At 42.5% G+C, this 40765-nt stretch carries 36 protein-coding genes and 10 tRNA genes (2 of these 46 only partly in view); 41 read left to right on the top strand and 5 right to left on the bottom strand.

Annotated elements, in window-relative coordinates:
- The 24 genes from DXA60_RS09645 to DXA60_RS09530 form a co-directional block, all read left to right on the top strand.
- Positions 1-56: transfer RNA gene (locus tag DXA60_RS09645), tRNA-OTHER, on the top strand (it extends 56 nt beyond the left edge of the window).
- A gap of 22 nt (positions 57-78) precedes the next feature.
- Positions 79-162 (top strand) — tRNA-Leu (locus DXA60_RS09640).
- Between the two features lie 34 nt (positions 163-196).
- Positions 197-270, top strand: a tRNA-Arg gene (locus DXA60_RS09635).
- Positions 271-463: 193 nt separating this feature from the next.
- The gene (coaBC, locus tag DXA60_RS09630) at positions 464-1666 is read left to right on the top strand and encodes a bifunctional phosphopantothenoylcysteine decarboxylase/phosphopantothenate--cysteine ligase CoaBC (protein ID WP_117921039.1); all 1203 of its coding nucleotides are present in this window, start codon (positions 464-466) and stop codon (positions 1664-1666) included.
- A gap of 105 nt (positions 1667-1771) precedes the next feature.
- Positions 1772-4063: a cyclic nucleotide-binding domain-containing protein gene (locus DXA60_RS09625; RefSeq protein WP_117921038.1), complete on the top strand. Its 2292-nt coding sequence runs from the start codon at positions 1772-1774 to the stop codon at positions 4061-4063.
- Positions 4064-4221: 158 nt separating this feature from the next.
- Entirely contained in the window at positions 4222-4428 is a 207-nt protein-coding gene (locus DXA60_RS09620) for a hypothetical protein (protein ID WP_118210181.1), read from the top strand.
- A 101-nt stretch (positions 4429-4529) separates the two neighbouring features.
- A complete protein-coding gene (locus DXA60_RS09615) occupies positions 4530-4835 on the top strand; it encodes a rhodanese-like domain-containing protein (RefSeq protein WP_117921036.1) in 306 nt (101 codons plus the stop codon).
- A gap of 65 nt (positions 4836-4900) precedes the next feature.
- Positions 4901-6055 (top strand): THUMP domain-containing class I SAM-dependent RNA methyltransferase, encoded by a 1155-nt coding sequence (locus DXA60_RS09610; protein WP_117921035.1) that lies wholly within the window; start codon positions 4901-4903, stop codon positions 6053-6055.
- 14 nt (positions 6056-6069) lie between these two features.
- Positions 6070-7773, top strand: coding sequence for a lectin like domain-containing protein (locus tag DXA60_RS09605; RefSeq protein ID WP_117921034.1), 1704 nt, complete (start codon positions 6070-6072; stop codon positions 7771-7773).
- 14 nt (positions 7774-7787) lie between these two features.
- On the top strand, positions 7788-8849 hold the full coding sequence (locus tag DXA60_RS09600; RefSeq protein WP_117921033.1) for an N-acetylmuramoyl-L-alanine amidase family protein: 1062 nt from the start codon (positions 7788-7790) through the stop codon (positions 8847-8849).
- Positions 8850-8955: 106 nt separating this feature from the next.
- Entirely contained in the window at positions 8956-9552 is a 597-nt protein-coding gene (locus DXA60_RS09595) for an XTP/dITP diphosphatase (RefSeq protein ID WP_117921032.1), read from the top strand.
- 49 nt (positions 9553-9601) lie between these two features.
- Positions 9602-10081: a metallophosphoesterase family protein gene (locus DXA60_RS09590; protein WP_022111716.1), complete on the top strand. Its 480-nt coding sequence runs from the start codon at positions 9602-9604 to the stop codon at positions 10079-10081.
- A gap of 141 nt (positions 10082-10222) precedes the next feature.
- Positions 10223-10297 (top strand) — tRNA-Pro (locus DXA60_RS09585).
- Positions 10298-10303: 6 nt separating this feature from the next.
- A tRNA-Gly gene (locus DXA60_RS09580) sits at positions 10304-10374 on the top strand.
- Positions 10375-10465: 91 nt separating this feature from the next.
- Positions 10466-10539: transfer RNA gene (locus tag DXA60_RS09575), tRNA-Arg, on the top strand.
- A 41-nt stretch (positions 10540-10580) separates the two neighbouring features.
- Positions 10581-10654, top strand: a tRNA-His gene (locus DXA60_RS09570).
- Positions 10655-10724: 70 nt separating this feature from the next.
- Positions 10725-10796 (top strand) — tRNA-Gln (locus DXA60_RS09565).
- Between the two features lie 17 nt (positions 10797-10813).
- Positions 10814-10886 (top strand) — tRNA-Lys (locus DXA60_RS09560).
- Positions 10887-11057: 171 nt separating this feature from the next.
- Positions 11058-11243: a hypothetical protein gene (locus tag DXA60_RS18985; RefSeq protein WP_243006833.1), complete on the top strand. Its 186-nt coding sequence runs from the start codon at positions 11058-11060 to the stop codon at positions 11241-11243.
- A gap of 485 nt (positions 11244-11728) precedes the next feature.
- Positions 11729-12733, top strand: a complete 1005-nt coding sequence (locus tag DXA60_RS09550; protein ID WP_117921031.1) for an energy-coupling factor ABC transporter permease — start codon at positions 11729-11731, stop codon at positions 12731-12733.
- Complete coding sequence (gene cbiQ / locus DXA60_RS09545) at positions 12726-13523, top strand: cobalt ECF transporter T component CbiQ (protein WP_117921030.1); 798 nt, start codon at positions 12726-12728, stop codon at positions 13521-13523. Before DXA60_RS09550 ends, cbiQ begins: the two co-directional genes overlap by 8 nt.
- A gap of 47 nt (positions 13524-13570) precedes the next feature.
- Entirely contained in the window at positions 13571-14311 is a 741-nt protein-coding gene (locus DXA60_RS09540) for an energy-coupling factor ABC transporter ATP-binding protein (RefSeq protein ID WP_117921029.1), read from the top strand.
- A 124-nt stretch (positions 14312-14435) separates the two neighbouring features.
- Positions 14436-14516 (top strand) — tRNA-Leu (locus DXA60_RS09535).
- Positions 14517-14776: 260 nt separating this feature from the next.
- Positions 14777-16555 (top strand): methyl-accepting chemotaxis protein, encoded by a 1779-nt coding sequence (locus DXA60_RS09530; protein WP_243006832.1) that lies wholly within the window; start codon positions 14777-14779, stop codon positions 16553-16555.
- Between the two features lie 190 nt (positions 16556-16745).
- On the opposite strand, the gene DXA60_RS09525 is transcribed toward DXA60_RS09530, so the two are convergent.
- Together DXA60_RS09525 and DXA60_RS09520 are read right to left on the bottom strand one after the other, a co-directional pair.
- Positions 16746-18857 (bottom strand): methyl-accepting chemotaxis protein, encoded by a 2112-nt coding sequence (locus DXA60_RS09525; RefSeq protein ID WP_117921027.1) that lies wholly within the window; start codon positions 18855-18857, stop codon positions 16746-16748.
- A 134-nt stretch (positions 18858-18991) separates the two neighbouring features.
- A complete protein-coding gene (locus tag DXA60_RS09520; RefSeq protein ID WP_117921026.1) occupies positions 18992-19282 on the bottom strand; it encodes a GNAT family acetyltransferase in 291 nt (96 codons plus the stop codon).
- Between the two features lie 489 nt (positions 19283-19771).
- On the opposite strand from DXA60_RS09520, the gene DXA60_RS09510 reads away from it, so the two are divergent.
- The 14 genes from DXA60_RS09510 (at position 19772) to DXA60_RS09440 (ending at position 36003) form a co-directional block, all read left to right on the top strand.
- Positions 19772-21688 carry an ABC transporter substrate-binding protein gene (locus tag DXA60_RS09510; protein WP_117921024.1) on the top strand — a complete coding sequence of 639 codons (1917 nt, stop codon included), beginning with the start codon at positions 19772-19774 and terminating at the stop codon, positions 21686-21688.
- A gap of 196 nt (positions 21689-21884) precedes the next feature.
- Entirely contained in the window at positions 21885-22871 is a 987-nt protein-coding gene (locus DXA60_RS09505; RefSeq protein ID WP_117921023.1) for an ABC transporter permease, read from the top strand.
- Between the two features lie 14 nt (positions 22872-22885).
- Positions 22886-24670, top strand: coding sequence for an ABC transporter permease subunit (locus DXA60_RS09500; protein WP_117921022.1), 1785 nt, complete (start codon positions 22886-22888; stop codon positions 24668-24670).
- Between the two features lie 15 nt (positions 24671-24685).
- On the top strand, positions 24686-25669 hold the full coding sequence (locus DXA60_RS09495; protein ID WP_006855937.1) for an ABC transporter ATP-binding protein: 984 nt from the start codon (positions 24686-24688) through the stop codon (positions 25667-25669).
- Positions 25669-27177 carry an ABC transporter ATP-binding protein gene (locus DXA60_RS19560; RefSeq protein WP_117921021.1) on the top strand — a complete coding sequence of 503 codons (1509 nt, stop codon included), beginning with the start codon at positions 25669-25671 and terminating at the stop codon, positions 27175-27177. The genes DXA60_RS09495 and DXA60_RS19560 overlap by 1 nt, the downstream gene beginning before the upstream one ends.
- 216 nt (positions 27178-27393) lie before the next feature.
- Positions 27394-27627 (top strand): hypothetical protein, encoded by a 234-nt coding sequence (locus DXA60_RS09485; RefSeq protein WP_117921020.1) that lies wholly within the window; start codon positions 27394-27396, stop codon positions 27625-27627.
- A gap of 93 nt (positions 27628-27720) precedes the next feature.
- Entirely contained in the window at positions 27721-28398 is a 678-nt protein-coding gene (locus tag DXA60_RS09480; RefSeq protein ID WP_117921019.1) for a hypothetical protein, read from the top strand.
- A 182-nt stretch (positions 28399-28580) separates the two neighbouring features.
- The gene (locus tag DXA60_RS09475) at positions 28581-29777 is read left to right on the top strand and encodes an ABC transporter substrate-binding protein (protein ID WP_199536204.1); all 1197 of its coding nucleotides are present in this window, start codon (positions 28581-28583) and stop codon (positions 29775-29777) included.
- 215 nt (positions 29778-29992) lie between these two features.
- Positions 29993-30874, top strand: a complete 882-nt coding sequence (locus tag DXA60_RS09470; RefSeq protein ID WP_117921017.1) for a branched-chain amino acid ABC transporter permease — start codon at positions 29993-29995, stop codon at positions 30872-30874.
- Between the two features lie 20 nt (positions 30875-30894).
- Positions 30895-31971: a branched-chain amino acid ABC transporter permease gene (locus DXA60_RS09465; RefSeq protein ID WP_117921016.1), complete on the top strand. Its 1077-nt coding sequence runs from the start codon at positions 30895-30897 to the stop codon at positions 31969-31971.
- Position 31972: 1 nt separating this feature from the next.
- Positions 31973-32731 (top strand): ABC transporter ATP-binding protein, encoded by a 759-nt coding sequence (locus DXA60_RS09460; RefSeq protein ID WP_117921015.1) that lies wholly within the window; start codon positions 31973-31975, stop codon positions 32729-32731.
- Positions 32732-32749: 18 nt separating this feature from the next.
- Positions 32750-33460 (top strand): ABC transporter ATP-binding protein, encoded by a 711-nt coding sequence (locus DXA60_RS09455; protein WP_117921014.1) that lies wholly within the window; start codon positions 32750-32752, stop codon positions 33458-33460.
- A gap of 12 nt (positions 33461-33472) precedes the next feature.
- Positions 33473-34096 (top strand): cytidylate kinase-like family protein, encoded by a 624-nt coding sequence (locus DXA60_RS09450; RefSeq protein ID WP_117921013.1) that lies wholly within the window; start codon positions 33473-33475, stop codon positions 34094-34096.
- Between the two features lie 764 nt (positions 34097-34860).
- Positions 34861-36003, top strand: coding sequence for an aldo/keto reductase (locus DXA60_RS09440; protein ID WP_117921011.1), 1143 nt, complete (start codon positions 34861-34863; stop codon positions 36001-36003).
- On the opposite strand, the gene DXA60_RS09435 is transcribed toward DXA60_RS09440, so the two are convergent.
- On the bottom strand, positions 35998-36648 hold the full coding sequence (locus tag DXA60_RS09435) for a potassium channel family protein (RefSeq protein ID WP_117921010.1): 651 nt from the start codon (positions 36646-36648) through the stop codon (positions 35998-36000). The two genes, DXA60_RS09440 and DXA60_RS09435, sit on opposite strands and share 6 nt — an antisense overlap.
- A 15-nt stretch (positions 36649-36663) precedes the next feature.
- Positions 36664-38007, bottom strand: a complete 1344-nt coding sequence (locus DXA60_RS09430; protein WP_117921009.1) for a TrkH family potassium uptake protein — start codon at positions 38005-38007, stop codon at positions 36664-36666.
- 120 nt (positions 38008-38127) lie between these two features.
- On the opposite strand from DXA60_RS09430, the gene DXA60_RS09425 reads away from it, so the two are divergent.
- The 3 genes from DXA60_RS09425 to DXA60_RS09415 all read left to right on the top strand — a co-directional run bounded on the left by DXA60_RS09425 (position 38128) and on the right by DXA60_RS09415 (position 40540).
- On the top strand, positions 38128-38736 hold the full coding sequence (locus DXA60_RS09425; protein WP_117921008.1) for a hypothetical protein: 609 nt from the start codon (positions 38128-38130) through the stop codon (positions 38734-38736).
- Positions 38737-38760: 24 nt separating this feature from the next.
- A complete protein-coding gene (locus tag DXA60_RS09420; protein WP_117921007.1) occupies positions 38761-39297 on the top strand; it encodes a DUF1653 domain-containing protein in 537 nt (178 codons plus the stop codon).
- Between the two features lie 79 nt (positions 39298-39376).
- The gene (locus DXA60_RS09415) at positions 39377-40540 is read left to right on the top strand and encodes a class I SAM-dependent methyltransferase (protein ID WP_117921006.1); all 1164 of its coding nucleotides are present in this window, start codon (positions 39377-39379) and stop codon (positions 40538-40540) included.
- A 59-nt stretch (positions 40541-40599) separates the two neighbouring features.
- On the opposite strand, the gene DXA60_RS09410 is transcribed toward DXA60_RS09415, so the two are convergent.
- A protein-coding gene (locus DXA60_RS09410) for a CYTH domain-containing protein (protein WP_117921005.1) crosses the window boundary here: on the bottom strand, positions 40600-40765 show its 3' portion. The gene runs 281 nt beyond the window's last position; only the last 166 of its 447 coding nucleotides appear in the window; its start codon lies off the right edge, out of view — the gene reads right to left on this strand; its stop codon occupies positions 40600-40602.

Raw genomic sequence — 40765 nt, 5'->3', positions numbered from 1 at the left:
GGGAGAGCATCTGCCTTACAAGCAGAGGGTCATAGGTTCGAGCCCTATAGGTCCCATTCAATGAGTTTATCTCATTATGCCGGCGTGGCGGAACTGGCAGACGCGCAGGACTTAAAATCCTGTTGTAGAAATACAGTACCGGTTCGATTCCGGTCGCCGGCATTGTATCTGGTTTCAGATACAATGAATTAAATATGTGTGCGTAGCTCAGCTGGATAGAGCACTTGGCTACGGACCAAGGTGTCGGGAGTTCGAATCTTCTCGCGCACGTATGTATGGAGACATGATAAATCATGTCTCCATTTTTAGGTTTAAGTACCATGGATGCGCTCTAACGATGGAGCGAGGGGCAATCAATTAAGAAAAAGAGAACGAATCAGGTGTTGCGAAATACATAAAAACAGTATAAAATATTTTAAAAAAGCATCGTATCGTAAAAGAACGAGAGCAGGAGGAAAATAGAATGCTTCAGGGAAAGACAGTACTTCTTGGCGTAACCGGCGGGATCGCGGCATATAAGATGCCAAATGTAGCACGGATGTTAAAGAAAATGCACTGTAATGTGCATGTCCTGATGACACAGAACGCGACTAACTTTATTACTGCAACGACATTTGAGACACTGACCGGCAATAAATGTCTGATCGATACCTTTGACCGTAATTTTGAATTTTCAGTGGAACATGTTGCGTTGGCAAAGCAGGCAGATCTGGTGCTTATTGCACCTGCTACTGCAAATGTGATAGGAAAGATCGCAAATGGAATTGCGGATGATATGCTGACTACGACAGTGATGGCATGTACCTGCAAAGTGTTGGTTGCACCGGCAATGAATCATAATATGTATCATAATTCAATTGTGCAGGAAAATCTGGAAAAACTGAAGCGGCATGGATACGAGATTATAGATCCGGTATGCGGTATGCTTGCAAATGGCGATACTGGTGATGGAAAACTTCCATCAGAAGAAACATTGGTTGAGTATGTTTTAAGAGAACTTGCATTTGAGAAAGATATGCAGGGATTGAAAGTACTGGTAACTGCAGGCCCGACACAGGAAGCAATCGATCCGGTTCGCTTTATATCAAACCATTCTACTGGAAAGATGGGATATGCCATAGCAAAGAATGCTATGCTTCGTGGTGCAGAAGTGACACTTGTGACCGGCAAGACTGCATTAGAGCCGCCAATGTTTGTGCAAACAGTTCCTGTGATATCTGCAAAGGATATGTATCAGGCAGTCATGGAACGCGCGAAAGAACAGGATATTATTGTAAAGGCAGCGGCAGTGGCTGATTATACGCCAGCGCATACTGCAGATGAGAAGATCAAAAAATCAGAAGGTGAGTTATCACTCGCACTGGAAAAAACAACAGATATTCTTGCAGAGCTTGGGAAGAATAAAGGTAAAACGGTTTTATGTGGATTTTCTATGGAGACAGAGCATATGTTGGAAAACTCCAGGGCAAAACGCGAAAAGAAGAATCTTGATATGATTGCTGCAAATAATTTAAAACAGCAGGGGGCCGGATTTGCCGGTGACACAAATGTGCTGACGCTGATCACAGAAAAGTGGGAAAAAGAGCTTGCGCTTATGAGTAAAGATGAAGCAGCGAAATGTCTGTTGGATGAATTGTTAAAATTAAAAATAGTAAATAGTAAATAAATTTTTAAAGAAAAATACAGTATAAGAAAAATACAGTATAAGAAGCAGACAGGAATAAAGATTAAAAAGTGTTGCAGCATGAAATGCAGACAGGAGACAGGGTATATGGAGACAATTAAGGTACAGAAAAATCAGGTAATTGCGAAACAAAAGGAAAAAGTAAAAGCATGGTATTTAATTTTAGAAGGATCGGTCGTACAGAGAAATTCCTACGCGAGGATTGTTCTGAACAAAGAAAGTGTGATCGGTGTTTCGGAGAAAGACAGATATTTGTGTGACTATATCGCAAGAGAAGATTCTGTACTTGCAGTTTTTCCATATAATACAGCAGATGATTTGATCAATGCATTAAACGGTCAGGAGAGCATGCGTGGAACACTCCTTCGTGCTGCTTTAAAACAGCGGCAGATGCTGCTTGAGATGTATGCCGGATTTAAGAATCTGGTAAGACAGTTTCATACATTTGTGGAAACTGAATATAATGATTATACCATGCTTTGCAGTCAGATGCGTATTGACGGACAGGGTTTTCCGAGGATGGACAACTTTAAACCGCTTGATATGGTACATATGGCAGAGAACTGGGAAGTTAATAACAGTACCAGTCTTACAAAAAAAGGATATCTTGATGAATACATAAAGCTCATGCAAAAAGATGACAGCCTTTGTATCGGGGCTATTATGGAAGCCTCTTATCAGACAAGGCGTGTTATGCAGGGCATTATCGAGATGGTTGATTATCTGAAATACAATCAGGATATTTTATTATCAGAATCCGAAAACGATTTATTCCATCTTTATTTTGAGCTTGTAATACAGGCAGAAATGAATCATTATGATGTGACCCCATTAAAAGAACGTATGGATAAAATTGCGGAAGTTATCCGTAAATTAAATATTTATGATGATAAACTGGTATCCTATCGTCTGAATGAGTATAAAAATCATGATTTTACGCAGTATGCAATTGATGAGTTTGCCACACCGGGAGAAGATGATAATATTTCTGATGAGGAATGGGATGAGGAAGAAGAGTCAGAAGACTGCTTAGAACATATCTTAACTTATGCCGGATATACACCGGAGCGCATCGAAGATATGCGAAAACTGATCCAGAAGTACAGGGATCTTCCGGATATGCTTTCCACAGATGCGGAAGTATTCCAGCTTAGAAAACAGCTTTCACAGGTATTTTATGATGCGTATTATAAAGTATTTATGAATGTGATGAAAGATGATGATGAACCGACACCGATCATAGAGATGTTTTTAAATTTCGGCTTTATGGATGTACAGATGGTGGGTGAGGACAATGCCAATATCCTTTATGATCTGACAGAGCATTTAGAAGTTTGTAACTCGGATCATATTTTTACGATATTTGAGTGGTTAAAAACGATTTATAATGGTCAGAATGAGCCGTCAAAGAATGAATTTGATCTGGATTATACGGGCTATCTGGCTGAACTGAAAAAAACCGGAAAAGTAAACGAAAAACAGATGCGGGAGTATGCAAATAACCGTGAGATGAAGGTAAAATTTGAGATACAGAATATGTTTACTTCCGGAAACCGCGTTACTTATGGCAGGGTATCGACATTTTGTCCGATTTTAGGAGAGAATGACCTGATCAATTCTGTTGATAAGATGCTTGTTACAGCACAGAAGATCGAGGATGCCATGAATAAAGTGCGAAAGGTCGATTTTTCTGTATTTTACAGAGGTGTTGTATTTTCAGATCCGGATAAGGGAATCAATCGTGAAGAGATCATGAAAGAAGTACTTCCGAATATTATTCTGATGCCGAATGCAGGAACAAGAGCGATGATGTGGCAGGAGACTGCGGGTGTAAGACGTGATACACCGGCAAGATATATGTTCCCTATTTTTACAGCTGTTGATCTTGATGATATGATGGTTGAAACGACAGGACGTTACCGCTGGGAGATCTGCCGCAAAATTCAGGGTGTTCACTGGAATGATATCCGTGATAAATCCCTGACAGCAGAGTATTGTGATTATATTCAGTTTTACAAGAAGAATCATGATCTTTCGATTGAGGCAAAAGAAAAGATAAAAAGTGCACTGCTTCGTGGAAAAAATAATTACCGTGAGGTGTTTGTAAAAGATTATCAGAACTGGATCAAATATGAGTCAAAAGGAAGTTTTCGTTTAAATAAAGTTTCAAGAGAGATCCTTGTGACATATTGTCCATTTGCGAAGGAGATCAGAGAAGAGTTAAAGTCTAATCCAATGTATCAGAATGCATGGCAGAGATATGATATTTTAATGACGAAAAAAATTCAGCGCATCAATGGCGTCTATGATAAATATCAGAAGGCGGGCGGTAAGATCACAGATGAACTGAAAGATAATTTAGAATATTATATGATGTAACTGTATGTATAATTGAAAGCATTTCTTCCAATAATATTTATGCAATCCAAAGTGCATGTAACTGAAATTGTGTATGACAGAAATTGTATGCAGTTAAAAGTACATGCCATCCAAATTGCAGGAAGCAGGTGCAAAAGGGCACCGGAATGGAGGAAGAAATGGCAAAGAACGCAGACAAAACAAACAGTGGATCTAATTGCAGAAACAGTTACGAGGACAGCTATGAAAATAGCTATGGGCAGAACAGCTCAAAAAATAAGTCTTCCAACAAGGCAACAAACAGCAACGAACAGAACAGATCAACAAACAGTAACGGACAGAATAAATCCGGTCAGAATAGCACAGGTTCTAACGTATCTAAATAAGAACACAGATACCGAAAACTGCATATAATGTAAGGAAAACATTTGCAGAAGAACAGATTACAGGGCAGCGCTTTGTAATCTGTTTTTATTTCGGAGGTATTATGGCATTTTTTACGATACATCCACGCGAGATGGAACAGATCATTTTAGGTAAGCATGCTCTGGTGCTTGATGTGAGGGAGAGAGAAGTTTACCGGGAAGAACATTATAAGGGTGCATATTGCTGTCCATATGAGGAAATGAATGGATGGATGAGACGTTTTAACAGAACCAGAACATTAGTCGTTTATTGCGAATATGGTAGTACGAGCCTTTTGGCAGCAAGGCAGCTTGCAAAATGCGGTTACGAGGTGTATACAGTTGTTGGAGGAATGCGGGCGATCAGACAATATAATGGTTATGATTAACATTGACAGGGTATTTTAGAACGGATAATATAATACTAAGGTAAAAGAAACAGTAAGGAGAATTCATGAAAACATATGAACTTGTGGTACCGTGCCATTTCGGGTTAGAGGCGGTATTGAAAAGAGAGATTTATGATCTTGGTTATGAGATAGACAGAGTAGAAGACGGAAGAATCACATTTACCGGAGATGAGGAGGCAATCTGCCGGGCGAATATTTTCCTGCGCACGGCAGAACGTGTTTTAATTCAGGTAGGGCGTTTTCATGCGGAAACATTTGAAGAATTATTTCAGGGAATCAAGTCACTTCGGTGGGAAAAATATATTCCTGAAAATGGTAAGTTCTGGGTAAAAAAGGCATCTTCTATCAAAAGTAAACTGTTCAGTCCGTCTGATATTCAGTCGATCGCGAAAAAAGCAATGGTAGAGCGGTTAAAGCAGCAATATCATAAAGAGTGGTTTGCTGAGGATGGAGCACCGTATCCGGTGCGTATTTTTCTGTTAAAGGATGAAGTCATGGTAACACTTGATACATCGGGGGATTCCCTGCATAAAAGGGGATATCGTACTTTGACCAGCAAAGCACCGCTGACGGAGACACTTGCGGCGTCCTTACTGATGCTGACGCCATGGAAACCGGATCGTATCCTTGTAGATCCGTTTTGCGGAAGTGGAACATTCCCGATAGAGGCGGCAATGATCGCTGCAAATATCGCACCTGGAATGAATCGTGAATTTACAGCAGAGCAATGGACAAATATCATAGACCGTAAAGTCTGGTATGAGTGTGTGAAAGAAGCACAGGATATGGTCAATGATGATATTACCGTGGATATCCAGGGATATGACATTGACGGTGATGTGGTAAAAGCGGCGAGACAGAATGCTGTCCGTGCAGGAGTTGACCATCTGATCCATTTCCAGCAGAGACCCGTGGCAGAATTGCACCATCCGAAGAAATATGGTTTTATCGTGACAAATCCGCCATATGGAGAGCGCCTAGAAGATAAAGCGGATCTGCCGGAATTATACAGTCAGATCGGGGAGGCATACCGGAGATTGGATGCATGGTCGATGTATCTGATCACCAGTTATGAGGACACAGAGCGTTACATAGGGCGGAAGGCGGATAAAAACCGTAAGATTTATAACGGAATGTTAAAGACGTACTTTTATCAGTTTATGGGACCAAAACCGCCAAAACGTGATAATTTTCATTAAGGAGATTCTGATTCATGCATTATTCGAAAAGATTTATTGCCTTTGGTGGAATCGTGGCGATTGCTTTTTTGATAAAATATAATATACCCGGTGGAGAATATGAGCAGATCGGCAGTTTCCGGGGAGCAAGTTTAGAAGCAGAAACCTGGAATCCGCTGATCGCGTCAAGTGTGAATGATAATCTGCTGTCTGTGATCATTGACAATAAACAGTATACCAATGAAAAATATAAATTTTATATGGATGATAATTTAGACATTATGATGCCTGTTTCCATTCTGCGGGATGCGTTAAACTGCAGTGCACACATTTATGATGGGGACAGGCTGGTTGTGGAAAAACATTCCAGTGATATTTCCTTTTCACTGGATCAGGGAACTGCTACTGTGAATGGTGATATTGAAAAGATCACATCTCCGTTTACCATGATAGAGAACGAGTATTATGTCAGTCTCAATGATCTGTCACAATATATGGATTATACATATAGCTGGGATATGCAGGAAAATGAGGCACAGGCTGTAGATAATTCGGATGCATCGATCGTGCCGACCAGTTATGATCTAAGGGACAGAAAACGGACAGCGGAAGTGCGTAATCAGGGAAGTTATGGAACCTGTTGGTCATTTGCAGCATTAGGAGCACTTGAATCATCGCTGCTGCCGGAGGAGAGCGCACAGTATTCAGTGGATCATATGACACTGTGTAATGGATTTAATATGACTCAGAATGATGGTGGCGAATATACCATGGGAATGGCATATCTTGCAGCATGGAAGGGACCTGTTTATGAAAAGGATGATCCTTATGGAGATGACCAGACGGATGAGAATCTTACGGCAGTAAAGCATGTGCAGGAAATGCAGATCATCGAGAGCAAGGATTACGAAAAAATAAAAGAAGCTGTATTTAAGTATGGTGGAGTGCAGACATCCATTTATAATGCACTGCGAAGCTCACAGTCTTCCTCTCCATATTATAATAAAAGTACGAATGCCTACTGCTATATTGGTACGGAAAAGCCAAACCATGATGTTGTGATCGTCGGATGGGATGATTCTTACTCAAAGGATAATTTTAATACAGATCTTGAAGGTGATGGAGCTTTTATCTGTCAGAACAGCTGGGGCGATAATTTTGGAGAAAACGGGTTTTTTTATATCTCTTATTATGATACAAACATTGGAACACATAATGTTGTTTATACGGATATAGAAAATACAGATAATTATGATCATATTTATCAGAGTGATCTGTGCGGCTGGGTTGGTCAGCTTGGTTACAATAAAGACAGTATCTATGGGGCAAATGTTTTTACTGCAGAGGGAAATGAAACCTTAAAGGCAGCATCTTTTTATGCAACTGGAAAAGATTCGCAGTATGAATTATATGTTGTGCGTCAGTTTGCGGATGAATCGTCTTTGGAGAAGATGATCCCGGTTGCATCCGGTAAGCTGGGAAATGCAGGTTATTATACCGTTGACTTTAATCAGGGGATTGAAGTGGATGCGGGGGAGCGTTATGCAGTTGTTTTGCATATTATTACCCCTGGATCTGTACATCCGATGGCAATTGAGTATGCTGCGGATGAGGCGACTGAAAATGTAGACTTAGATGATGGAGAGAGTTATATCAGTGTAAATGGTTCGAAATGGGTGAGTGTTGATACCGTAGAAAAATCGAATCTTTGTATCAAGGCATTCAGCGATAATCGATAGAAAGCAGTTATTACATGGAAGATAAAGTATTAAAATTTGCGGCAGCAGTTGTTGTGGTACTTACGGCAGCAGTCTGCATTGGACTTCCTTTTTTTCCCCAGATCCATACATGGGCTGTGGAAACGAGGGAAGAACGCTTAGCAGAGCAGGAATATGCGGAAAACCAGACAGAGATGAAAGATCTTGAAATTGTTGCTGCAGATACATCAGAACAGGTTCATGGCGGACAGTTGCAGTTGAAATTGCCGGAAGATGTAACAGGATCTGATATCCAATTTACAAATGATTATGTGACACAGACGATAAGGATCAGTATTCCGGGGACAGACCGCTCTTATTTTGAAAATGGACCGATCACAGGAAGCAGTAATCACATTGCGACACTCTCCTATTCCAGTAAGGGAGAGGATGGTGTGATAGAGATCGTAATGGATCGTGTGTACGAATTAAAAACAGAATATGACAATGCATATTATTATTTTGACTTTTTGACACCACAGGAAGTGTATGATAAAGTAGTCGTAATCGATGCGGGACACGGAGGACGTGCACCGGGAGCAAACAAGCAGGGAGTCAATGAAAAAGAAATTGACCTTGATATCGTGCTCCAGTTAAAAAAGATACTTGATGAAGATGATCACAATATTGGTGTTTATTACACCAGAACAGATGACAGCAACCCTACTTTTGATCAGAGGGTGCAGCTTGCAAATAAGTCGGATGCCGATCTTTTTATCAGTGTACATAACAACTCCACAAACAGTGGAAGAATGTCCTCTGCACATGGTACGGCAGTCATGTATAATGAATCTGATGCGAGTGAACTTGGAAGCAAACGTTTTGCGCAGATCTGTTTAGAGGAAGTGACAGGACAGCTTAATAGCAGAAACCGGGGGCTTGTTGAGGGAGACAGTATCTATATCATAAGGACAAGTGAAGTTCCGGTTGCGCTGATTGAAGTTGGTTTTATGACGAATCAGGAGGAGCTTGATCTGCTGCGTTCGGAGGATTATCAGAAGGAAGCAGCACTTGGCATTTATCATGCAATACTGCGTGCATTTGAAGAAGGCTATTAGTGTGAAAAATGCATTTTTCACATGCAAGATTTGTGATTACGCACAAACTTGAGATGCGCTTGAGGGCAGCGCAGGAATAGAGATTAGTGTGAAATGGAGAAGTGATATGAACAGAATTATTTTTGCAACCGGAAATGCCGGTAAAATGAAAGAAATCAGAGAAATTTTAGGGGATATGGATGCAGAGATCCTTTCAATGAAAGAAGCCGGAATTAAGGCAGATATTGTAGAGGACGGAACAACGTTTGAGGAAAATGCCAAAATCAAGGCACAGACAGTTGCACAGTTTACCAAAGATATCGTTCTTGCAGATGATTCCGGACTTGAAGTGGATTATCTGAACAAGGAACCGGGAGTGTATTCTGCCCGCTATATGGGGGAAAATACGTCTTATACGATCAAAAATCAGGCTATTTTAGACAGATTAAAGGGTGTGCCGAAGGAAAAACGTACAGCACGGTTTGTCTGCGCTATTGCGGCTGCAATGCCAAATGGAGATGTGCTTGTTACGAGAGAAACGATTGAAGGATATATCGGAGAAAAGCCGGCAGGAAGTAATGGGTTTGGATATGATCCGATTTTTTACGTGGACGAGTTCGGGTGTTCTACGGCAGAACTTACGGAAGAACAGAAAAATCAGATCAGTCACAGGGGTAAGGCATTGCGTGCCATGAAGGAAAAACTGAATCAGTATGGAATCTGATGTATAAAGAATGGGGATTGGAAATACATAGGATGGGGCAGGTAGCCTTATGAGAGTACTGGTTATTAGCGATACACATAAAAAACATGAAAATTTAAAAGTTGTTTTAGAGAGAGTTTCCCCGGTGGATCTTGTGATCCATCTTGGAGATGCAGAAGGATATGAGGATTATATAGGGGAACTCTGCGGCTGTCCGCTTGAAATCGTTGCGGGGAATAATGATTTTTTCTCTTCTTTGCCGCGTGAAAAGGAGATCATGGTAGGAAATTACCGTGTGTTTATGACACATGGGCATTATTACTATGTCGGTTCCGGGATTGAGGATTTAAAGCGCGAGGCTTTAGCGCGTGGAGCGGATGTTGCAATGTTCGGACATACCCATATTCCGCTGATCGAATATGGTGACGGGATTGTTGTCATGAATCCCGGTAGTATTTCCTATCCGCGACAGGAGGGAAAGCGCCCTTCGTATATTCTGATGGACATAGATAAAAAAGGTGTGGCGCACTATGAAATAGAGTATTTATAAGAAAAATAAATTTTTTTGAAAAAATATAAAAAAAAGTGTTGACATTTATGTTTGAGTCCTATATAATAACTCTTGCGTCACGGATGAGACGGAAAAGACAAGCACTTAAGAAACTTGCTTTTCAATATTAAAAGTTCATATCGGGGTGTGGCTCAGCTTGGCTAGAGCGCCTGGTTTGGGACCAGGAGGTCGCAGGTTCGAATCCTGTCACCCCGATTGTGTGCGGGTGTAGTTCAATGGTAGAACACCAGCCTTCCAAGCTGGATACGTGGGTTCGATTCCCATCACCCGCTTTCCATTTGCAAATTATTATGGAAAGCATAATATATGGCAACATGTTTGCTTGTGAAGCGGGCAATCAGTTGCAGGGCAGATGTGATAAATGTGTTCGTAGCTCAGCTGGATAGAGCAACGGCCTTCTAAGCCGTGGGTCGGGGGTTCGAATCCCTTCGAGCACATTTCCTTATTTTAATAAGGTGTCAGGCTTTATAGCCGTATGGTGGGTATAGCGCAGTTGGTTAGCGCGCCAGATTGTGGCTCTGGAGGCCCAGGGTTCGAATCCCTGTATCCACCTTTGTTGCGACTAGTGCAACAGGTCTGAAATATGACAATGTCTTTAAGATGTTGGTCTTATATTTCTTGTTGGGCTATCGCCAAGCGGTAAGGCACTGGATTTTGATTCCAGCATTCGCAGGTTCGAATCCTGCTAGCCCAGCTTATAATAAAATATATGGGATATTAGCTCAGTTGGTAGAGCACTTGACTTTTAATCAAGTTGTCCGGGGTTCGAATCCCCGATGTCTCATTAGATTGGAAATAGCGGAAAACCAGTAAAATCAAGGCTTTCCGCCATTTTTTTACAATTTTTGAAGTGACAAAAAGTAATCAAAAGTTGATAGTTTTATGTCCGCATCGTGTCCGCAAGATCAGAGCGCCAAAACATTATTCTAAAGTCATTTCAGAAAGGTAGTAATAAATGAATCAGTTTTCATCAGATAAACCACAAATATTTACTCCACCCGCATTTGAAGATTTTCGCGGGTATCTGACCTTGGAAGATAATACACTGATGCGGTGGTGCGTGGATCAGGATTTTTGCGGGGAGGCAGCATGTGCTGTGCGGTACGATGATCCGAATCTTATATGGAAGGGCAGCGAATGACCAGAGGGTAAATATATCATTTCGAAAAAAGATGAAAATGCTATGTGGCTGAAAGAACTGCTTTAAGACAGGTGTATGTAGCAAACAAGTAGATTTCTACTGTATAGGAATTGATATTCAGATAGATAAAAGAAAAATACCCCGGTCAGAGACCGGGGTAAATTAATTAACAACCGAGGTTAAAATATTTGCAGATAGCATTAAATAACTCGGAACAGCTATTGAAATTAAAACACATAGTTTCGTCCTCCTTATTCTTATTTTATTGATTGCGGTCATCTTGCAATCTTTTTGTATCGGCCGATTACATAAAGAATTGTAACAATTATGTAACATTTTCGCAATAGGAGTATTATGGAAGTAATGGAAAGGATTAGTGTATGTGTCAAAAGCGGAAAAAGTAGAAAGATCTGTGACAAAAGGCTTGTGGTATGACCAGATTTTTGCTAATATGTTCAAAGATAAATGAAAGGCGGTATTTTAATATGCATATGGCAGATGCGCTTGTTGCACCGGCGGTTGCGACAACAATGTATCTTTGCTCAGCAGCAGCGGGCGGATATTCAGTAAGACAGGTAAGGGCGTTAGATGAGCCTAAGAAAGTTCCGGTTATGGGAGTTATGGGAGCTTTTGTTTTTGCAACCCAGATGATCAATTTTACAATTCCGGGAACAGGATCTTCCGGACATTTGTGCGGAGGAATGCTGCTTTCTGCATTACTTGGACCTTACGCAGGATTTCTTACCATGATAGGGGTTCTTTTGATACAGTGTCTGTTGTTTGCGGATGGCGGACTTTTAGCGCTTGGCTGTAATATATGGAATATGGCATTCTATGGATGTTTTATAGGAGCATTGCTGATCTGGAAGCCAATGATGCGTCGGGGAGCATCCAAAAAGAAGATTATTGCAGCATCTGTGCTGGGGTGTGTACTGACATTGCAGATGGGAGCATTTTCTGTTACATTAGAGACACTTGTTTCCGGTATTACGGAGCTTCCGTTTGGGACATTTGTGGCAGTGATGCAGCCGATCCATCTTGCAATCGGTCTGGTCGAGGGATTGATCACGGCAGCAGTGCTTTGCTTTGTATATGAGGCAAGACCGGAGCTGCTCTGGGGTACAGATGAAAGTACACAGAAACAGACATCACGTTTTTCTTTGAAAAAGACAGTGACGATTCTCGCAGTTTTAACTGTTTTGATCGGTGGCGGACTTTCTCTGTTTGCTTCAGCATATCCGGACGGACTGGAATGGTCTATGGAAAAGGTTGCAGGAACCACAGAATTAGATGCAAAAGGAACAGCATATAAGACAGCAGCAGAGATTCAGGAGCATACAGCGCTGCTTCCGGATTATGCATTTAAAAACAATGAGAGCATGGCAGGAACATCGTTTTCCGGTGTAGCTGGTGCAGCAGTGGTTGTAGTTGTATGTATCGGAGGCTGTTATCTATTTAAATTTTTTGGAAAGAATCAAAAGCATGAGTAAAATTCAAAGGGCAGTTTCTGAGATTAAAAGTATCGAGGAACTGGCAAATGAAGACAGGTGGGTGAACCAGGTTCACCCTCTTGTAAAATTATGTGTGACAATTTTGTATATAGGGACAGTTGTTTCTTTTTCTAAGTATAACCTGAGTGGACTGCTTGTGATGGCAGTTTATCCGGTTATTCTTTTTATTATGAATGAAATTTCTGTAAAGGATGCGTTATGGCGGATGCGTGTTGTGCTGCCGCTTGTCTGTGTGGCAGGTATATTTAATCCTTTTTTTGACAGGCAGATCGTAATGAATGTGGGACAGATTGAAATTAGTGGTGGAGTGATTTCAATGCTGACCTTGATGATAAAAGGAGTTTTTGCGGTTCTGGCATCGTATCTTCTGATTGCGACAACAACGATCGAAAAAATCTGCTTTGCGCTTGAGATATGTCGTCTGCCAAAAGTCATTGTGATGCAGGTATGGCTGATTTATCGGTATATTTCTGTATTGCTGGCAGAAACACAGCGGGTGGTGCAGGCATATGAACTTAGGGCACCTGGACAGAAAGGCATTCATTTTAAGGTGTGGGGATCTCTGATGGGACAGATGCTGATCCGAAGCATGGACAGGGCAGAGTTGATTTACGAAAGTATGTGTCTGCGCGGGTTTCAGGGAATATTTGGACTGAAAAAAGAGATACGGTTTTGTATGAAAGACGCAGTGTATCTTGTTTTATGGATCGCGGTGTTTACTATATTGCGATGTTTTGCGGTTGGACAACTGGTGGGAACTTTGTTTTAGATGGTAAAGAGAAACTGTTTTGTGACAGATGAAAGAGAGAGGAAAATATGGGACAGATTAATATAGAGGTAACGCATCTGAATTTTTCCTATGAAAAAGAAAATCCTATTTTGAAAGATATATCATTTGCAGCGGATGGGCAGGCGTCGATTGGCGTTGTCGGTGCAAACGGGGCAGGAAAGTCAACACTTTTAAAATTACTTGTCGGTTTGTATTCTCCGGATTCAGGCAGCATCAGTATCGGGAATGTACCGTTACAAAAAGAGACATTAGCTCAGATTAGAAAAATGGCTGGATATGTGTTTCAGGATTCTGAAAATCAGCTTTTTATGCCGAATGTATATGAGGATGTGGCATTTGCACCACAGAATTATGGTCTGTCAGAAGATGAGGTTGCATACAGGACAAAAATGGCACTTGCCGAGGTACACATTGAACATCTTGCGAATAAACCGATCCATAAACTGTCAGGAGGAGAGAAAAAGTTAGCGGCAATCGCAACCATCCTTTCCATGAAACCGGATATTATACTGATGGATGAACCGTCGGCGGCACTTGATCCGAAAAACCGCAGAAATCTGATCCGGGTATTGAATGAGTTTTCCTATCTGAAAATCGTGGCCTCACATGATCTGGATTTTGTATGGGATACCTGTGACAGAACGATTTTACTGTCGGAGGGCAGAATTGTGTGTGATGGGGCAACAAAGGAGATTTTAAGCGACAGGGAGTTGTTAGAGGCACATGGACTGGAGCTGCCATTGTCTTTGTATCGAAGATGTATTTAAAATGGCTGTAATCGCTACTCGCACAGTATGTGTGAACAGTAGCCGTTTCTGATTTAGAGGGAGAAATATGAGGAAAAAATGCTTGCAATTTTGCGAGTGCTAATATATAATGGCAAAGTGGTTTGCGGGTGTGGCGGAATTGGCAGACGCGCTAGATTTAGGTTCTAGTGTCCCCGACGTGCAGGTTCAAGTCCTGTCACCCGCATGAATAAAAAATAGCCGGAAAGCTAAGATTTTGCAGTAAAATCAAGGCTTTCCGGCTATTGTTTTGTTCTGAAACAAGTCAATAATATGGAAAATGTAAAAGAAATTACAAAATTTATAATAAATTTAAAAAATATTGAGATAAATTGTGCAATATGGTAAAATAATAGAAAGGAATTTTCAAAAATCTGTATAGAAAAATCTATATACATCATATTTGTGAACTCCGATATTACAGCAGGGAAGCGGGAGGAAAGATTTATGAACAATGTAAAAGTACAGACAAAGCTGGCAATCGTAATGTTAGCGACGATAGTGGCACTGGTATTGTGTGCCGTTATTTCATCGGAGAGCATGAAGCAGCTCCAGAGCAAAGCATTAGAGACGATGGAAGCAGATGAGCGGGAGTCTTATGATGAACAGATTAAACAGCAGGTAGATAATGTGGTCTCACTTTGTCAGACGATTTATGATCAGTATCAGGCTGGTGTGTATACCGAGGAAGAAGCTAAGAAGTTAGCGGCAGATGAGATCAGACAGCTTCGTTATGGAGATGGCGGATATTTCTGGGTTGACCAGTATGACGGAACTAATGTGGTGCTTTTAGGAAATGATACAGAAGGCACAAACCGTATGGAGACGAAAGATGCCAATGGATATCAGATGGTTAAAGAGATCATCCGTGTCGGACAGGAGGCAGATGGAGGATATACAGATTATGTATTCCCGAAAGAAGGCGAGACTGAACCTTCTCCGAAACGTTCCTACAGTAAAGCATTTGAACCGTTTGAATGGGTGATCGGAACCGGTAATTACACAGACTATATCGATGATAAGGTTGCATCCATTGAAAAAGATTTTACTTCATATGTAACAAACAAACGTACCACGTTTATCATTTCAACAATAATAGAAGGAGCGGTAGTAGTATTTCTTCTTATATTGATCATTTTAAGCATTATTAAACCACTGAAGAAGTGTATCAGTTCCATCGGAGTCATGGAACAGGGTGATTTTTCACAGGCACTTGGAACTGCACTGTTAAAACGACGTGATGATTTTGGAAAGCTGGCAGGTTCCATTGAGTCTATGAGGACAGAGATGAACGGACTGATCGGCGAGGTTAAGAGCCAGGCGACAGAGATCACCGGAATGGTACAGGAGATTGATACCAACATCCAGGCTTTGGATGAGGAGATTGAGAATGTTTCCGCTACTACGGAAGAACTTGCAGCAGGTATGCAGGAGACAGCTGCTTCCTCCGAAGAGATCAATGCGATGTCCCATGAAATCGAGAGCGCTGCAAAGAGCATTGCAACGCGTTCACAGGACGGGGCTATGGAGGCAGATGATATCCGAGACCGTGCTGTCAGTATTAAAAAGACCACAACCGAAAATGATAAACGTACCAAGGCAATCCATGCGGAAATCAATGAGGGACTGACAAAAGCACTTGAAGATATCAAAGTTGTCGATCAGATTGGCGTTCTTGCGGAATCAATTATGGAGATTACCGGACAGACAAACCTGTTAGCACTCAATGCATCCATTGAGGCCGCACGTGCGGGAGAGGCAGGAAAAGGCTTTGCAGTTGTTGCAGATGAGATCCGGGTACTTGCAGAGCAGTCAAAGGCGGCAGTCGTACATATCCAGGATGTAACAAAGAATGTGGTTGAATCTGTAACGAATCTGGCAGATGGAGCGAAAAAGTTACTTGAGTTTGTCGGAACAGATGTGGTGGACAGTTTTGCAGGATTCTCTGACATGGCAGATTCTTACAGTAATGATGCAGGTAGTATTGATGGACTGGTAACTGATTTTTCGGCATCTTCAGAGCAGCTTTTAGCATCGATCAACGGAGTTATGGATGCGATCGGTGAAGTAAGTAAGGCAGCAACGGAGGGCGCAACCGGTACCAATGATATCGCTGAAAAAACAGGTGTTGTGGTTGAGAAGGCAGCTGAGATCAAAGAAAAAGCAGAGGCAGCGCATGCAGCAGCGGACAGACTGCAGAAGAATGTAGAGCGTTTTATTGTATAGAATAAGTGAATGCAGGCAAATCAAATAAATGAGTAAACATGTCTGCACGATGATTAACAAATAGCGGTCAGATCATATGAAAAACAGCGGATAACAACAAGAGAAGAAGTTGTTATCCGCTGTTTTATAATGTATTTTGCAGCATGTTTGCGTGGTTATGCTGATAGCAAAGAGAATGCAGGTTATATAATTATTCTCCCTGATAATTACTGCGTACATACTGCTCGATCGCTGTATTATCCTCCGGCATACGGCAGCCAACGATAAAGACGCTTTCATTATCCGTGCTGCGGATGATATGTCCTTCTAACTCGCGGGCACTTGCTACAGGAAGATCCGGGATCGATAAGGTAATGTCGGAACCGATCGCACTGGCAAAGAAATTATCGCGGACGCTGAAAGCAAAGCCGCCTGCACTGATATTGATCATCTGACCGTTATATTGTCTGCCGGTCTGTGTTACCGTGATCGTACATTTGTTGGAGAGCGGCATACGCGGATATTTACGACGGTTGATAACCTTCGGGTTGGTTGCAACAGTAATCTTATAAATATCAGATGCCTGACCGCGCATTGTGGAAATATCGGCATTTTCCCAGATATACAGTGCATTTGTGACGGAAATCTGCAGCTCGTAAGTAAAGTTTTTATTTTTAATTTCAATCGAATGACCGGAAGGAACATGCAGACGTGCTGTAATTCCACCGTCTAGGGATGCTGTTACCTCACCGTGAGCAGTAAATGATGAACTGCCATTTTTGGCGATCAGGACGACTTTCATGCCAGGTTTGGCATCACCGATTCCCATGAAACCGCCGGTACCGAGTTCACCCATCAGTTTTCCGACAATCGTTTCGATTTTATTTACGTTGACGGCGGATTCCTCGTATTTACTCAACATGGTGCGTGAAACGTCATCTGACTGGTTGATGCACTTGGTCATGACATCCATGGTGTCGCAGACCTGTTTCATGTTGTCAACCATATCCTGATTGGAAGACTCCACATCTTTCATGGCACCGTCGATTACTTTGATATTTTCACCGAGAGTCGTCGAATCTTTGGTAATACTGGCAACACTGTCTTTTACGAGTGTGAGTTTTTCACGTGTTGTCTGGATCAGGTTAAGCGTCTGCGTGATGGACTGTGTCATTTTTCCAGAGGTCTCATCTAAATGAGTCAACGCATCACGGATGCGGCCGGAAGAATTTTTCGTCTCTACGCTGAGTCCCTGAATCTGGTCAGCTACAACGGCAAATCCTTTTCCGGCAGCACCGGCCCGGGCGGCTTCTATGGAGGCGTTTAAGGCGAGGAGATTTGTCTGGAAAGTAATGCCTTCGATCGTTCCAGTCTCTTCTTTTACCATATCAAAATCCTGTTTGAAATTCTCTAAAACCTGTTCGACCTGTGAGGACAGATCTGCCATTGTGTTGGTGGTAGACACAACATCGGCAAGTTCTTCCGCACTTAAGTTTGCGTGTTCGATGGATTCCTGGATCAGATTTACCATTTCTGCGATCAGGGATGCTACATTCTCGACCTGTGTGTTGATATCGGAAGTCTTATCCATGGAGGACATTGTTTTGTTATAGAGAATATCGTTATTCTGGGTCAGTTCTTCCATGCTTTTTACAACGGAATCAGCCCCCTGTTTGTTTTCATCAGCAAGTTCACGGACTACGGTAACACCGTCTACAATGGAACTGCTAGCGCCTTTGACCTGCCCTACTGTGGTCACCACGCGGTTTAGGTTGTCTTTAATAGAGTTGACAAGTGCTCCGTCGGACTGGTTTAGATGATCGATGGAAACGACGTAGCAGATATAGCAGAGCAATATCGTGGAGATCTGAAGGTAATAATCATTTGTGGAAATATTTGGGTTTATGCCATATATATTATGTAAAATAAGATGAACAATTACAATGATCTCATTGGCAATACCGCACCGGATCATATATTTACGATCTTTAAAAAGAATCAGCATACTGGTTAATGGCAGGATATAACCAAACGCGATCGCAGAATCAGTGGTGAGAATTACATAAGTGTAAAATGCACCGTAACCGACAGCAACAACTTCCTTATATATAGAGGAAGCCTTTCCGTTGATCTTTAATACGAGAATACCAATAAAAAATGGAACCCATGCCATAAGAAGAAAGGTAATATAATATCTGGCTGAGTGAAGTCCCTGGGAAGTTTCTGAACCATACGAAAGAGTCATGATGGCGATTAAGATCAGCCAGATCGTGCGAGCCTTTGAGTTTGATTTTGCTTTGAAATATGATTCGTTATACTCCATAAAATTCTCCATTCCTGCGATAAAAATTTACATGCGGAATATAAATATATCGCACTCATTTTTCATATGTAAATTAGGACTAAAGTAATATCGTTAATCAGATTTTAAGTTTATATGTGGGTGCTGTCAATCCTTTAAAGCAATAAAGTCTGAAAATGGTCTTTACTTTTTTCCCAACTGGTATTAAGCCACTCGACAACTTTTATTTTTCCATCTTCTGTAAAAGGAAATGTGGCAGAAGTTTTTAAGGAATCGTCTGTGGTGGCAAAATTATAAGGTCCCGGCCAGTAAATAGCACGGAAAACATCGGTATCGGATTCTTCATCGTGTTCTTTTTGGATCAGATAACGCATGCCTTTGTAGCTGCCGGTAAATTTTTCTTTTTTGTAGAAGTTGAGATTCAGGATATCTTCCGGTGTGATCATGGTGGTGTCTCCTTATATATAGAAGTTCGTGATGTTGTAAAATCTGTTTCAATTATAACAGGTGTAAAATGAGATGGAAAGAAGCAAAATTACATTATAATATAGACGAAATAGAGAAAAAATGAAATCTTTAGCGAAATGTAAATATTCCCAATAATTAAAATAATGAAAGAAAATTCATACATTTAGGAAGGCTCTTGAATGATAATGCAAAAGAAGGGAAAATACTGGGAAAAGCGTTATATTTATACATGCCTGAAAATGAGAAAAAGTATTGACAAAAAACGGCTTGCATGTATAATAAAAAAAGTATTGTTCGTCGGGAACATACAGTTGTATGTTTTTAAAGTGCAATGGGCAAAGGAGTCTGTTGGCACTTTTTTTTGCTTATACAAAAATATTTTAGCACGATAACGTGTTACAACAATAATGCTATAAAGACGCCATGGCGTTTTTATATAGAACAATTTTCTATAAGGAGGAACTATTATGAAAAAGAAACTGATTTCTCTTTTTCTGATCGGTGCCATGACTACCGGAATGGTAGCAGGATGCGGTTCAGGAAACAGCAATGCTGATGCGGGAAACAACGCTTCTTCTGACAACGCTGCTGTAGAGGGTACAGAGGCAGCTGCAGACGGAACAGAGAGTACTTTTAACGGTACTTACAGCAACAAACAGGTAATCTTAGGCGAGAGTTCTGAGACAAGTGGAGATATCACTCCATTCTGGGCAAACGGTGCTTCTGATTACGATGCATTCAAATTAGTTACAGGTATGGCTCCGATCGACAGAGACCAGACAGGTAAATGGATCGAGAACCCGGCTGTTCTTGATAATCTGGAAGTAACAGATAACGAGGACGGAAGCAGAACTTACACAGTTAAGATCAAAGACGGCTTAAAGTTCAGCGATGGTTCTGATGTAAATGCAGATGACTACTTATTAACATACATGTTAAGATGTGACGAGATGATCACTGATCTCGAAGCCAGCAACTTAACAGACAGTACTGTTCAGTATGTAAAAGGTTATGACGCATATTCAAACGGCGAGACAGATACATTCGAAGGACTTCATCTGATCGATGACAAGACTTTCTCTGTAACCATCGACGCACAGTATATGCCATACTACTATGGACAGGCTTTGATCTCTAACCAGCCGGAGTCTATGGACTTATGGTTACCGGAAGATGTTACTTTAGAGGATACAGAGAATGGTGTGAAATTCTCTGACAACTTTACTTCTGAGTACATCGGAGATAAAGTACAGGCTGCAAGATATGACTACAATATCTGCTCCGGTCCTTACATGTTCACATCTTATGATGAGAATTCTTATGCATACACACTGACAAAGAACCCGAATTTCCCAGGTAACTTCGAGGGACAGACAGCAAATATCGAGACTGTTATCGTAAAATATACACCACAGGATACTATGATGGATCAGTTAAAGACCGGTGCTGTTGATATCTTATATCAGGTAGCAGACGGCGATCAGATCGAACAGGGTCTTGATATGGTTGAAGACGGAAGCTTCAATTACTTAAGCTATGGCCGTGCAGGTTACGGAATGATTTCTTTCAAATGTAATCAGGGACCGACCCAGTTCAAAGAAGTACGTCATGCAATGGCTTACTTACTTGACCGTGTAACATTTGCACAGACATTCACAGGCGGACATGGTACTGTTGTAAGCGGACCTTATGGTACGCAGCAGTGGATGGCTGAGGAATATGCAGAAGAATTAGACGGATTAAACTCTTACACATACAGCCTTGACTCTGCAATCAAAGAGTTAGAGGACGGCGGCTGGGTATACAACGAAGATGGTTCTGATTACTCAGGTTCCGGAATCCGTTATAAGAAATTAGACGATGGTACTTACATGCCGTTAGTCATCGAGTGGTTCTCTTCTGAGAATAACTCTGTATCTGACCTGCTTGTAACTTCCTTACAGCAGAACCCGGATGTAGAAGCAGCAGGTATGAAGATCAACCAGACCGTTGGTACTTTCACAGACTTACTGACATATTACTATGACAGCTCCAAAGAGAACCCATATCAGATGTTCAACTTAGCAAGTGGTTTCGGTAACCCTTACGATGTTGCATATCAGTATGAGCCAGGTTCATCTAACAACACCAATGCATTAGAGGGTGAAGAAGGACAGAAACTGTATGATCTTGCAATCACTATGAACCATACAGAAGAAGGTGATGATGAGGCATATGCAAAAGCATGGTTCGATTTCATCGCTGACTGGAATGATGAGCTTCCTGAGATTCCGCTGTACTCCAATGATTACCATGATTTCTTCACATCAAAGCTTCATGACTTTGAAGAAGATGGATACAACTGGGATGCAACAAACGCAATTCTGTATGCAAACATGGAGTAATCTGTTTTATAGAATCATATTCTATTCCATGTGAAATTTTACCGGCATGTGGCGTGGGGCATAAGTCCCGCGCCCGTGCGGTATATATTCCGGCAAATTCTTTGATCGTTTCTTTTGGAATGGGATCAAAGGGGCATGTCAGGATTTTGTTCCTAAGGAAACGAAGAAGAAAAATCAAATGAAGGTTGGTTAAATTATGTTAAAGTACGTTGGGAAAAGAATTTTATATATGATAGGGGTATTCTTTGTAGTATCCATTATCCTTTTTGTACTGTTTAATAACGTACCTGGTGACCGTGCTCTTAATCAGGTGCAGAACTTAAGAGGTAAAGTCTCCGATGAGACATTCCAGCTCCGCTATCAGGAAGCAAGAGAAAAATTAGGATTAGATGATCCGATTCCGGTCCGCTATGTAAAATGGATGGGAAATTTATTAAAGGGCGATCTTGGATATTCTTCCTTCTACAAAAAAGATGTGAAAGACTGTCTCTCGACACCATTGTTAAACACGATACAGATCAATATCGTATCCACGATACTCGCGTTAGCGATCACAATACCGCTCGGTATTCACTGTGCGGTCAAGAAATTTTCTAAATTTGACAATACGGTACAGGTGCTGACAATTGTCGGCTATAGTATGCCTCAATATATAATTGCTCTGGTATTTATTTTCATATTTGCCGTAAAGCTCGGCTGGTTCCCAATCAGTGGTATGAATACGCCGAACTTCCAGGGAACCGGAATGGCATTCGTGCTTGACCGTCTCCATTATCTGGCACTTCCGGTCATCGTTATGACGGTTGCAGCTTTGGGAAGCATGACACGTTATGTCCGTGCAGCAATGATCGATGCACTCCGTATGGATTATATCCGTACTGCAAGAGCAAAAGGTTTAAAGGAAAAAGTCGTTATTTATTCCCATGCATGGAGAAATGCACTTCTTCCGGTTATCACACTGATCATCAGCTGGTTCATGAGTATTTTCATGGGATCTATCGTTATTGAACAGATTTTCCAGTTGAATGGTATCGGTAAAATGTATTATGTCGGACTTATGAATCAGGATTACGATATGGCACTTGCAGTAAATATGCTCTACTGTATCATCACACTGCTCAGCAACCTGATCACAGACTTAAGCTACGGTCTTGTAGATCCGCGTGTACGTATTGATAAGTAGGAGGAACGAAAAACATGAAGATGCTCAAACACCTTTTTGGAAAAAGGGATAAAGAACTCGATGTATTACAGGAAGAAGCGCTTCAGAGTCCGCTCCGTACGGTTGTGAGGAATTTCACCTCAAACAGACTTGCGTTTGGCGGCTTGATCGTATTTTTAGTTATCTTTTTGATCGTTTTAATTGGACCAATTTTTAATCCGATCGACTTAAGTGAAAAAGAAGAGACACAGATCAACGTGGCTCCGGGACTTAATATGATGAAAGTACCGGACGGTTTGAAAGGAAATGTAAAAGAGATTTCCACAGGTGCGACATTTAGTGTAGGCGTTGACAATGATGGTAAAGTCTATGTCTGGGGCTACACAAAGATCAGTAACAAGATCGATATTGCAAAGAAGATGCCAAAACAGAAAGAAATGGGAAAAGTGGTATCTGTATCTGCAGGATTTGACCATGTCATGGCACTCAATGAAGATGGGGAGCTTTTCATCTGGGGTAGTGACCGTATGGGACAGTGTCAGGTTCCGATGGAAGTAAAGCATGAGAAGATCAAACAGATCGCAGCCGGTTATCAGATTTCTTATGTTTTAACCGAAGGCGGCGAAGTCATCGCATGGGGAAATGAAAACTTAAATGATGTGCGTCTGACCAGAAGAAACGGTAACAGCCACATTGCAAAGATTTCCGTAGCAAATACAACTTTAATGGCGCTTACAGATGATGGTGAGATCCGGCATTTAGGAAGCCAGAAATCCGATATCTCCAATATTCCGGAAGACCTTGGAAAAGCGAAAGATATCGTGACAACCTCCGATGCCTGTGTGGCATTGTTAGAGGATGGCTCTCTTAGAATCTGGGGAAAAGCCAACAAGAGTGAGAAAGAGATTCCGGAAATGGATGGAGAGATCGTTTCCATGTTTGCCGGAAGATATCATATTACAACACTGACAGATAAAGGAACTGTTTACTCCTGGGGAAGCAATGCAAAACACCAGACAGATGTTCCAAAAGCAGCAAAAGATGTGACTGCTATCTATGGCGGTACTTACCAGAATTATGCAGTGACCAAATCCGGCGATGTAGTAACCTGGGGATTAAAAGGTTATCTGCTCGGAAGCGATGAGCTTGGACGTGATGTATTTACCCGTATCTTAAATGGTGGACGTATGACTATGACGATCGGTGCAATCTCCGTTATCATTTCCACGATCATCGGTATCATCATTGGTGGTGTGTCCGGTTTCTTCGGAGGCTGGGTTGATATCGTGTTACAGCGTATCACAGAGATCGTTGCATGTCTGCCGTTCCTTCCGATGGCGATGATTTTGACATCTATCATCGGAAACAGCATGACAGAGAGCGCAAGAATTGCCCTGATCATGGTGATCCTTGGTATATTAAGCTGGCCGAGTCTTGCAAGACTTGTCCGCGCACAGGTGCTTGCAGAGCGTGAGCAGGAGTTTGTAACCGCTGCAAATGCGATGGGTGTAAAACGTTCTGTGATCGTATTTAAGCATATTATCCCGAATGTAATTTCGGTTATCATTGTATCCGCAACGCTTGATTTTGCTTATTGTATGCTGACAGAGTCTACGTTGTCCTTCTTAGGATTTGGTGTAAAACTGCCGCGTCCTACATGGGGAAATATGTTAAACGGCTGCGTAAGTTCCGTTGTTATCCAGAACTACTGGTGGAGATGGGTATTCCCTGCCATCATGTTAGGTATCTGCGTAATCTGTATCAATATGGTCGGAGACGGTCTGCGTGATGCCATCGACCCGAAATCAAATGAGCGTTAAAGGAGGAAACACAAAATGGCTTTATTAGAGATTCATGACCTGCATACCTTCTTTAAAACGAAAAAGGGTATTGTAAAGGCAGTAAACGGTGTTTCTTACTCGGTAGAACCGGGAAAGACACTTGGTGTTGTAGGTGAGAGTGGAAGCGGTAAGAGCGTTTCCGCTATGAGTATTTTAAAATTATTAGACGGCAACGGATATATCGACAGCGGCGAGATCATTTTTGACGGTAAAAATCTTGCAGACGTATCTGTAAAAGATATGTGTAAGATCCGTGGAAATGAGATCTCTGTTATTTTCCAGGAGCCGATGACCAGCTTAAACCCGATTTTTACTGTAGAGCGTCAGCTTTCCGAGCCGTTTATCATTCATCAGGGAATGAATAAAAAAGAGGCAGCCGAGAAAGTGGTTGAGATGTTAAAGGATGTACGAATCCCGAATCCGGAAGCGGTTGCCAAACAGTATCCGCATCAGCTTTCCGGTGGTATGCGCCAGCGTGTCATGATTGCCATGGCACTTGCCTGCCGCCCAAAACTACTGATCGCTGATGAGCCGACGACGGCTCTTGATGTAACGATCCAGGCGCAGATCTTAAAGCTGATGAATGATTTAAAGAAAGAGAAAGGAACATCCATTCTCTTTATCACACATGATCTTGGTGTTATCAACGAGATGGCAGACGATGTCGCTGTTATGTACTGTGGTCAGGTTGTGGAAAAAGCTCCGGTGCGCAGCATTTTTGGGGATAACTCCTATCTGCATCCGTATACGGAAGGACTGCTTTACTCTATCCCACGTCTTGATACACCGACCGGAATCCGTTTAGAGGCAATTCCGGGTGCCGTACCGCATCCGCTTGATCTTCCGAAGGGATGTAAATTTGCACCGCGCTGCAAATATGCAACAGACAAGTGTCGTGAAATGGAACCGGAACTGAACGAGGTAGAACCGGGACATATGGTACGCTGCTTTTATCCGAAGAAAGGGGAAAGAAACTAATGAGTGACGAGAACAAGGTATTACTGCGTGTTTCGAATTTAAAACAGTATTTCCCGATCGGAAAAAAGAAGATGGGAAAACCGCAGTCATTTGTAAAGGCAAATGATGGAATCAGTTTAAATATTTACGAAGGCGAGACATTTGGTCTGGTAGGTGAGAGTGGATGTGGAAAATCCACATTCGGACGTACGCTGTTACAGCTTTACCGTCAGACCGGCGGACGCACCGTATATTACGGACGTACGGTTGAAGATTTTGATTTAAAATATGTTGAGGAGATCTTTAGAAATCTTCCAGATAAGAAGAAAAAATGCGAGGAGCTTTTAGACAAGGTAAAAAAATTAGAGGCAGACTACGCTAAAATGCCGGAGGGCACTGAGGAAGAAAAAATCGCTAAGAAGGCAGCCGGACAGCACCTTGCCGAGATGGAGAGTGAGGCAAACAACGATCTTTTGGATATCACTGCTTTGATCGGCGGACTCTATACGTTAGATGAGTCTGCACTTGCAGAGGCAGGCCGTCATTATCTTGCAGAATATCTTGCCATGAAAGAGATCCGTAAGATCAATGCACAGGCAGAGGATTTTGAGAAAAACGGAAAATCCGCAAAAGCAGAGGAAGTAAAGAAAAAAATTCCAGAGCTTCAGAAAAAAGTACAGGCTGAGCTTGCAGAGATCGATAAGATCCGTGACAACTGCAAAAAAGATGAAGCATTTGATAAATATGAGGCACAGAAGGATGACGGTATCAATCTTGCAAACTTAACGGATGCAGAGATGCGTTATCTGCGCCGTGATCTTCAGTTGATCTTCCAGGATCCGTATTCATCCTTAAATCCGCGTATGACGGTAGGTCAGATCATCGGAGAGGGACTGATGGCTCACAATATCTTCAAAAAAGGTGATCCTAAGATGCAGGATTACATCATGGAGATCATGGAGAAGTGTGGACTTGCTTCTTATTTTATCCATCGTTATCCGCACCAGTTTTCCGGTGGACAGAGACAGCGAATCGGTATTGCGCGTTCACTTGCAGTAAATCCGAAGTTTGTTGTCTGTGATGAGGCAGTATCTGCACTGGATGTTTCCATTCAGTCACAGATCATTAACCTGCTGTTAGACTTAAAAGAGCAGAATAATTTAACATACCTGTTTATTTCACACGACCTTTCTGTCATCAAATATATCAGTGACAGGATCGGTGTTATGTACCTGGGAAATATGATGGAGCTTTCGGATACGGAGCATCTGTTTGCACATCCGTACCACCCATATACAGAGGCATTACTTTCTGCGATTCCAACCACGGATGTGGATGGTAAGAAAGAGACGATCATTCTTGAGGGAGATATCCCAAGTCCGATCAACCCGCCGAAGGGATGTAAGTTCCATACGAGATGTCGTTACTGCACAGAGATCTGCAAGAATGTGACTCCGCAGTTCGAAGAGGTAGAACCGGGACATTTTGTAGCATGTCATCATAAATTAGGCGTGCCGGAAGAAAAATAAATATATTGATTGAGTGCGAAACCGGCAGATGTTGTCCGACCGCGTAAACAGCAGAAAATAAAATAGATACAATTTGACAGATGATAAGAGCTGGCTTAAACTGGAAACATAGTGTTTTTTGGTAAGAGCCGGCTCTTATTTTATAAGCGGCTGGCTGTGATTTGTTTTGCAGTAGTATCTTTACAAATAAGTACTTTTAGTAGAAATGGAGATTATATGTTATTTCAGAGAAAAATAGATGGAGCAATGAAGAAGTTGCATGAGAGCAGTGATGCGGCGGAGGAAGAACGCAGGAAAGATGCAGGAGAAACGTATGAGGAGCTGGAACGCCCCGAATTAGAAAAGGGGGATATGCTTGCGATGATCATTGCGGCATTTATCACGTTTATACCGGTTGCTATTTTGGTGCTTGGCATTATCCTGGTGGCAGGTTATTTTCTGCTGCATTGATATGGATAAACGTCAGCATTAGAAAAATTCCGGCAGAGTATTCTATATAGGGCAGTGTGTCGGAAATTGTACGGGGTTAAGGAGGAGCGTGAAATGTTATTTGGGGACAGTGAGCAAAAAAGGAAACAAAAGGAACAGCGCAGCAGGGAAAAAGACTGGAAGAGTAAATTACTTGGAACCGGCATGGAAAAAGGAGCCGCAGGTGAGCTGGTAAAAATAATTACAGAGGCACAGGAACTTGGGGAGAGACTTCAGACAGACTATAAAACATCAAGAGAACATCTGGAGCGTGCGCAGCGCAAGATTGAACTTTTACTGGATGAGATGACAGAGGAACCGGAACGTGATGCAAAAAAAAGCCTGGATTCTTTGATCGTGGATTTAGATCATGTTTATCACATATGTTCGATCCGGGAGGACGATCCGGATTACGGTTCAACGGTAAAGTGTTTAAAGACGGCATCATCGGAGCTTGGAATGCCGGATGCAAAGATCAGCACACTTATGCTGCGCAGCGAGCTGGAGAATATACAGGCAGTATTAAAGGACGCAGCAGGCTGGGATGCCCCCGATTTTTTTGCACTTGCGTATTATCTGAAGCATGGAGATAAAGAAGCACTTGCTGATATGGAGAATGGGCAGCGCAATCAGTTTTTGGCAGATTATCTGAAAGAAAATTTTACAGACTGCTATGCGCAACACATTGAATCCGCAGGGTTAAAAGATGAAATTTCAGATTTTATTCGTACAGTTCATAATATACATAACTAATAGTTATGGAAAACGTCACTTTGTATAATTATGATTAAAATCCATCAAGAATTTAGGTGAATCTGAATATTGTGCAAAGTGTATATTTTTGCTATTATTGCAACAACAAGTTTGAGAGCTTTCGCAAATGTATGAAATTTCAGGACAATATAAGATGCGGAAGTATCGAAGGAGGAAATATTATGAAAAAAGCGGTATGTATGTTTTTAACAGCAGCGCTGGCAGTAAGTTGTCTGGCAGGCTGTGGTGGCAATGCAGCAGGAAACACATCAACAGGCAATGCATCTGCAGGTACGGACAGCAGTGCAGCAGACGGTTCTGTATTTAAGATCGGAAGCATCGGACCGACAACCGGTGATGCAGCAATTTACGGAAACGCAGTTATGAACGCAGCACAGATGGCAGTGGATGAGATCAATGCAGCTGGCGGTGCAAACGGATATCAGCTTGCATTCAAAGCAGAGGATGATCAGAACGATGCAGAGAAATCCGTCAATGCATATAACTCATTAAAGGACTGGGGTATGCAGATCTTAATGGGAACTGTTACAACAACACCTTGTGTAGCAGTTGCAGACAAGACAGCAGAAGATGGTATGTTTGAGATTACACCATCCGCATCATCCACAGATGTTATCACAAACGATAATGTATTCCAGGCATGCTTTACAGACCCGAACCAGGGTACAGCTTCTGCACAGTACATTGCTGAGAACAATTTAGGAACAAAACTTGCAGTTATCTATGACAGTTCGAGTGTATATTCTTCCGGTATCGAAGCTACTTTCGTGGAAGAAGCACAGAACAAAGGACTTGAAGTAGTAGCTGAGGAAGCGTTTACAGCAGATTCCAAGACAGATTTTTCCACACAGCTTCAGAAAGCACAGTCTGCAGGCGCTGACTTAGTATTCTTACCGATTTACTATACAGAGGCATCTATCATTTTAACTCAGGCAAACGGTATGGGTTATGAGCCGGCTTTCTTCGGTGTTGATGGTATGGACGGAATCCTTGGTGTTGAGAACTTTGATACATCTTTAGCGGAAGGTGTTATGTTATTAACTCCATTCGCTGCAGATGCAGATGATGAGAAAACAAAAGCATTTGTTTCCACATACAAAGAGAAATATGGCGATGTTCCAAACCAGTTCGCAGCAGATGCTTACGATGCAATCTATGTTATCAAAGCAGCTATCGAGCAGGCAGGTGCAACACCGGATATGAGTGTTTCTGATCTGGGCACTGCATTAACCGGAGCAATGACATCTATCTCTGTAGATGGATTGACAGGAGATGGAATGACATGGCAGGCAACCGGAGAGGTCAGCAAGGCTCCGAAGGCAGTAGTGATCAAAGATGGTGCTTACGCAGCAATGTAAATGAAATAAAAAATAAATAGCTATTTTATAAGGAAAGAAAGGGGTTGTTTGCAGACAAAGTTGTCGCAGTCAGCCCCTTTTGTACTTATGACAGAATATTTTTAAACGTCACATTGTGGCGTTTTTTGAAACAAAAAGATTGTATACAAGTATTTCAAATGGTATAATAAAAAAATCAATGTATTAACGTTATAAAGTAAGAATGGAGGATTGTTATGAATTTCTTATCTTACCTGATCAATGGTATCAGTCTTGGAAGCGTCTATGCGATCATTGCACTGGGATATACCATGGTATACGGTATCGCAAAGATGTTGAACTTTGCACATGGAGATGTTATCATGATCGGCTGTTACGTGGTGTTTTTAGCCATGAACGGTCAGGGATGGCCGCCGCTTGTAGCGGTTGTTTTATCCGTTATTGTTTGTACGGTTCTTGGTATCGTCATCGAAAAAATTGCTTACAAGCCATTGCGCCGGGCTACTCCTCTTGCCGTACTTATCACAGCGATCGGTGTCAGCTACTTTTTACAGAATGCAGCACTGTTATTGTTTGGTGCGGACACAAAGTCTTTTACCAATGTTGTAACACTGCCATCTTTAAAACTTGCAGGCGGCAGCCTTACAATTTCAGGAACCACGATCGTGACGGTTCTTGCATGTGTCATCATTATGGCAGGTCTGATGTTATTTATCAAAAAAACAAAAGCCGGACAGGCTATGCTTGCTGTTTCGGAAGATAAAGATGCGGCACAGCTGATGGGAGTAAATGTTAACGCAACCATTTCCCTGACATTTGCAATCGGTTCTGGACTTGCAGCGATCGCAGGTGTGCTGTTCTGCTCTGCATACCCTACACTGACTCCTTATACAGGTTCCATGCCTGGTATCAAAGCGTTTACAGCAGCAGTATTCGGTGGAATCGGCTCTATCCCTGGTGCGTTGATCGGTGGTATTTTACTTGGTATCATTGAGATTTTAGGACGTGCTTATATTTCATCCCAGTTGTCAGATGCAATCGTGTTTGCAGTGCTTATCATTGTGCTGCTTGTAAAGCCGACCGGTATTCTTGGAAAACAGATTCATGAAAAAGTATAAGGTCAGATTGGAGTAATGATATGTCGAAATTAAATGTTAAAACAATGAAAAAAAGTACATTAGACCATCTGATTACCTTTGCCATGGTAATTGTGGCCTATCTTGTAGTCCAGATACTGATCGCAGCCGGAGTATTATCTTCCCTGATGCAGGGACTTTTAGTGCCGATGTGCACATATTCCATTGTTGCGATCGGATTAAATCTCTGTGTTGGTTATCTGGGAGAACTTAGTATCGGACATGCAGGTTTTATGTGTGTCGGTGCATTTTCAAGTGCATTTGCAACAAAACTTTTACAGAATGTAATCCCAAATCAGATTCTTCTGTTTATTGTCGTTTTGATCATAGGAACAGCAGTGGCTGCATTTTTCGGATTCCTCATCGGTATCCCGGTATTGCGTTTAAGAGGTGATTACCTTGCTATCGTAACACTTGCATTTGGTGAGATCATTAAAAACGTGATCAACGTACTTTACATAGCGAAAGATACGGACGGTTTTCATTTTGCAATTTCAAACGGAAATGCGATCAAACTTTCGGATGAGGGAGAATGGCTTATAAACGGTGCAAAAGGTATTGCAAAGATTCCTCATTTATCCAGTTTTACAGCGGGTGTGATCATGATCCTGATCTGTCTGTTTATCGTATATCATCTGGTAAATTCCAGAAGCGGACGTGCGATCATGGCAATCCGTGATAACCGTATCGCGGCTGAGTCAGTTGGTATCAACATTACAAAATTTAAACTGATGGCATTTACGATCTCCGCAGCGATCGCAGGAGCCGGCGGTGTTTTATATGCACACAACCTGTCAACCGTTACAGCAACACCTGCAAACTTTGGTTACAACATGTCGATCATGATCCTTGTATTTGTTGTATTAGGTGGAATGGGAAGTTTCCGCGGTTCGATCATTGCGGCTGTGATCCTTACGTTATTGCCGGAGGTATTGCGTGGACTTTCTGATTACCGTATGCTGATCTATTCCATCGTGCTGATCGCAATGATGCTCTTTAACTGGGCACCAAAATGTATCGAATTCAGACAGCGTATGGCAGCGAAACTGAAAAAGAACACAAAGAAAGGAGTACAGTAACATGAGTTTATTGGAAGTAAAAAATCTTGGTATCTCCTTTGGCGGTCTGCGTGCAGTAGACGGATTTCATATTTCAATCGAAAAAGGACAGTTATACGGACTGATCGGGCCGAACGGTGCCGGAAAGACAACTGTATTTAATATGTTAACCGGTGTGTATACACCAAATGACGGATCTATCACATTAGACGGAGTTGATATCACAGGGAAAAAGACCATCGATATCAACAAAGCAGGAATCGCCCGTACATTCCAGAATATCCGTCTGTTTAAAGACCAGTCAGTGCTTGATAATGTAAAGATCGGTCTGCATAATCAGATCACATATTCTACGCTGACAGGAATCTTACGTCTGCCAAAATACCATCAGGCAGAAAAAGAGATGAATGAGAAAGCAATGGAACTTTTAAAAGTATTTGATCTTGAAAAAGAAGCAGATTTTCTTGCGTCCAATCTCCCTTATGGTAAACAGAGAAAACTTGAGATCGCAAGAGCACTTGCAACGAATCCAAAACTTCTGCTTTTAGATGAGCCGGCTGCCGGTATGAACCCGAACGAGACAAAAGAGCTGATGGAGACAATTCATTTTGTAAGGGATGAATTTGATATGACAGTGCTTTTGATCGAGCATGATATGAAACTGGTATCCGGTATCTGTGAGAAACTTACTGTATTAAACTTCGGACAGGTTTTAGCAGAGGGTAAAACGACGGAAGTATTGAATGATCCGCAGGTCATCAAGGCATATCTTGGAGAATAGGAAAGGAGATTTTAAGTTATGGCAATGCTTGAAGTAAAAAATCTGGAAGTATACTATGGCGTGATCCAGGCAATCAAGGGAATCTCCTTTGAGGTCAATGAGGGTGAAGTCATTGCGCTGATCGGTGCAAACGGTGCCGGAAAGACAACAACATTACAGACGATTACAGGTATGTTAAGCCCGGCAGCAGGTGAGATCATTTTTGAGGGATGTGATATCTCAAAGATTCCGGGACACAAGATCGTATCCATGGGAATGGCGCATGTGCCGGAGGGACGTCGTGTATTTGCAGAGTTATCCGTATATGAGAACTTAAAACTGGGTGCATACACCAGAAAAGATAAACAGGAGATCGCAGAGACTTTAGCGAAAGTATATGAGAGTTTCCCACGACTGGAAGAGCGTAAAAACCAGCTTGCAGGAACCTTAAGCGGTGGTGAGCAGCAGATGCTTGCCATGGGTCGTGCGCTGATGTCAAAGCCGAAAATCATCCTGATGGATGAGCCGTCCATGGGACTTTCTCCGATCCTCGTGGAGGAGATTTTCCACATTATCCGTGATATTTCTGCCGGCGGAACAACGGTTCTTTTAGTAGAGCAGAATGCAAAGAAAGCGTTATCCATTGCTGACCGTGCATATGTACTGGAGACCGGCAATATCGTTCTCTCCGGTGATGCAAAGGAAATGATGAATAACGAATTGATCAAGAAAGCATATCTTGGAGAATAGGGGGATGCAGCAATGAAAAAAACAGTGATTACAATCGCAAGAAGTTACGGCAGCGGCGGACGTACGCTGGGTAAGCTGCTCGCAGAAGAACTTGGAATTAATTGCTACGACAGAGAGATTTTAAGAATGGCATCCGATGACAGCGGCATCAATGAGGCGCTTTTCGGACAGACCGATGAAAAATTAAAGAAATCACCTTTGTTTCGTATTGCACGCAAAAATCCGTATAAGGGCGGTGTGATTCCGCCGGAGAGCGCAGATTTTGTATCGGATGACAATCTGTTTAATTATCAGGCAAAAGTGATCCGTGAGCTTGCAGAGGAAGAGTCCTGTATCATTATCGGAAGATGTGCGGATTATGTGTTAAAGGATGATCCGAATGTGCTCCGCCTGTTTTTCTTTGCACCGAAGAAAGATTGTATCGTCCGTGTAATGGAGCATGACGGAATCACCGAGCGGGATGCGGAGAAGAAGATCGAAAAGATCGATAAGCACCGTGCGGATTATTATAAATATTATACCGGGAATGACTGGTATGATGCCAGAAACTATGATTTCTGTCTGGATACGACTTCCATGGGATATGAAAAGCTGGTGGAGGTTGTGAAGAACTTTATTGAGGTGTACCAGAGTTAGGGTGCGGAAATGAAAAAGCAGGGCGTGGGTGGCTCTGCTTTTTTTGTGGGAGTGGGGTGGCTGGGTTTGCCGGCTGGTGCGGTGTGGGTGGCTGGGGCTTTCGGCTGGGGTTCCGTTGTGCGGGAATAAGAAATTCTAAGTGCCCCTGCGGGAGGTTGTGGAAGGCGGACGCGAGCACCCCAGACGAGCCATCCGTGGCTCGACCGGGGTTTGTGCTGCCATCCGTGGCAGCACATCGCTGTGTGTTGGCAGGGGCACTAAGATTTTCTAATTTCCTTCCAAAGTCACCCCAACCGAAAGCCCCCGCCACTCGCCCCTCCCAGCCGGCAAACCCAGCATCTCACGCCGGGGTGTGGGCGTTGCCGTGCCGCCCGCCCACGGGGAGTTGTAGGGCGAGTCGTGCCGACCGCCTGCATGAGGGGAAGTATAGAGTGGAGTGGTGTGCCGATCGCCTGCATGAAAAAGAATACTATACAGCTTTCCTTTAGGTTGTTATAATAAAAAGAAAGGTTTGCCAACGCGAAACTCTCAAGAACGTAGCGTAGTTGTGCGGCGGGCACCTGTTTATAAGAAGGTGCTGGGGAGCCGTCGGTACTTAGCGACCGTATTTTGGTCGCTTAGTATCCGCTACGAGCGACACGCAGCGAGAGCGTGCCTTCGTTAAACAGGTGCCCGCCACACAACGACCACCACAACCTGCAGAAGAGTTTCGCCCAAGACTTTATGTTTTATTATAACAACCCAAAAGAAAGGGGCACACACAAATGAGCGAGTTAACTAAAGAAATGCCAAAGAAACTGGGATTTGGCTGCATGCGTCTCCCGGTAACCGACGGCAGCACAGAAAATATCAACGACGCAGCGTTCTGCGAGATGATCGATTCCTACCTCGAACAGGGATTTAAGTACTTTGACACCGCATATCCATATCACAATGGCAGATCCGAGGAAGCAGTCGGACGCTGTCTGGTACAACGGTATGCGAGGGATCGTTTTTTCCTTGCGAGCAAGATGCCGGTATGGCTTGTAAAAGAGTACACTGACTACGGAAAGTATTTCGAGGAACAGCTAAAAAAATGCCAGGTAGAGTATTTTGACTTTTATCTTTTGCATGCAATGAATAAAGACAGGGTAAAAGAGGCAGAGAACTTAGGCGGATTTCAGTTTGTACAGAACATGAAAGAGGAGGGAAAGATCCGGCATATCGGTTTTTCTTTCCACGATAAGGCAGATGTGTTGGATGAGATCCTGACAAATCATCCGGAGATGGAGTTTGTGCAGCTTCAGATCAATTATTATGACTGGGAATCTGAAAACGTGCAGTCACGCAAATGTTATGAGGTGGCAGAAAAGCATGGAGTACCTGTGATCGTGATGGAGCCTGTCAAGGGCGGTACGTTAGCAAATATGGTCGGAGAGCCGGCGAGGATCTTAAGTGCGCTGGATGAAAATGCTTCCTATGCATCTTATGCGATCCGGTATGCGGCATCACTGTCGAATGTAATTTTGGTGTTAAGCGGAATGTCGGATCTAAAGCAGTTGCAGGACAATACGGCCTATATGAAAGATTTTCAGCCGCTCACGGATAAAGAGCAGCGGGCAATCGGAAAAGTGGTGGAAGAACTCGAAAAACTTCCAACGATTCCTTGTACCAACTGCCGTTACTGTGTGGAGGGATGTCCGAAAAAGATCCGTATCCCGGATATTTTTGGAGTCTACAACATGGGCGTACAGTTTGGAGTGACGGATGCGGCACGGGGGTCTTACCGCTGGCAGATCGACGGAAGCGGTAAAGCCGGAGACTGCATCAAATGTGGAAAATGCGAGGCACAGTGCCCGCAGCATCTTGAAATCCGGAAACTGTTAGAAGAGGCAGCAGACATTTATGAAAAAGAAATGCACTTATAATTTCTTCAAAATCTTTTCCATATCCCGCTGATGCCCGATGATCATCAGATGTTCTTCTTTACGGAACACATACTCTGCATTCGGCATCAGTTCCGTGCCGTTTTCAGCTTTGATGCCGATGATATTTGCATTATATTTGACGCGGACATTGACGTCTTTGATCGAATGACCGATCCACTCTTGCAGAGGGGCAATTTCATAAATGGAAAAATTATTTCCGAGTTCCACATAGTCAAAGACCTGATTTGCAGAAAAACGAACCGCGACTTTTTCTGCAATATCACGGTCTGGATAAATCACTTCATCCGCACCGTTGCGCAGCAGGAACTTTGCGTGGATATCACGGTTGGCCTTGCTGACAACATATTTTGCCCCAAGATCTTTTAACTGGCTTGTAATCTCAAGACTGCTCTGAAAATTTTCACCAATACAGACAAAACAGTAATCAAAGTTTCCGACACCAAGACTTTTTAAGACTTTTTCGTTGGTACAGTCGCCAATCTTGGCGCTGACCACAAGGGGAAGAAGGTCTTCTAAGCTTGCTTCGTCTTTGTCAACGATCATAATCTCATTGTCAAGTCTGGCAAGATCCTGACATAAATGGGTGCCGAAACGTCCGAGTCCGATAATTAAAATTGATTTCATAAGTAAATTCCTTTCTCAGCCGATGTTGATGCGTTCTACCGGCTGCATGATATGTGTTAGTTTTTTATGGTCGGTAAAAGAAAGTGCAAAGGAAAGACTTCCAAGGCGACCGATATACATCAGAAAAATGATAATAAGTCGTGAAATAAAATTAAGCTGACTGGTCAGTCCGGCTGTCATTCCCGCAGTACAGATTGCGGATATGACTTCAAAAAGCGTGTCACCGACAGAGAAACCCTGCATGCCGCAGATTGCGAGCGTTGCGGCAAGTCCGGCAAACAGATAGGTACAAAGCAGGGCGGATGCTTTTGTGATCGTATCATCTTCGATCCTGCGGCCAAAAATATTAGTTCCGGTTGTCCGAAGGAGGGTAGAGCGCAAATGTAACAGTAAAACGAAAATGGTTGCCATTTTGACGCCGCCCGCTGTGGAACCGGAACCCCCGCCGATAAACATCAGGATGATGGTAAGGAGTTTGCCTCCTTCTGTGAGTGAGCCGATATCAAGTGTATTAAAACCGGCAGTTCTAGGCGTGATCACGCTGAAAAAAGAACTGCAGATGATGCCTTTCGTGCTCATATCGGCATATAGGTTATTGCGTTCTAACAAATAGAACAGCAGCGCACCGCCAAAAACCAGAACTGCTGAAAAACTTAAGACCATTTTGGTCTGCAGGGCATATTTCTTAAAATGCCATTTATGATCAATGATGTCACTCCATACAATAAATCCAATCCCGCCAATCAGGATTAAGGCGCACAGCGTAAAGCTGACCACAGGATCGTCATAATAGGCAGTAAAAGAAGAATACGGCTTATATTTTCCCATGATATCAAATCCGGCATTACAAAAGGCTGATATGGAATGGAAAATGCTGTAATAAAGTCCATTCGAAAATCCCATTTTAGGATAAAAGCGGGTAAATAACAGCAATGCACCGATGCCTTCGAATAATACAGTACCTTTTAGTACGCGTTTGATCAGGCGCACTGCGCCGCCGATATCCAGAACATTAAAACTTTCCTTGATCCAGCCACGTTCTTTCAAACCGATCTTCCGGCGCAAAACTAAAGAGACGGCAGTGCCGATGGTAATAAAGCCAAGTCCGCCGATCTGAATTAAAAGCAGCAGTACAAGCTGCCCGAAGATGGACCAGTGGGTATAGGTATCGACTAAAATAAGACCGGTGACGCAGGTGGCACTTGTTGCTGTAAAAAGTGCTGTGATAAAAGGGGTAATTTCACCGGTGCGGGAAGAGCAGGGAAGCATCAAAAGACATGTTCCGCCTAAGATAAGCAGAAGAAAACCAAGTGCGATCAACTGCATGCCAGAGAGACGCTTTAATTTTTTTGGTAACATATATCCTCCAAAGAGTAAAATTTTGTTGAGAAACGTATATTAAAATATTATAATACGAATAGTGAACTTTGTATATATAACATTTTTACGAAGTTAAAGAGGAGAGGAGCATGAAAAGTTATGGATGATTTGTTTGGTCTGATTGTGATAATTATTGGCATTGCAGCAGGGATTTACAGTGATAAAAAGAAAAAAGAAGGAGTGCAAAAGAAAGCGGCTGTGCCGAATCAGCCTGGCGGAGGAAGAAAAAATGTACCACAGACACAGGTTTCTTATGGTGGTCATGCAGGAAGACCGGATATTATTGCGGATGCGGCAAATGCGATGCAGAGAGAATTATCTGCAAGACAGCAGGAATTAAAACAGAGACTGCAGCAGAAGTATGGCACGGTTGCATCGAATGCGGCAAAGTCCACGCAGGCAGCGAGCCCTGTTTCAAATCCCGGGAAAGATACTATTTTAAGCCGTGCAGATTTAAACGTCAATGAAAATCAGACGGACGAACTGCGGGAACAGTTTTATGAAAAAACAGGGGAACCGCCGAAAAAGGTACATGGGGAGTGTGAGGAAGAATGTTCCCTGATGGATCAGGTCAATGATCTGATGATCATGGGATATCAGGCGAATCTGAGTTTTGAACGCGATTTTGTGGCAGAAGGAGTGGAGATGTTAAACCGTTTTGAGCTGCCGGACGAAATTGCGGGATTGACAGAAGTACATACGGCATAAGGCGAAAGAAAGGACAGCAACAGTATGGCAGAAAGAATACCGGTAAGTGGCGAGATCTACCGCCATTTTAAAAATAAATTATATCAGATCGTAACGATTGCGACACATTCTGAAACAGGAGAAAAACTGGTCATTTACCAGGCGTTATATGGAGATTTTGGCGTGTACGCAAGACCGCTCTCCATGTTTACCAGTGAAGTGGATCACGAAAAATATCCGGAGGTTACGCAGAAATACCGGTTTGAGCTGGTGGAGCGGGAGAAGAAAGAGGATGTGCAGGATCAGAGTGGAGATACCGGCACGCAGGAAAATAAAAGTGTTCCGTCTGATACAGAAGAGCAGGTAGAACCGAAACTTATGGAGTTTTTAGATGCGGATTCCTTTGAGGAAAAGTATAATATCCTGATATCCATGCGCGATATCATTACAGATAAAATGATCAACAATATGGCAGTTGTTTTAGACGTTGTGATCCCGGAAGGAGATCTCGATGACCGTTATGAGCAGCTCAAACAGTGCATCCGTACCAGACAGCGTTTTGAGAGCACACGTCTCAGATAATCTGTGTGGAAAATAAGACTGCGGGTTTGTTTTTCACACGGCTATTTGTTGAGGATTAGTGTACAAAAATGGAGATTACATGGTTTCAGAAGAATTAAAATCAAAATTACAACAGATCACGCAGCAGGAGATTTACAAGGTGATCGTCAGCAAACCCTCTGACAAAGCTGCAAAATACCGCAAGATCGAGATTGAAAAAAAATCGTCCGGTTACCAGGCAGCCGCTTATACGCAGAAACAGGTTTTTCATGAAAAGATAGAACCGGATGGACTTTTAGATTATCTGTCAGGGCGTGTCGGCAGTGAATTTTTACAGTTAAATGCCTGGGATGGCAACAGTGAATATATGCTTTTGATCTCGAAAAAGGGAAAGGTGACTTACCGATGTAAAAAGCAGGCAGAGGGTGCCGCAAAAGCGCAGGAATCCCATAACCGTAAAAAGAAATATCTGTTGGAGGAGGGAACTGTGATCCCGCCTTTAGTTGATATGGGAGTATTTACGGCGGATGGAAAAGTGGTCCGTACTATGTATGATAAGTTCCGTCAGATCAATCGTTTCCTTGAGATCATCGAGGACGGAGTGCGGGATTATCCGTATGATCATTTAAATATCATTGATTTTGGGTGTGGTAAGTCTTATCTGACATTTATTTTATATTATTATTTTTCAGAAGTAAAAAAAATGAATGTACAGATCATTGGACTTGATCTGAAAGATGAGGTTATTAAAAACTGTAACCTTGCAGCAGAAAAATACGGCTATCAGAATCTGCATTTTGAATTAGGTGATATTAACGGCTATCAGACACCATTTCCGGTAGACATGGTCGTAACATTGCATGCCTGTGATACAGCGACAGATTATGCGCTTTACAATGCCGTGCAGTGGAATGCAAAGATGATTTTTTCCGTGCCATGCTGCCAGCATGAGTTAAACGGACAGATAAAGACAGACCAGTTCTCACTGCTGACACGTTACGGCATCATTAAAGAGCGTTTCTCAGCGCTTGCAACCGATGCGATCCGTGCAAACCTGTTAGAGGCATGCGGATACAAAACACAGCTTTTAGAGTTTGTCGATTTTGCGCATACGCCAAAGAATATCCTGATCCGTGCAGTACAGAAGAAAGTTGTGCCGCGTGCGGTAAAACAAAATTATCTCACAGAAGTGGAAAATATGATGGAGGAGTTTCATTTTACACCGACGTTGTACAGACTGCTCAAAGACAGCAAAAAAATATAAAAAGTAAAAATGGGTGTGGCTGTTTTGCCACACCCATTTTAAATGCAGATAACGAAGTGTCAGGAAAGTCTGCTTAACTGGCTGTTATGATATTTGCCGGAGAATGTTACATCTTCCCCAAACCATTCCGGGGGAGTAAAGCTGTTTGCTTCTTCTTCAGTCTCAAACTCTACTTCTGCGAGCAGCAGTGGGGCTAAATCTCCTTCAAATACATCCAGTTCGATC

Origin of the sequence: Roseburia sp. OF03-24 (assembly GCF_003463035.1) — a bacterium.
Classification (GTDB): domain Bacteria; phylum Bacillota; class Clostridia; order Lachnospirales; family Lachnospiraceae; genus Roseburia; species Roseburia rectibacter.
This window is presented reverse-complemented; position numbering and strand designations above follow the sequence as displayed.

Coding starts and splice junctions, on each gene's coding strand:
- DXA60_RS19560 (WP_117921021.1), top strand. CDS start 25,669: ATGAGTGACGAGAACAAGGTATTACTGCGTGTTTCGAATTTAAAACAG.
- DXA60_RS09610 (WP_117921035.1), top strand. CDS start 4,901: ATGAAAACATATGAACTTGTGGTACCGTGCCATTTCGGGTTAGAGGCG.
- DXA60_RS09605 (WP_117921034.1), top strand. CDS start 6,070: ATGCATTATTCGAAAAGATTTATTGCCTTTGGTGGAATCGTGGCGATT.
- DXA60_RS09440 (WP_117921011.1), top strand. CDS start 34,861: ATGAGCGAGTTAACTAAAGAAATGCCAAAGAAACTGGGATTTGGCTGC.
- DXA60_RS09540 (WP_117921029.1), top strand. CDS start 13,571: ATGGGACAGATTAATATAGAGGTAACGCATCTGAATTTTTCCTATGAA.
- DXA60_RS09470 (WP_117921017.1), top strand. CDS start 29,993: ATGAATTTCTTATCTTACCTGATCAATGGTATCAGTCTTGGAAGCGTC.
- DXA60_RS09430 (WP_117921009.1), bottom strand. CDS start 38,007: ATGTTACCAAAAAAATTAAAGCGTCTCTCTGGCATGCAGTTGATCGCA.
- DXA60_RS09505 (WP_117921023.1), top strand. CDS start 21,885: ATGTTAAAGTACGTTGGGAAAAGAATTTTATATATGATAGGGGTATTC.
- DXA60_RS09420 (WP_117921007.1), top strand. CDS start 38,761: ATGGCAGAAAGAATACCGGTAAGTGGCGAGATCTACCGCCATTTTAAA.
- DXA60_RS09455 (WP_117921014.1), top strand. CDS start 32,750: ATGGCAATGCTTGAAGTAAAAAATCTGGAAGTATACTATGGCGTGATC.
- DXA60_RS09590 (WP_022111716.1), top strand. CDS start 9,602: ATGAGAGTACTGGTTATTAGCGATACACATAAAAAACATGAAAATTTA.
- DXA60_RS09525 (WP_117921027.1), bottom strand. CDS start 18,857: ATGGAGTATAACGAATCATATTTCAAAGCAAAATCAAACTCAAAGGCT.
- DXA60_RS09495 (WP_006855937.1), top strand. CDS start 24,686: ATGGCTTTATTAGAGATTCATGACCTGCATACCTTCTTTAAAACGAAA.
- DXA60_RS09550 (WP_117921031.1), top strand. CDS start 11,729: ATGCATATGGCAGATGCGCTTGTTGCACCGGCGGTTGCGACAACAATG.
- DXA60_RS09460 (WP_117921015.1), top strand. CDS start 31,973: ATGAGTTTATTGGAAGTAAAAAATCTTGGTATCTCCTTTGGCGGTCTG.
- DXA60_RS09485 (WP_117921020.1), top strand. CDS start 27,394: ATGTTATTTCAGAGAAAAATAGATGGAGCAATGAAGAAGTTGCATGAG.
- DXA60_RS09520 (WP_117921026.1), bottom strand. CDS start 19,282: ATGATCACACCGGAAGATATCCTGAATCTCAACTTCTACAAAAAAGAA.
- cbiQ (WP_117921030.1), top strand. CDS start 12,726: ATGAGTAAAATTCAAAGGGCAGTTTCTGAGATTAAAAGTATCGAGGAA.
- DXA60_RS09625 (WP_117921038.1), top strand. CDS start 1,772: ATGGAGACAATTAAGGTACAGAAAAATCAGGTAATTGCGAAACAAAAG.
- DXA60_RS09450 (WP_117921013.1), top strand. CDS start 33,473: ATGAAAAAAACAGTGATTACAATCGCAAGAAGTTACGGCAGCGGCGGA.
- DXA60_RS09500 (WP_117921022.1), top strand. CDS start 22,886: ATGAAGATGCTCAAACACCTTTTTGGAAAAAGGGATAAAGAACTCGAT.
- DXA60_RS18985 (WP_243006833.1), top strand. CDS start 11,058: ATGAATCAGTTTTCATCAGATAAACCACAAATATTTACTCCACCCGCA.
- DXA60_RS09620 (WP_118210181.1), top strand. CDS start 4,222: ATGGCAAAGAACGCAGACAAAACAAACAGTGGATCTAATTGCAGAAAC.
- DXA60_RS09475 (WP_199536204.1), top strand. CDS start 28,581: ATGAAAAAAGCGGTATGTATGTTTTTAACAGCAGCGCTGGCAGTAAGT.
- DXA60_RS09465 (WP_117921016.1), top strand. CDS start 30,895: ATGTCGAAATTAAATGTTAAAACAATGAAAAAAAGTACATTAGACCAT.
- DXA60_RS09415 (WP_117921006.1), top strand. CDS start 39,377: ATGGTTTCAGAAGAATTAAAATCAAAATTACAACAGATCACGCAGCAG.
- DXA60_RS09595 (WP_117921032.1), top strand. CDS start 8,956: ATGAACAGAATTATTTTTGCAACCGGAAATGCCGGTAAAATGAAAGAA.
- DXA60_RS09510 (WP_117921024.1), top strand. CDS start 19,772: ATGAAAAAGAAACTGATTTCTCTTTTTCTGATCGGTGCCATGACTACC.
- DXA60_RS09425 (WP_117921008.1), top strand. CDS start 38,128: ATGGATGATTTGTTTGGTCTGATTGTGATAATTATTGGCATTGCAGCA.
- DXA60_RS09480 (WP_117921019.1), top strand. CDS start 27,721: ATGTTATTTGGGGACAGTGAGCAAAAAAGGAAACAAAAGGAACAGCGC.
- DXA60_RS09530 (WP_243006832.1), top strand. CDS start 14,777: ATGAACAATGTAAAAGTACAGACAAAGCTGGCAATCGTAATGTTAGCG.
- coaBC (WP_117921039.1), top strand. CDS start 464: ATGCTTCAGGGAAAGACAGTACTTCTTGGCGTAACCGGCGGGATCGCG.
- DXA60_RS09600 (WP_117921033.1), top strand. CDS start 7,788: ATGGAAGATAAAGTATTAAAATTTGCGGCAGCAGTTGTTGTGGTACTT.
- DXA60_RS09435 (WP_117921010.1), bottom strand. CDS start 36,648: ATGAAATCAATTTTAATTATCGGACTCGGACGTTTCGGCACCCATTTA.
- DXA60_RS09615 (WP_117921036.1), top strand. CDS start 4,530: ATGGCATTTTTTACGATACATCCACGCGAGATGGAACAGATCATTTTA.